General features: G+C 70.8%; 60 protein-coding genes (2 of these 60 only partly in view). 32 read left to right on the top strand and 28 right to left on the bottom strand.

The features are described from left to right. On the bottom strand, window positions 1-358 hold the 5' portion of the coding sequence (locus tag ACZ7OU_RS43580) for a LacI family DNA-binding transcriptional regulator (RefSeq protein WP_285484432.1). Its footprint begins 626 nt before the window's first position; only the first 358 of its 984 coding nucleotides appear in the window; its start codon is at window positions 356-358; its stop codon lies off the left edge, out of view. 313 nt (window positions 359-671) lie between these two features. Between ACZ7OU_RS43580 and ACZ7OU_RS43585 the strand changes: the two genes are divergently transcribed. From ACZ7OU_RS43585 to ACZ7OU_RS43640, 12 genes are all read left to right on the top strand, one after another. Continuing rightward, a complete protein-coding gene (locus ACZ7OU_RS43585; RefSeq protein ID WP_470260160.1) occupies window positions 672-3,896 on the top strand; it encodes a GH92 family glycosyl hydrolase in 3,225 nt (1,074 codons plus the stop codon). A gap of 161 nt (window positions 3,897-4,057) precedes the next feature. Beyond that, window positions 4,058-4,477 carry a hypothetical protein gene (locus ACZ7OU_RS43590; protein ID WP_470259778.1) on the top strand — a complete coding sequence of 140 codons (420 nt, stop codon included), beginning with the start codon at window positions 4,058-4,060 and terminating at the stop codon, window positions 4,475-4,477. A 30-nt stretch (window positions 4,478-4,507) separates the two neighbouring features. Further along, entirely contained in the window at window positions 4,508-5,071 is a 564-nt protein-coding gene (locus tag ACZ7OU_RS43595; protein ID WP_470245290.1) for a phage tail tube protein, read from the top strand. 16 nt (window positions 5,072-5,087) lie between these two features. Further along, the gene (locus ACZ7OU_RS43600; RefSeq protein ID WP_086673097.1) at window positions 5,088-5,396 is read left to right on the top strand and encodes a hypothetical protein; all 309 of its coding nucleotides are present in this window, start codon (window positions 5,088-5,090) and stop codon (window positions 5,394-5,396) included. 98 nt (window positions 5,397-5,494) lie between these two features. After that, window positions 5,495-5,773 (top strand): hypothetical protein, encoded by a 279-nt coding sequence (locus ACZ7OU_RS43605; protein WP_470259779.1) that lies wholly within the window; start codon window positions 5,495-5,497, stop codon window positions 5,771-5,773. Beyond that, window positions 5,773-7,305, top strand: coding sequence for a phage tail protein (locus ACZ7OU_RS43610; RefSeq protein ID WP_470259780.1), 1,533 nt, complete (start codon window positions 5,773-5,775; stop codon window positions 7,303-7,305). The genes ACZ7OU_RS43605 and ACZ7OU_RS43610 overlap by 1 nt, the downstream gene beginning before the upstream one ends. Continuing rightward, window positions 7,287-8,144 carry a phage distal tail protein gene (locus ACZ7OU_RS43615; protein ID WP_470259781.1) on the top strand — a complete coding sequence of 286 codons (858 nt, stop codon included), beginning with the start codon at window positions 7,287-7,289 and terminating at the stop codon, window positions 8,142-8,144. Before ACZ7OU_RS43610 ends, ACZ7OU_RS43615 begins: the two co-directional genes overlap by 19 nt. Window positions 8,145-8,160: 16 nt before the next feature. Then, on the top strand, window positions 8,161-9,162 hold the full coding sequence (locus ACZ7OU_RS43620; RefSeq protein WP_470259782.1) for a hypothetical protein: 1,002 nt from the start codon (window positions 8,161-8,163) through the stop codon (window positions 9,160-9,162). A gap of 9 nt (window positions 9,163-9,171) precedes the next feature. Beyond that, entirely contained in the window at window positions 9,172-10,269 is a 1,098-nt protein-coding gene (locus ACZ7OU_RS43625; protein WP_470259783.1) for a hypothetical protein, read from the top strand. Further along, the gene (locus ACZ7OU_RS43630) at window positions 10,266-10,688 is read left to right on the top strand and encodes a hypothetical protein (protein WP_470259784.1); all 423 of its coding nucleotides are present in this window, start codon (window positions 10,266-10,268) and stop codon (window positions 10,686-10,688) included. Before ACZ7OU_RS43625 ends, ACZ7OU_RS43630 begins: the two co-directional genes overlap by 4 nt. A gap of 76 nt (window positions 10,689-10,764) precedes the next feature. Further along, window positions 10,765-13,179: a GH92 family glycosyl hydrolase gene (locus ACZ7OU_RS43635; protein ID WP_470259785.1), complete on the top strand. Its 2,415-nt coding sequence runs from the start codon at window positions 10,765-10,767 to the stop codon at window positions 13,177-13,179. A 216-nt stretch (window positions 13,180-13,395) separates the two neighbouring features. Continuing rightward, a complete protein-coding gene (locus tag ACZ7OU_RS43640; RefSeq protein WP_470245282.1) occupies window positions 13,396-13,767 on the top strand; it encodes a DUF3817 domain-containing protein in 372 nt (123 codons plus the stop codon). Window positions 13,768-13,824: 57 nt separating this feature from the next. On the opposite strand, the gene ACZ7OU_RS43645 is transcribed toward ACZ7OU_RS43640, so the two are convergent. Beyond that, window positions 13,825-14,325 (bottom strand): MarR family winged helix-turn-helix transcriptional regulator, encoded by a 501-nt coding sequence (locus tag ACZ7OU_RS43645; protein ID WP_400884185.1) that lies wholly within the window; start codon window positions 14,323-14,325, stop codon window positions 13,825-13,827. Between the two features lie 77 nt (window positions 14,326-14,402). On the opposite strand from ACZ7OU_RS43645, the gene ACZ7OU_RS43650 reads away from it, so the two are divergent. Continuing rightward, the gene (locus tag ACZ7OU_RS43650) at window positions 14,403-14,705 is read left to right on the top strand and encodes a thiamine-binding protein (RefSeq protein WP_470259786.1); all 303 of its coding nucleotides are present in this window, start codon (window positions 14,403-14,405) and stop codon (window positions 14,703-14,705) included. Here the strand turns inward: ACZ7OU_RS43650 and ACZ7OU_RS43655 are convergent, their stop codons facing one another. Continuing rightward, window positions 14,706-15,113 (bottom strand): hypothetical protein, encoded by a 408-nt coding sequence (locus ACZ7OU_RS43655; RefSeq protein ID WP_470245280.1) that lies wholly within the window; start codon window positions 15,111-15,113, stop codon window positions 14,706-14,708. Between the two features lie 92 nt (window positions 15,114-15,205). On the opposite strand from ACZ7OU_RS43655, the gene ACZ7OU_RS43660 reads away from it, so the two are divergent. Next, window positions 15,206-16,186, top strand: coding sequence for a tetratricopeptide repeat protein (locus ACZ7OU_RS43660; RefSeq protein WP_470259787.1), 981 nt, complete (start codon window positions 15,206-15,208; stop codon window positions 16,184-16,186). A 51-nt stretch (window positions 16,187-16,237) separates the two neighbouring features. On the opposite strand, the gene ACZ7OU_RS43665 is transcribed toward ACZ7OU_RS43660, so the two are convergent. Continuing rightward, on the bottom strand, window positions 16,238-17,671 hold the full coding sequence (locus ACZ7OU_RS43665) for a neutral zinc metallopeptidase (RefSeq protein ID WP_470245278.1): 1,434 nt from the start codon (window positions 17,669-17,671) through the stop codon (window positions 16,238-16,240). Window positions 17,672-17,804: 133 nt separating this feature from the next. Between ACZ7OU_RS43665 and glgP the strand changes: the two genes are divergently transcribed. Continuing rightward, window positions 17,805-20,333: an alpha-glucan family phosphorylase gene (gene glgP, locus ACZ7OU_RS43670; RefSeq protein ID WP_470245277.1), complete on the top strand. Its 2,529-nt coding sequence runs from the start codon at window positions 17,805-17,807 to the stop codon at window positions 20,331-20,333. Window positions 20,334-20,396: 63 nt separating this feature from the next. Beyond that, window positions 20,397-21,383 carry an LLM class F420-dependent oxidoreductase gene (locus ACZ7OU_RS43675; RefSeq protein WP_470245276.1) on the top strand — a complete coding sequence of 329 codons (987 nt, stop codon included), beginning with the start codon at window positions 20,397-20,399 and terminating at the stop codon, window positions 21,381-21,383. Here ACZ7OU_RS43675 and ACZ7OU_RS43680 read toward each other — a convergent pair. Both ACZ7OU_RS43680 and ACZ7OU_RS43685 read right to left on the bottom strand, forming a co-directional pair. Further along, entirely contained in the window at window positions 21,380-21,775 is a 396-nt protein-coding gene (locus ACZ7OU_RS43680) for a rhodanese-like domain-containing protein (protein ID WP_470259788.1), read from the bottom strand. The genes ACZ7OU_RS43675 and ACZ7OU_RS43680 overlap by 4 nt on opposite strands. Further along, a complete protein-coding gene (locus ACZ7OU_RS43685; protein ID WP_470259789.1) occupies window positions 21,772-22,317 on the bottom strand; it encodes a cysteine dioxygenase in 546 nt (181 codons plus the stop codon). Before ACZ7OU_RS43685 ends, ACZ7OU_RS43680 begins: the two co-directional genes overlap by 4 nt. Before the next feature lie 327 nt (window positions 22,318-22,644). Here ACZ7OU_RS43685 and ACZ7OU_RS43690 point away from each other — a divergent pair, with 327 nt between their 5' ends. From ACZ7OU_RS43690 to ACZ7OU_RS43720, 7 genes are all read left to right on the top strand, one after another. Continuing rightward, complete coding sequence (locus tag ACZ7OU_RS43690; protein WP_470259790.1) at window positions 22,645-23,466, top strand: ABC transporter ATP-binding protein; 822 nt, start codon at window positions 22,645-22,647, stop codon at window positions 23,464-23,466. A 55-nt stretch (window positions 23,467-23,521) separates the two neighbouring features. Continuing rightward, window positions 23,522-24,301, top strand: a complete 780-nt coding sequence (locus tag ACZ7OU_RS43695) for an enoyl-CoA hydratase/isomerase family protein (protein WP_470245272.1) — start codon at window positions 23,522-23,524, stop codon at window positions 24,299-24,301. A gap of 4 nt (window positions 24,302-24,305) precedes the next feature. After that, a complete protein-coding gene (locus ACZ7OU_RS43700) occupies window positions 24,306-25,271 on the top strand; it encodes a class I SAM-dependent methyltransferase (RefSeq protein ID WP_470245271.1) in 966 nt (321 codons plus the stop codon). Next, window positions 25,272-26,432, top strand: a complete 1,161-nt coding sequence (locus ACZ7OU_RS43705) for a class I SAM-dependent methyltransferase (RefSeq protein ID WP_470259791.1) — start codon at window positions 25,272-25,274, stop codon at window positions 26,430-26,432. A 96-nt stretch (window positions 26,433-26,528) separates the two neighbouring features. Beyond that, window positions 26,529-27,293, top strand: a complete 765-nt coding sequence (locus ACZ7OU_RS43710) for an HAD family acid phosphatase (protein ID WP_470259792.1) — start codon at window positions 26,529-26,531, stop codon at window positions 27,291-27,293. Between the two features lie 66 nt (window positions 27,294-27,359). Then, window positions 27,360-27,740, top strand: coding sequence for a DUF427 domain-containing protein (locus tag ACZ7OU_RS43715; RefSeq protein WP_470245268.1), 381 nt, complete (start codon window positions 27,360-27,362; stop codon window positions 27,738-27,740). 16 nt (window positions 27,741-27,756) lie between these two features. Next, window positions 27,757-28,587: a LysR family transcriptional regulator gene (locus ACZ7OU_RS43720; protein ID WP_470260161.1), complete on the top strand. Its 831-nt coding sequence runs from the start codon at window positions 27,757-27,759 to the stop codon at window positions 28,585-28,587. Window positions 28,588-28,593: 6 nt separating this feature from the next. Here the strand turns inward: ACZ7OU_RS43720 and ACZ7OU_RS43725 are convergent, their stop codons facing one another. Then, a complete protein-coding gene (locus ACZ7OU_RS43725; RefSeq protein ID WP_470259793.1) occupies window positions 28,594-29,349 on the bottom strand; it encodes a TRADD-N-associated membrane domain-containing protein in 756 nt (251 codons plus the stop codon). Between the two features lie 103 nt (window positions 29,350-29,452). Further along, window positions 29,453-30,418 carry a chitinase gene (locus ACZ7OU_RS43730; RefSeq protein ID WP_470259794.1) on the bottom strand — a complete coding sequence of 322 codons (966 nt, stop codon included), beginning with the start codon at window positions 30,416-30,418 and terminating at the stop codon, window positions 29,453-29,455. A gap of 138 nt (window positions 30,419-30,556) precedes the next feature. On the opposite strand from ACZ7OU_RS43730, the gene ACZ7OU_RS43735 reads away from it, so the two are divergent. Then, window positions 30,557-31,075, top strand: coding sequence for a GNAT family N-acetyltransferase (locus ACZ7OU_RS43735; RefSeq protein ID WP_470259795.1), 519 nt, complete (start codon window positions 30,557-30,559; stop codon window positions 31,073-31,075). A 414-nt stretch (window positions 31,076-31,489) separates the two neighbouring features. Here ACZ7OU_RS43735 and ACZ7OU_RS43740 read toward each other — a convergent pair whose 3' ends face one another. The 8 genes from ACZ7OU_RS43740 to ACZ7OU_RS43775 form a co-directional block, all read right to left on the bottom strand. Beyond that, entirely contained in the window at window positions 31,490-32,962 is a 1,473-nt protein-coding gene (locus ACZ7OU_RS43740) for an FAD-dependent monooxygenase (RefSeq protein ID WP_470259796.1), read from the bottom strand. Window positions 32,963-32,972: 10 nt separating this feature from the next. After that, entirely contained in the window at window positions 32,973-33,548 is a 576-nt protein-coding gene (locus tag ACZ7OU_RS43745) for a PadR family transcriptional regulator (RefSeq protein ID WP_470245263.1), read from the bottom strand. Window positions 33,549-33,589: 41 nt separating this feature from the next. After that, entirely contained in the window at window positions 33,590-34,018 is a 429-nt protein-coding gene (locus ACZ7OU_RS43750; RefSeq protein ID WP_470259797.1) for a MarR family winged helix-turn-helix transcriptional regulator, read from the bottom strand. A 42-nt stretch (window positions 34,019-34,060) separates the two neighbouring features. Next, window positions 34,061-34,855, bottom strand: coding sequence for a hypothetical protein (locus ACZ7OU_RS43755; RefSeq protein ID WP_470259798.1), 795 nt, complete (start codon window positions 34,853-34,855; stop codon window positions 34,061-34,063). Between the two features lie 59 nt (window positions 34,856-34,914). Then, the gene (locus ACZ7OU_RS43760; RefSeq protein ID WP_470245260.1) at window positions 34,915-35,685 is read right to left on the bottom strand and encodes a maleylpyruvate isomerase family mycothiol-dependent enzyme; all 771 of its coding nucleotides are present in this window, start codon (window positions 35,683-35,685) and stop codon (window positions 34,915-34,917) included. A gap of 42 nt (window positions 35,686-35,727) precedes the next feature. Further along, window positions 35,728-36,939: an RNA polymerase sigma factor gene (locus ACZ7OU_RS43765; protein ID WP_470259799.1), complete on the bottom strand. Its 1,212-nt coding sequence runs from the start codon at window positions 36,937-36,939 to the stop codon at window positions 35,728-35,730. Then, window positions 36,939-37,334 carry a YciI family protein gene (locus tag ACZ7OU_RS43770; RefSeq protein WP_470245258.1) on the bottom strand — a complete coding sequence of 132 codons (396 nt, stop codon included), beginning with the start codon at window positions 37,332-37,334 and terminating at the stop codon, window positions 36,939-36,941. The genes ACZ7OU_RS43765 and ACZ7OU_RS43770 overlap by 1 nt, the downstream gene beginning before the upstream one ends. Before the next feature lie 67 nt (window positions 37,335-37,401). Further along, window positions 37,402-37,797, bottom strand: a complete 396-nt coding sequence (locus ACZ7OU_RS43775; protein WP_470259800.1) for an MmcQ/YjbR family DNA-binding protein — start codon at window positions 37,795-37,797, stop codon at window positions 37,402-37,404. Window positions 37,798-37,819: 22 nt separating this feature from the next. Between ACZ7OU_RS43775 and ACZ7OU_RS43780 the strand changes: the two genes are divergently transcribed. Further along, window positions 37,820-38,971 (top strand): MFS transporter, encoded by a 1,152-nt coding sequence (locus ACZ7OU_RS43780; RefSeq protein ID WP_470259801.1) that lies wholly within the window; start codon window positions 37,820-37,822, stop codon window positions 38,969-38,971. Here the strand turns inward: ACZ7OU_RS43780 and ACZ7OU_RS43785 are convergent. Continuing rightward, window positions 38,961-39,593 (bottom strand): winged helix-turn-helix transcriptional regulator, encoded by a 633-nt coding sequence (locus ACZ7OU_RS43785; protein ID WP_470245255.1) that lies wholly within the window; start codon window positions 39,591-39,593, stop codon window positions 38,961-38,963. The two genes, ACZ7OU_RS43780 and ACZ7OU_RS43785, sit on opposite strands and share 11 nt — an antisense overlap. Window positions 39,594-39,653: 60 nt before the next feature. Here ACZ7OU_RS43785 and ACZ7OU_RS43790 point away from each other — a divergent pair, with 60 nt between their 5' ends. Next, complete coding sequence (locus ACZ7OU_RS43790; RefSeq protein ID WP_470259802.1) at window positions 39,654-40,022, top strand: VOC family protein; 369 nt, start codon at window positions 39,654-39,656, stop codon at window positions 40,020-40,022. On the opposite strand, the gene ACZ7OU_RS43795 is transcribed toward ACZ7OU_RS43790, so the two are convergent. Next, window positions 40,019-40,555: a hypothetical protein gene (locus ACZ7OU_RS43795; protein ID WP_470259803.1), complete on the bottom strand. Its 537-nt coding sequence runs from the start codon at window positions 40,553-40,555 to the stop codon at window positions 40,019-40,021. The genes ACZ7OU_RS43790 and ACZ7OU_RS43795 overlap by 4 nt on opposite strands. A 69-nt stretch (window positions 40,556-40,624) precedes the next feature. Here ACZ7OU_RS43795 and ACZ7OU_RS43800 point away from each other — a divergent pair, with 69 nt between their 5' ends. Continuing rightward, window positions 40,625-41,446 (top strand): MBL fold metallo-hydrolase, encoded by an 822-nt coding sequence (locus ACZ7OU_RS43800; protein ID WP_470259804.1) that lies wholly within the window; start codon window positions 40,625-40,627, stop codon window positions 41,444-41,446. 135 nt (window positions 41,447-41,581) lie between these two features. Here ACZ7OU_RS43800 and ACZ7OU_RS43805 read toward each other — a convergent pair whose 3' ends face one another. From ACZ7OU_RS43805 to ACZ7OU_RS43830, 6 genes are all read right to left on the bottom strand, one after another. Next, window positions 41,582-42,727, bottom strand: a complete 1,146-nt coding sequence (locus tag ACZ7OU_RS43805; RefSeq protein WP_470260162.1) for an RNA polymerase sigma factor — start codon at window positions 42,725-42,727, stop codon at window positions 41,582-41,584. Between the two features lie 2 nt (window positions 42,728-42,729). Further along, window positions 42,730-43,170, bottom strand: a complete 441-nt coding sequence (locus ACZ7OU_RS43810; protein WP_470259805.1) for a VOC family protein — start codon at window positions 43,168-43,170, stop codon at window positions 42,730-42,732. Window positions 43,171-43,179: 9 nt separating this feature from the next. Beyond that, window positions 43,180-43,677 (bottom strand): pyridoxamine 5'-phosphate oxidase family protein, encoded by a 498-nt coding sequence (locus ACZ7OU_RS43815; protein WP_470259806.1) that lies wholly within the window; start codon window positions 43,675-43,677, stop codon window positions 43,180-43,182. Window positions 43,678-43,763: 86 nt separating this feature from the next. Then, window positions 43,764-44,171 (bottom strand): YciI family protein, encoded by a 408-nt coding sequence (locus ACZ7OU_RS43820; protein WP_470245249.1) that lies wholly within the window; start codon window positions 44,169-44,171, stop codon window positions 43,764-43,766. A 97-nt stretch (window positions 44,172-44,268) separates the two neighbouring features. Beyond that, window positions 44,269-45,381: a C40 family peptidase gene (locus ACZ7OU_RS43825; protein ID WP_470260163.1), complete on the bottom strand. Its 1,113-nt coding sequence runs from the start codon at window positions 45,379-45,381 to the stop codon at window positions 44,269-44,271. Between the two features lie 47 nt (window positions 45,382-45,428). Then, complete coding sequence (locus ACZ7OU_RS43830) at window positions 45,429-46,391, bottom strand: nucleoside hydrolase (protein ID WP_470259807.1); 963 nt, start codon at window positions 46,389-46,391, stop codon at window positions 45,429-45,431. A 53-nt stretch (window positions 46,392-46,444) separates the two neighbouring features. Between ACZ7OU_RS43830 and ACZ7OU_RS43835 the strand changes: the two genes are divergently transcribed. Both ACZ7OU_RS43835 and ACZ7OU_RS43840 read left to right on the top strand, forming a co-directional pair. Further along, complete coding sequence (locus ACZ7OU_RS43835) at window positions 46,445-47,197, top strand: acyltransferase (RefSeq protein WP_470245247.1); 753 nt, start codon at window positions 46,445-46,447, stop codon at window positions 47,195-47,197. A gap of 43 nt (window positions 47,198-47,240) precedes the next feature. After that, window positions 47,241-47,618, top strand: a complete 378-nt coding sequence (locus ACZ7OU_RS43840; protein WP_470259808.1) for a hypothetical protein — start codon at window positions 47,241-47,243, stop codon at window positions 47,616-47,618. Between the two features lies 1 nt (window position 47,619). On the opposite strand, the gene ACZ7OU_RS43845 is transcribed toward ACZ7OU_RS43840, so the two are convergent. Both ACZ7OU_RS43845 and ACZ7OU_RS43850 read right to left on the bottom strand, forming a co-directional pair. Then, the gene (locus ACZ7OU_RS43845) at window positions 47,620-48,945 is read right to left on the bottom strand and encodes an APC family permease (RefSeq protein ID WP_470259809.1); all 1,326 of its coding nucleotides are present in this window, start codon (window positions 48,943-48,945) and stop codon (window positions 47,620-47,622) included. After that, a complete protein-coding gene (locus ACZ7OU_RS43850; protein ID WP_470259810.1) occupies window positions 48,942-49,817 on the bottom strand; it encodes a carbon-nitrogen hydrolase family protein in 876 nt (291 codons plus the stop codon). Before ACZ7OU_RS43850 ends, ACZ7OU_RS43845 begins: the two co-directional genes overlap by 4 nt. A 75-nt stretch (window positions 49,818-49,892) precedes the next feature. Here ACZ7OU_RS43850 and ACZ7OU_RS43855 point away from each other — a divergent pair, with 75 nt between their 5' ends. Further along, on the top strand, window positions 49,893-50,624 hold the full coding sequence (locus ACZ7OU_RS43855; RefSeq protein ID WP_470259811.1) for a FadR/GntR family transcriptional regulator: 732 nt from the start codon (window positions 49,893-49,895) through the stop codon (window positions 50,622-50,624). A gap of 238 nt (window positions 50,625-50,862) precedes the next feature. After that, window positions 50,863-52,260, top strand: a complete 1,398-nt coding sequence (locus ACZ7OU_RS43860) for an alpha/beta fold hydrolase (protein ID WP_470259812.1) — start codon at window positions 50,863-50,865, stop codon at window positions 52,258-52,260. A 1-nt stretch (window position 52,261) separates the two neighbouring features. Here ACZ7OU_RS43860 and ACZ7OU_RS43865 read toward each other — a convergent pair whose 3' ends face one another. Both ACZ7OU_RS43865 and ilvA read right to left on the bottom strand, forming a co-directional pair. Next, on the bottom strand, window positions 52,262-52,831 hold the full coding sequence (locus tag ACZ7OU_RS43865; protein WP_470245241.1) for an NADAR family protein: 570 nt from the start codon (window positions 52,829-52,831) through the stop codon (window positions 52,262-52,264). A 21-nt stretch (window positions 52,832-52,852) separates the two neighbouring features. Further along, window positions 52,853-54,109, bottom strand: a complete 1,257-nt coding sequence (gene ilvA / locus ACZ7OU_RS43870) for a threonine ammonia-lyase IlvA (protein WP_470259813.1) — start codon at window positions 54,107-54,109, stop codon at window positions 52,853-52,855. Window positions 54,110-54,197: 88 nt separating this feature from the next. On the opposite strand from ilvA, the gene ACZ7OU_RS43875 reads away from it, so the two are divergent. Further along, window positions 54,198-54,431: the 5' portion of a SigE family RNA polymerase sigma factor gene (locus ACZ7OU_RS43875; RefSeq protein WP_470259814.1), read on the top strand. Its footprint extends 258 nt past the window's final position; only the first 234 of its 492 coding nucleotides appear in the window; the start codon lies at window positions 54,198-54,200; its stop codon lies beyond the right edge, outside the window.

The raw sequence follows: 54,431 nt of genomic DNA on the forward strand, positions 1-54,431 counted from the left end.
CGACGAGGATGCCGTCCACCCGCCGCGCGCAGAACTCGAGGACGAGCTCGCGCTCGCGGTCGGAGTTCTCCTCGGACGAGCCGGTGAGCACCTGGCGCCCGAACGACGTCGCGATGCGCTCGACCGCGCGGTTCAGCTCGGAGTAGAAGGGGTTGCCGACGTCCTCGACGATCAGCCCGATGGTCCCGGTCGTCGACCCGCGGCGCAGGTTGCGCGCGCCCAGGTTGCGCCGGAACCCCAGCTGCTCGATGGCCGCCATGACCCGCTCGGCGGTGTCCGGGTGCACCGCCGGTTCGTCGTTGACCACGCGCGAGACGGTCTTGATGCTCACGCCGGCCAGCCGGGCCACATCGCTCATGGTGGCCCGCCTGCTCGCGGTGCGCGGTGCGCCGTCGCGGTCCCGGCCGGGAGGAGACAACGTTGTCATAGTGACCGGGATTGAACGCCACCCGCCCGTGGCTTGTCAACGGTCTGCGCGCGGATTGTGCCGATTCGGCTACCGACGTCGTAGGTCAGACGGCTGATCATGCTGTCCCGAAGTGGACAGGTCTTGACGGGACCCTTGACTGTCTGGTGAGCCGCTGCCCAAGGTGGCCCGGTTCGACCGACTGCGCGACAAGGTTGTCATGACACCGTTTCCGGTCGCGCTGACGAGGTGAAAGGCGATGGCCATGGCGCGATTGCGCTTAAGAGCCGGTTTGACCTTTTTGACACTGGCGGTGACGGCAGCGGTGGCTCCCGCTGTCCCCGCCGCGGCAGCTCAGAGCACCGATTTCGCGAAGTGGGTCAACCCCTTCGTCGGCACCCGCCCCGGCGGCGCCGACCACGGCACCGGGGGCGGTGCCGGCAACACGTTCCCGGGCGCGGTGGCGCCGTTCGGCATGGTCCAGTGGAGTCCCGACACGGTGAAGTCCCAGCCCGGCGGGTACTTCTACGACGACGACGCCCTGACCGGGTTCAGCCTCACGCACCTTTCGGGCGCGGGCTGTTCGACCTATCAGGACATCCCGTTCATCCCTTATGTCGGTGAAGTGACGACTTCGCCGGCCACCGACCCGTCGCACTACACGTCGAAGTTCTCGCACGCCAACGAACACGCGACCGCGGGCGCCTACGACGTCACCCTCGACAGTGGAGCGAAGGTCGAGCTGGCCGCGACCCAGCGCACCGGCTCCGCGCGGGTGTCCTACCCGGCCGGCGCGTCCTCGACGCTGCTGGTGAACACGTCCGGCTCGGTCAACGGCACCGACGACGCGTCGATCACCATCGGCAAGGACACCATCAGCGGCTGGGCCACGAGCGGCCGGTTCTGCGGCGCGAAGAACAGCTACCGCGTCTACTTCTCGGCCAAGTTCGACACGCCGTTCGAGTCGATCGGCACGTGGAAGAACGGCGCCGTGACGCCGGGCAAGTCCGCCGAAACCGGGGGCGCGAAGGCGAAGGTCGCGCAGCCCAACGGCGTGAACGCTTCCATCGCACGCCCGGCCAAGGCCAAGACGCAGGACACCACCGTGTCCGGTCCGGGCAGCGGCGGGTACGTCACCTTCGCGAACCTCAACGGCGCGCAGGTGAACGTCCAGGTCGGACTGTCCTTTGTGTCCGTGGACGGCGCGAAGGCCAACCTCAAGGCCGAGAACACCAAGAAGTCGTTCGACACCGTGGCCGCCAGCGCGCGCAAGGCGTGGAACGACCAGCTCGGCAAGATCGCCGTCACCGGCGGCTCGGACGCCGACATGACGACGTTCTACACCTCGCTGTACCACTCGCTGATCCAGCCGAACGTCTTCTCCGATGTGGACGGTCAGTACCCGGGCTTCGACGGGCGGATCCACAAGGCCGACAAGGGCCACGCGATGTACACGAACTTCTCCGGCTGGGACATCTACCGCTCGGAGGTCCCCCTCCTGGCGACGATCGACCCGAAGGAGACCTCGGACATCGTCCGGTCGATGATGGCCTACGCCGAGCAGGGCGGGTCGTGGGACCGCTGGACGGTGGCCAACGACTACACCGGCGTCATGAACGGCGACCCGTACCACATCATCGTGTCCAGCGCGTACGCGTTCGGCGCGCGTGACTTCGACGCCCAGAAGGCGTTGCTTCTCATGATCAAGGGCGCCACCCAGCCGACGCAGGGCTACACCGAGCGGCCGGGCCTCGACGACTACCAGAAGCTCGGCTACGTGCCGGGCGCCGGCGCGGACACCCTGGAATACACCAGCGCCGACTTCTCCATCGCCGAGTTCGCGAAGCGCCTCGGCGACAGCGCGACGTACACGACGTTCATGAAGCGCGCGCAGAACTGGCAGAACCTCTACAACCCGGGCACCGGTCACCTGCAGCCGCGCAACGCGGACGGCTCGTTCGCCGGCACCTACGACCCCGCCAGCTCGCAGGGCTGGGTCGAGGGCAACGGCGCGCAGTACGAGTGGATGGTGCCCTACGACCTCGGCGGCGTCGTGACGGCGTTCGGCGGGAACACCGCGACCCAGTCGCGGCTGGACACCTTCTTCACCCAGCTGAACGCGGGCACGCAGGAGCCGTACGCCTTCATGGGCAACGAGCCGAACTCCAACGCGCCGTACGTCTACTCCTACGCGGGCGCGCCGGCCAAGACCCAGTCGATCGTGCACCGCTCGATGGACGAGCTGTACAACCCGCGTCCCGAAGGCCTGATCGGCAACGACGACCTCGGCCAGATGTCGGCCTGGTACGTCTGGTCGGCGCTCGGTGTCTACCCGGAGATCCCGGGCCGCGCCGAGACGCTGCTCGTCACGCCGCGCTTCGAGCACGCCGTGCTCACCACCGGCTCGGGCAAGAAGATCACCATCAACGCGCCGGGCACCGGCGACTACGTGGGCAGCCTGAAGGTCAACGGCGGCGCGGCTTCGAAGGCGTGGCTGCCGGAGGCGCTGATCTCCAGCGGCGGCACGCTCGACTACACCCGCTCCGCCACCGCGACAGCGTGGGGCAGCGCGGCGGCCGACGCGCCGCCGTCGTTCCGCGAGCAGGAGAAGCCGAGCCTGTCCTTTGTGGACCCGGCCCGCGCGGTGACACCCGCGGGGTCGACGTCCCAGGCTTCGGTGGGCGTCCAGGACCTCTCCGGCACCGCCCGGACCTGGACCTACAGCGCGGCGAGCGTCGACGGGATCACGCTGACCCCGGCGTCGGGCAGCATCGCCGTCCCGGCGGGCGGCAAGGCCAACGCCGAGGTGACGGTGACCGTCCCGGCCGGACTGGCCGACGGCGCCCGCCGCATCCCGGTGACGTTCTCCGCGCCGGGTGTGGCTTCGACGCAGGCGGTGCTGACCGTGCTCGTGGCCCAGCCGAACAGCTGGCTCGCCACGGTCGACAACGCGGGCATCTCGCCGGACTCCGACTCGTCGGCGGCCAACTTCGACGGCGGCGGCTGGAGCTACTCGGCGAACGCGCTGGCCGCGGCCGGCGCCACCCCGGGCGGCACGGTGACCAGTGACGGCATCAAGTTCACCTGGCCGTCGTTCCCGGCCGGAGACCCGGACAACGTGGTCGCAGGCGGCCAGAAGGTGAACGTCACGGGTTCCGGACGGCTGGCGTTCCTCGGTTCGGCGTCCAACGGCAATGCGTCCGGCACGCTGACGATCACCTACACCGACGGCAGCACGTCCACCGCGACCATCGGGTTCTCCGACTGGACCCTCGGTGGCGGCGGCGCGCAGCCGGCGTTCGGCAACCGGATCGTGCTGTCCACGCCGTACCGCAACGCCGCGGGCAGCGACCCGCAGCAGATCCGCACGATGGTGTTCGGCACCAACCCGATCACCCTCGACGCGGGCAAGACGGTGGCGAGCGTGACGTTGCCGTCGAACGTCAGCGGCGGCGCACTGCACGTGTTCGCCATCGGTATCGGCGCATAACCCACGAAGACGACGGCCCCCTCCCGCACGGGAGGGGGCCGTTCCCATGCCGGCGGAATGGCCGGATCCGGCCAGTGTCATCCCCCGTTCGGCCCCTTACTCGCGATGATCTCTGCGTTACGTTGATCCGGCCCAAGGGGAGTGGGGAGGTGGGGTCGCGCGTGCCGGTTTCGCCGGAACCGTTGGTGTTCCCGGACGTCGAGCAGGCCGTCGCGGAGTTCCTCCGCGCCCGGCCCGAGCTGTCCGGCATCCCGGTGGGATCGTCGGTCCCGCCGGGTTTCGACGGCACCCAGCGCGCTGTCGTGCTCACCCGGCTCGGCGGCGTCTACCTCGACGACGACCGGCTCGACAACGCGGAAGTGCGGCTGGACTCCTACGGTCCGGACAAGACCGCCGCGCACGCTGTCGCGCTGGCCGTGCGGGGTGTGCTGCCGCTCCTGGGCGTTTCCGGCGGCACGGTGTTCCCCGACACGACCGAGCTCCAGGGGCCGTGCTTCGTGCTCGACCGGAGGCATTCCGACGCGAACCGGTACGTCATGCGGTACCGGTTCGTCGCGCAAGTCGTATCCAGACCGGCCTGACCGGCCGGCGGCGCAGTGGGAGGGCTGCTCATGCCAGGACTGAACGCCAGCGAAATCCGGGTGGCCGGAACCGGAGCCGTCTACGTGGCCCCGGCGCACACCCCGATGAACTTCACCGGTGAGTGGGCGTCGCCGTGGACCGACCTCGGCTACACGACCGCGGACGGGGTCAAGTTCGTCAAGAAGGACAAGCTCGACCCGGTGGACACGTGGCAGTCGGTCGCCGCGATCCGGTACGTCTTCAGCGATCGCGACTTCTCGGTGAAGTTCTCGCTGCTGCAGATCAACAGCGACACGCTGCAGTTCTTCTTCAGTTCGCCCCCGCCGTCGGGCGGTGTGTACAACATCGCCGCCGCGCCGAAGGTGGAAGAGCGCGCGCTCGGCATCGAATTCTCCGACGGCGCGGTGAAGAACCGGTTCTACATCCCGCGCGGGGTGGTCACCGAAACCGACGAAACCGCGATCACGCGGACGTCGGCGATCAAGCTGGGCGTGACGTTCACGGCGATGACGCCGATCAACAGCGCGTCGGAGCCGCTGGCGCAGTGGTCCATCAGCGAGGCGGCCGCCGCGGCCGCCGGGACGTCCGAGTGACGGGGGAACGCACCACATGGCGAAGTACGACGTCAACGCCGCCCGGGCGCAGCGCCTGGAAGCGCTGGGGGAGCGCTGGGAGTTCGAGCTCGACGGCGACACCTTCAGCCTGCCGACCGAGCTGCCGAGGGACGCGGTGAGCAGGCTGGCGGCGCTCGATCCGTCCGATTTGGACGGTCTGCTGCAGGTCCTGCTCGGCGACGAGCAGTTCAAGCGGCTGGACGACCACTCGCTCAGCGTCCAGGACGTCCAGGCACTGCTGGAGGCCTACGGTCGCGACACCGGTATGGCGCTGGGGGAATCCTCGGCCTCGACGCGCTCCTGAGCGAGCACGGCGAGGCCGTCGAAGCCGACCTGCTCCGGTTCTACCGGGTCGACCTGCTCGACTACTACCGCGGCCGGCTTTCGCCGCGGCGGCTGCGGGTGCTCATCCGCCACCTGCCCCGGGAGTCCGCGTTGGTGCGCGCGCTGCACGGGGACGCGGCCGAGTGGGGCCTGACCGAGCACCTGCTCGCCGGCGCCGTCGACGAGCTGGCGGTCGGCAACTGGCTGTTCGTCACGGCCAACTCCGGCGAGCAGGCCGAGCCGCCGCCGCGCCCGCGGCCGGTGCCGCGGCCCGGCGTCGAACCGGAGCCGGACCCCGCGGCCACCCCGGCCGAGATCGCCGCGTTCTTCGGCGCGCCCGCACGAGGAGGTGACTGATGCCCGAACCCGCTTCCGCCGTCACGGGCGCGCAGGCGCAGACGAACGCCTTGGTGGCCGGCATCCAGAAGTCGATCACCGACGCCGTCGCCGGCGCCGCGAACAAGATATCCACGAAGTTCGCCGAGCGTGTCGACAAAGAGCTCGCCGAGATGACGACGAGCTTCAAGGCGACGCACCCGGCGGTCACCCAGGCCGTCACCGACGTCGTCGGCTACACGGACGCGGTCAAGACCACGTCGGTCGCGATCCGGGACAGCGCCAAGCAGCTCAAGGAGACGAGCGCCGCGGTCAAGCAGCTGCCGGCGTCCATCCGGGACGTCCGGACCGGCCTGCGCGACAGCGCGACGGAGGCGACGAAGCTCGGCCGCGACCTGAAGCAGATGGTCGCCGGCGTGCCCGGCATGGTTCGGGACCTCGCGACCGCCATGAAGACGAACCTGATCCAGGGCTTCAACGCCGTGCGCCAGGGGGCGGTGCAGGGCGCGAAGGCCGTGCTCGACTTCGCCAAGTCGACGTTCACGTTCTCGAACATCCAGAAGGCCGCGACGGCCATCACCGTGATCTTCAAGGCCGCCGTGAAAGGGCTCGGCGACGCGTTCCGGGCCAACCCGATCGGGTTCGTCGTCACGATCATCACCCTGCTCGTCGGGGCGCTCATCCTCGCCTACCAGCGAAGTACGACGTTCCGGAACATCGTCAACGCGGCCTTCGCCGCGGTGCGGTCGGTCGTGACCGCCGCGATGGGCAAGGTCCGCGAGATCATCAACGCGGTCTGGCCTGCGGTGTCCAAAGTGGTCCAAGTCGCGGCCAAACTGGTCCGCGACTACGTGAGCACCTACTTCGGCGCGGCCCGCAAGGTGGCCGAAACCGTGTGGAACGCCGTGAAGACGGTCGTCACCGGCGCGGTGAACACCGTGGTCGGCACGGTCAAGGGCGTCGGCAAGGTGGCCGGCATCGTCAAGGGCGCGTTCGACCAGGCGAAGACGGCGGTGAGCGGCGCGCTGTCCGGCATCGTCGGGTTCGTGAAGGAGCTGCCGGGCCGGATCGTCAAGGCGCTCGGCAACCTGGGCCGGACGCTCTACGACGCGGGCAAGTCGGTGATCGAGGGTTTCCTCAACGGCATCCGCGACATGGCGGGCAGCATCGTTTCGACGCTGCAGAACTCCGTGATCGACAAGATCCCCGGCCCGATCCGGAAGGCGCTCGGGATCAGCTCGCCGTCGCGGGTGATGGCGCAGATCGGCACCGACATCGGCGCCGGGCTCACCACAGGCATCGACTCCACTCGCGACCGGGTGGCCGAGGCGATGACGAAGCTGGTGCCGCTGCCGAAGTCGGCGACCATCGCGCCCGCGCTCGCCGCCCTGCGCACGACCCTCGCGGCCACGGTGACCGGCCCGCTGGCCCGCGCGGTGCCCGCCGCGGCGGCGGGTGCGGTCACGGTGAACGTGCACCCGCGGGCCGGGCAGTCGGAGTACGAGATCGGGCGCATCGCGGCCAGGGAGGTGGCATGGGCGGCGAAGCGGTGACCCTGGTCCTGCCGGTGTACGAAGTGGACGGCTGGGCGGGAAACACGATCGACCCCGACGGCGTCGAGTGGTGGGTGACCAAAGAGGACGGCTGGTCCGGCGGCCCGGGGGTGCGGCTGGAGCTGTCCGACCGCCCGCAGCGCGACGGCAGTTTCGACGCGCCGTCGTTCCGGTCGGCCCGCGTGATCACCTTGGAGGGGACGGCGATCGCGCCGGACGGCTCGGCCCGAGAGCGGGCCAAGGACCGCATGGCCGCCCTGCTCGCGGACGGCACCCGGTTGACACCGCTCGTGGTAGCCGAGCGCACGGTACGCCGGAGCGCCCGGGTGCGGCTGTCGTCGGCGATCAAGATCGTGGACACGACGCCGGTGAGCTTCGACTGGTCGGTGCAGGTCACCGCCCCGGACCCGCTCCGCTACGGCGACCAGCACCGGCTGACGTGCGGGCTCCCGCGGCCGGGGCCCGGCATCGCCTTCCCCGTGCGGTTCCCGGTCCGGTTCGGCGATCCCTCGGACGGCCGGCTCGTACTGGCCAACCAGGGCACGGCCACGGCGTGGCCACTGTGGACGATCACCGGCCCCTGCGTGCGGCCGGTGCTCCGGAACACCGCCACGGGGGACCGGCTCGAGTTTTCGCTTTCCCTGGTCGAAGGGGACGAGCTGAGCGTGGACACCGCGGCCCGGACGGTGATCTACAACCAGGCGTCCCGCCGGGCCGCCCTGGTCCCCGGATCACGCTGGTTCGGGCTGAAACCGGGGGCCACCACGGTCACCTTCGGCGCGTTCGACGAAACCGCGTCCGCCACGCTCACCGCGAGCTGGCACGACGCCTGGATCTAGAGGGGGACGGAAGACCATGGTCGAACGGAAACCGGTCTGGGTGGACGGCGTCCAGGCGAGCGAAGCGCGGCTCGCCAACGCCGTGTTCCTCCAGGGCGAAGGCTCGGGCGACGCCCTGGACGCGGTGCGCGTGCGGCCGGGGGTGCGCCCGGCGGGGGCGGACCCGGGCCAGGTGACGGCGAGCACGAACTCGGTGACCGTGCAGCCGTTCCAGGCGGTGGTCACGGATCCCGACGACCCGGCTGCCGGACCGTACGTGGTCACCCTCGAGGCCGTGCAGACAATGCCGCTCCCGGCCGCGCACGCGTCGCTCGGGCGGTTCGACCTGGTGGTGGCCGAGGTTGTCGACGACGGCTTCGCGGTGAAGCTCTACGTTGGCCAGCCGCTGACGACCCCGGTGCCGCCCAAACCCGGGCCGATCTCCTTGAAACTGGCTCAGATCTCGGTCAAGCCGGGGCAGCAGCCCGCGGTCACCGATCTTCGCAAGTTCACGGCTGCCGCCGGGGGCATCCTGCCGGTCCGGACGGCCGCCGAGCTGCCGACGGCGGCGCAGGCGAGCCCGGGCCAGTTCGCCTACCGGCTGGACTCCGGTGAGCTGCAGGTCTTCCGCGCGGGTGGCTGGCAACGGTTCAAGCAGCCCCGTAACCAGTGGCAGCCGCTGCAGCTGACCCTCGGCTGGGCGCCCTACACCGCCGGCCCGGTGGCCTACCACCCACCGGGCTACCTGGTCGGTGAGGACGGGTGGGTGCACTTGCGGGGCATGATCAAGCGGCCGGACAACGTCTCGGGCACGCCGATCCAGATCGCCGCGCTGCCCCTGCCCGGCCCTGCTACTCCGGTCAGCGTGCCCGCGGCGCAGGCGGTGCTCATCGCCATGGGAGGCGGTGCCGCTTATCGAGTGGAGGTGGCCATCGACGGCAAGGTGCTCCTGAACTCGTCCACCGCGTCGCCGTTCACGTATCCCAGCTGGCTCTCCCTGGACGGGCTGTCCTTCCCGAACTCGACGATCTTCGACTAGGCGAACCGGATGGGCGCGACCTACACCTACCTCATCGCCGATCTCCGGACCGGCACCATCCTCGACGAGCTCCCCCTTTCCGGGGTCTCCTTCGACAAGAAGCTCAACGACGCCGGCTCGTTCCGCGGCCGGCTCCGCGTCGACGACCCCGAAATCCGCATCCGCGAACCCCGCGTGCTCGCCGAGCCCGGGCGTTGCGCCGTCTACGTCGACCGGGACGGCGACCTCCTCTGGGGTGGCATCGTCTGGACCAGCCGCTACAGCGCCGCCGGCGGGGTGCTGGAGCTCGGGGCCGCCGACTTCCTGTCCTACTTCGACCACCGGCTCGTGCTCAACCCCGCGGACCTCACGGCGACCGTTCCCCTCGTCGGTGACCAGCTCGGCGTCGCCCGGCAGCTGGTCGGTCTCGTGCAGTCCCACGTGGACGGTGACCTGGCCGTGCGGGTTACCGGCCCCGCGACCTCCGGCGTGACCCGCGCCCTGAGCTACGCGCCCGCCGATCTCAAGGTGGCTGGTGAGGTCCTGCGCGACCTGGCCAACACCGACGACGGGCTCGACTTCGCCTTCGACGTCCGCTACGACGCCGGTGGGGTCCCCGAACGCCTGCTGAACCTCGGCTACCCCCGGCTGGGGTCCGCGGCCGGGGCGGACGCCTACGTCTGGGAGTACGGCGCGAACCTGGTGGACTTCGTCTGGCCGAGCGACGCGGCGAACATGGCCACGCGCGTGCTGGGGACCGGGGCCGGCGGGGTGGTCGTGCGGGCCGATCCCGCCGCGCACGATGCCGGCTGGCCGTTGCTGGAAGCGGCCGCTGCTCCGGTGGACACGGCGGACGCGGCGATGCTGACCGCGCACGTCGCCGGCGAGCTCGCCGCCCGGCGGCGGCCGGTCGCGCTGCCCGAGCTGACCGTGCGCGCCGACCTCGATCCCGTCGTCGGCTCGTACTCGGTCGGCGACGACGTGCGGGTGGTCGTCGACGACCCGTTCTTCGCCGGCGACCAGCTCGACGTGACCGTCCGGCTGCTCGGCTTGGCGGTGACCCCCGGCGACGACGCCGGGCAGGAAGAGGTCGTGCTGACCGTCGCACCCCTGCTGGCGCCTTCGTGAGCCGCGTCAACCAGCCGGACACGCTGGTTTCGGTGCTGCGGGAGATCCAGCGGCGTCTTCGCGTGCTCGAAAGCACGCGCCGCACCACGACGTTCGCCGCCGCCCGCGCCCCGGCGCCGGTCACGGCGTTCCAGCCCGCGCGGCCGCAGGAGTGGCCCGGTACGGATTCCGCCGAGTGGACGCCGCTGGTCCGGCTGCTCACCCGGCCCGGCGAAGTCCTGGTCGTCCTGGACGTCGTGGCGGACACCTCGGGCGAGGCCCGGGTGCTGGTGGACGGGGAAGCGGTGGCCACCGTCGAGGTGGGCCGGCACGAGGTCACCGTCACCGCGAGCGCCGCACTGACCGAGCTGGTGGTCGAAGCGCGGCGAACCGGGGCCGCGGGGACGGTGCGGGTGGCGGCCTTCGCGCTCGCCGGCTGACCACTGTCCGGAACGAGACAGGTATTCACCGCCCTCTTGACCGGTTCGTCGGGCGTTGCCGAAGGTGTCCTCGGGGATGACATCGTTGGCAGGAGGAAGATCGGTGAAGAGCAAGGTCCTGGCGGGCGCGTTGACGCTCGCCGTGGTGGCGACGGGGGTGAGTCCTGTCGTGGCGGAAGCTTCCGGTGGGGACGCCCTCGACGCCGTCAACACGTTCATCGGCACGCAGGACGAGGGCAACACGTTCCCCGGCGCGTCGGCGCCGTTCGGGATGACGCAGGTCAGCCCCATCACCTCGCACTACGCCGGCTACCGCTACACCGACACGGCCATCCGCGGGTTCGGGCACTTCTTCCTCTCCGGCGCGGGCTGCTGGGAGCAGGGCGGCCTCGTCTCGACCCTGCCGACGACCGGGGAGATCGGGCCCAGCAAGGCGTTCGACACGACCAAACCCGCCACCTTCGACCAGAAGCAGTACGCGGCGCCGTTCACCCACGACGGCGAGGTCGGCAAGCCCGGCTACTACAAGGTCCACCTGACCAGCTACGGCGGCGTCGACGTCGAGACGACCGCGGCCACGCGCGCCGGTGTCGAGCGGTACACCTTCACCAAACCCGGTGACGCCAACGTCTTCGTCAACGTCGGGCAGGCCAACGACAAGGAGCCGGTGACGGGCAGCAGCATCCGCGTCGTCGACGACCGGACTGTCGAAGGAACCGTGGAGTCGCAGGCCTTCTGCGGTGGCAAGGCCTACACGACGTACTTCACGACGAAGTTCGACAAGCCCTTCAAGTCCTCGGGCACGTGGTCGCCGACCGGCGGCACGCCGGGCAGCCGCTCATCCGAAGGCGGCGCCGGACTACGCGGCGCGTGGCTGACGTTCGGCGGCCAGAGCCAGGTCACCGCGACCACGGCGATCTCGCAGGTGGACGCGCAGGGCGCGCGGGTCAACCTGGCGTCGGAGCACATCCGGTCGTTCGATGCGGCGAAGGCCGACGCGCAGCGCACCTGGCGCCGTGAGCTGTCCACCGTGGACATCAAGGGCGGCTCGACCGACGACCGCACGGTGTTCTACACCTCGCTCTACCACGCGCTGCTGCAGCCGCTGACCGCGAACGACGCCGACGGCCGCTACTACGGCTTCGACAAGAAGATCCACCGCGCGATCGGCTGGACCTACTACGACTTCTTCTCGCTGTGGGACACCTATCGCACGCAGAACCAGCTCCTGGCGCTGCTGCGGCCGGACCGCGCGAAGGACGTCGCCAAGAGCATCCTCGCCATCCACGACCAGGGCGGCTGGCTGCCGCGGTGGGCGTACGCGAGCCAGGAGACGAACACGATGACGGGTGACCCGGTCACGCCGTTCCTCGTGGACCTTTGGCGGTTCGGTGCGCTGTCGGGCAACGAGATGCGCGCCTACCAGGCGTTGCTGCAGAACTCGACGCAGATCCCGCCCGCGTCGTCGCCGTTCCAGGGTCGCTCCGGCAACGCGAGCTACCAGGCCGACGGCTTCGTCCAGTACGACCCGAACTTCCCGAAGAAGGGTCAGGACACCGATCCGAACCACGGCGCTTCGGCGACGCTGGAGTACGCGCTCGGTGACTGTTCGCTGTCGGTCATGGCCGCGGCACTCGGCAAGAAGGACGACGCGGCCGCGCTGGCCGCGAAGGGCCGGACCTACCGGACGCTGTGGGACGAAACGCAGACCGACCGCGGCTTCACCGGCTTCTTCCGGCCGAAGGTCGCCGGCGGGGACTGGTTCACGCCCGCGTCCGGACCGTACAGCCCGCAGAGCCAGGACGGCTTCCACGAGGGCACCGCGTGGCAGTACCAGTGGCTGGTCCAGCAGGACATCCCCGGCCTGGAGCAGCGGATGGGCGGCGCGGCGGCGACCGGGAAGCGCCTCGACGACTTCTTCGCCTACGACGAACTGGTGAAGAACCCGGCGACGGCGGTCCGCGAGAACTGGGTCGTCGGCCCGTACGACTACTACGACCAGTTCCGCTACAACCCGAACAACGAGCCGGACCTGCACTCGCCGTGGATGTACGCGCTCACCGGGCAGCCTGCGAAGACGTCGACGGTCGTGCGGGCGGCGCACACGCTGTTCACCAACGCTCCCAACGGCGTCACCGGGAACGACGACCTCGGCACGATGTCGGCCTGGTACGTCTTCAGCGCGCTGGGGATGTATCCCGCCGTCCCAGGGACTGGGAACTTCGTGCTGAACGCGCCGCGGTTCGAGAAGTCGGTGCTGCACCTGGAGAACGGGCGCGACGTCACGATCAAGGCGCCGGGCGCGGACGGCTCGAAGCTGCAGTACGTCTCGGGCCTCAAGGTCGGCTCGAATCCCAGTGACCGCGTGTACGTCAACGTGGACCAGCTGAAGCGTGGCACGACGCTCGACTTCGGTCTCACCGCGGACGCGGCGAAGGCGACGTGGGCGACATCACCGTCGTCGGCCCCGCCTTCGCCCTGCGCGGGGTAGTCACCGACCCTCACGGCCGTGGTCCAGACCACATCGGACCACGGTCGTGAGGAGGGTCACGGGCCCCGGTGTTCCCGTGAGGGCCGTCACGCCTCACACTGGGTATCAGCACGTCCGACAGCGCCGTTGACGTCCACAGGCAGTCCGCCTTGGACGGTGCGTCGGGCGTTTGTTGTGTCAGTACCAAAACGTGGTGAGACCCCACAGGAGGAAGAAGTGTCCAACAAGGCCGCTCTAGTTTTCCGCGTGGCCGCGGTTGCCGAAGCCCTTTCCTGGGCGGCACTGCTTGTCGGGATGTTCCTCAAGTACGTCGTCCACTCCTCCGGTGAGGGCGGCGTGCCCGTCATCGGCATGGTGCACGGCGTGATCTTCGTCCTCTACGTGGTCGTCTCCCTGTCCGTGGCGAAGCCCCTCGGCTGGCGCCCGAAGACGCTGGTCCTCGCCCTGCTCGCGAGCATCCCGCCGCTGTTCACGTGGCTGTTCGAGAAGTGGGCGCTGCGCAACGGCAAGCTCGACGGCCCGCAGCGGCTGTCCCACGGCGGCGTCGGCCTGTTCCAGGTCGAGGCCCCGGAGGCCGTGGCCGTCTGATCCCAGTACGTGAGAAGGGCCCGCACCGGCAGGTGCGGGCCCTTTCTCGTCCGGCGGCTATTCCGTGAAGTCGCCGGCCGCGCGGCGCACCTTCGTCAGCAGGTCCGTGAGCTGCTCGGTCTGCCGGTCGGTGAGCCCGGTCAGCCCGAAGCCGATGTCGTTGACGGCGACGGTCGCGGACTCGCGGCGCTTGCGGCCTTCGTCGGTGATCTCGACGAGTGTCGTGCGGCGGTCGGTCGGGTGCGGGACGCGCTTCACGAGCCCGTCCTTCTCCAGCCGGTCGACTATGTTGGTGACACTGGTGGGGTGCAGCTGGAGCCGTTCGCCCATCACCCGCATCGGCAGGCTGGCGCTGCGGGCGAAGGTGAGCAGCACCAGTGCTTCGTACCGGGCGAAGGTCAGGCCGTGCGGCTTGAGCGCGCCGTCCACCGCGGACTGGATGATCTGCTGGACCCGCATCACCCCGGTGACCGCGGCCATGGTGCCGGAGGGCCCGATCCGGGCCTCCCACAGCTGCGCCGCGCGGGCGATCGGGTCGAACGGCAGCGGACGGTTCATGACACGCGAAGTTACCAGCGGGTACCGGCGGGTGTCGCCCGACCGGCGGAAAGAACACCGAAGAAGGGACTTCCGACATGATCGTCGCGTTCAGCGTGAGCCCGTCCGGCGGGGAGCCCGACGGCGGGGTGAGCGAGGCCGTCGCCCGCGCCGTCAAGGTCGTCCGCGAGTCGGGGCTGCCCAACTCGACCAACGCGATGTTCACCAACATCGAGGGCGAGTGGGACGAAGTCATGGACGTCGTCAAGCGCGCGGTCGAGGCGGCGGGGGAGGGCTCGGCCCGCGTCGGCCTGGTCCTGAAGGCCGACATCCGCCCCGGCTTCGAAGACCAGCTCGAGGCCAAGGTGGACCGCATCGAAGCGCACCTGCGCGAATCCTGATCACGGAAGTGGCGGGGTGAAGGCGACCGTCCAGCGGCCGTCTTCCGTGCTCACCGTCAGCGGGTAGCTGAACGGCCTGCCGTCGCCGAGCGCGCCCGTGACCGTGGCGCGAGACGGCGCTGCCGCGTCCGGCCCCAGCTCCACGCGCACGTCGTGGACGCCGTGGTCGGCCAGCACCGTGACGTAGTCCTTCGCGAAGTCGCCGCCGCCGGAACCCGGGTAGTCGAGCAGGCCGGCGAACGCGTCGGCGTCGTGCCCGGACAGGGCCGCCGCGAGCCGGTCGCGCAGCTCGCCGGGTGACGCGGCGCCCGGGTCCGGCTCGTGCACGATGAGCAGCGTCACGGCGCCGATCCAGAGGACGGCGGCCGCGATGGACAGGCCCACCTTCACGTCACGCCGGATGTGCACCCGGCCGAGCCTGCCCCAGCGGCGCCGTCCTGCCAAGCGGACCGGCCGGGCACCCCGTGAAACTCCTCCGGCGCGCGTGCCAGGATGGAGGCGTGAGCCAACCACGCGGATCTGCAGCGAAGTCAGCGGCCTTGTCCGCCGCCCTTTCCGGCGCGGTCGACCTGTCCGCGCTCAAGGCCCGCGCCGAAACGGCGCAGAGGCAGCCGGCCCCGTCCGCCGGCCCGGCCGGTGGCGACGCCCCGCCGCCGCCCGCCCCGGGTTCGTCCGAGGCCGTGATCGATGTCACCGAGGCCACCTTCCAGACCGAGGTCGTCGAGCGATCCCTGCACCAGCTGGTGATCGTCGACCTGTGGGCCGAGTGGTGCGGCCCGTGCAAGCAGCTGTCCCCGGTGCTGGAGCGGATGGCCGCCGAGTCCGGCGGCGCCTGGGTCGTGGCGAAGGTCGACGTCGACGCGAACCCGCGCATCGCGCAGCTGTTCGGCGCGCAGTCCATCCCGACGATCGTCGCCATCGGCGGCGGCCAGCCGGTCGACGCCTTCTCCGGCGCGCTGCCCGAGCCCGAGATCCGCAAGTGGATCAACGCGCTGCTCGACGCCCTGCGCGACAAGCTCCCCGGGATCCGCGAGGCCGAGGCCAACGGTGAAGGCCCGGTCGAGGAGCCCGAGGACCCGCGCTTCACCGAGGCCGAGGAGGCCTTCGAGCGTGGCGACTTCGAGGGCGCGCAGGCCGCGTACGAGCGCATCCTCGACGTCGAACCGGCGAACGAGCTGGCGAAGAACGCCCTGGCCCAGGTCAAGTTCACCGCCCGCGCCGAAGCCGCCGACCCGGAGGCGCGCGCGAAGGCCGACGCGGACCCGTCCGACCTGTCGGCCCAGCTCGACGCGGCCGACCTGGAGATCGCGGAGAACAACGTGGAGGCGGGCTTCAAGCGCCTGATCGACACGGTCCGCCGCACCGCGGGCGACGACCGCAACCGGGTCCGCGAGCACCTGGTGGCGCTGTTCGAGCTGTTCGACCCGGCCGACGACCGCGTCATGAAGGCCCGCCGCGACCTGGCGAGCGCCCTCTTCTAGACCGCACGAAAAAGGCCCTCCACCGCGCGGTGGAGGGCCTTTTCCCTGAACTCAGGCGTACTGCTTCGAGCAGACCGACGAGCCTTCGAGGTATCCCCGGCGCAGCGACTCGACGCGGTCGAAGCCGCTGTCCGGGCGCTTCCCGTTGACGTCCGCGGAGATCAGGCTTTCCGGCTGCAGCAGGTCCGCGATGGCTTCGTCGAGGTCGCCCGCCGAGAGCCGGAGGTCCCCGGGCCGGTTCGTGAACGCGGCCCACGCGCCCACCAGGCACGCCGTCCGCAGCCCCGCGTTGGCGTTGTCGATCGACGCGCCGACACCCTTCTGGATGCCCAGCGCGTACCGCGACGCGACCTCGGAGAACGCGGCGAAGTCACCCATGCCGCCCGGGTCTTCGCCCTTCATCTCGGCGTCGCGGTCGATCGGCTGGGCCAGCTCCGCCAGCTTCGCGAGGTCGATGGCGACCGTGTTGTTGTCGGGGCAGTACGACGCGGGCGGCGTGGTCTGGCAGCTGCCGCCGTCGGCGATCTCCGGCGCGGCCACCCCGGCGCCCTTGAACGCCTCGTCGAGGCTCTTCTTCAGCAGCTCGACGGCCTGTTCGGTGAACTTGGCGTCGCCCTTGCCCTTGTCGCCCGCGTCGAACGGGCGCTCGGTGAGCCGGGCCTTGACGTTCTCGGTGTTCATCGCCGCGCACTCCTTGGGGCCCTTCTCGAACCCGGTCTGGAACGCGAAGGTGCGGTCGAACGCCGTGCCGTGCGCGCCGCGGTCGGCGCCGCTGGTGCCCGCCTGGTCGCGGATCAGGAACATCGCCGCCATCACCTGGTTGAGGCCTTCGGACGTCGACACCTGGTAGTACTTGCTCTTGTTCTCGGCGACCCAGCGGAAGTAGCCGCCGGCGAAGCAGTCGGCCTGCTGCTCCTTCACGACGGTCGGGGTGCTCTTGGTCATGTTGGCCTTGTCGCCGAGCCGGTACTGGACGGCGTGACCGAACTCGTGCGCGAGCACGACGACCACGGACATCGGCCCGAACCGCTGGCGCAGCATCGGCAGCAGCACGCCGCGGTCCCACGCCACCGAGTCGTCGACCGAGCAGTAGAAGGCGTTCACGAGCTTCTTGACGCTGCCGCAGCCGGTCTTCTCGGTGTCGGTCTGCGAGTCGTAGGACAGCAGCGACTTCACCGGCTGGAACTGCTCCCCGAAGTCGGCGGGCAGCCGCTCGTTCCAGTACGTCTGGACGTCGTCGATCGCGGCGGTGGCGAGCTTGTCGTCCTCGCCGCCGTCGGCGTTCTTGACGTCGATGGTCGGCGTGGGCGCGTCGGGCTTGAGGCCGCTCTCGAAGTGCGTCACCGGCAGCCCGGCGACGGACCCGGCGCCGGTGTCCTTGCTCGGGTCCCCGCTCGCGCCGCCCTTGTCGTTGCACCCGCTCACGGCCACCGCCGCGACGGCCAGCAACGCCACCAGCGCGCGCCGTCCTCCCCCTGGGGTCATCTTCACGTGCTCCACTCCCGACCTGCGCGTACCCGACGGGCAGGACCCTACCCAGCGCTTACGGGGCGTGTGCGCGTTATCCCCGAACTACTCCCTGCGCATCGTCGCCCTCGGCCCGATATCGTCGCTTCCCATGCGTGCAGTCCGCCGGTTCACCGTTCGCGCCAGCCTCCCGGAGTCCCTGTCCGGCCTCGGCGCGCTGGCCACCAACCTGCGCTGGACGTGGCACCCGCCGACGCGCGACCTGTTCGCGTCGATGGACGCGGAGCTGTTCAACGCCGTGCGCGACCCGCTGCGGATGCTCACCGCGCTGCCGCCGTCGCGCCTCGACGAGCTCGCCGTCGACGACGACTTCCTCGCCCGCGCCCGGGACGCGGCCGCGGACCTGGAGAACTACCTGTCCGAGCCGCGCTGGTACCAGCGGCGCGAAGACGCCGAGCTGCCGCCGGCGGTCGCCTACTTCTCCATGGAGTTCGGCGTCACCGAAGCGCTGCCGAACTACTCCGGCGGCCTCGGCGTGCTGGCCGGCGACCACCTCAAGGCCGCGTCCGACCTGGGCGTGCCGATGATCGGCGTCGGGCTGCTCTACCGCAACGGCTACTTCCGGCAGTCGCTGTCGCTCGACGGCTGGCAGGTCGAGCACTACCCGGTGATCGACCCCAACGCGTTCCCCCTCGAGCTGCTGACCGCCGGGGGACGCCCGGTGCTGATCGGTGTCGCGATGCCGGGCGGGCGCGAGCTGTGCGCGCAGATCTGGCAGGCCCGCGTCGGGCGGGTGCCGCTGCTGCTGCTCGACACCGACACCGAGGCCAACGACGACGACCTGCGCGGCGTCACCGACCGGCTCTACGGCGGCGACGCCGACCACCGGTTGCGGCAGGAGATCCTGGCCGGCATCGGCGGGTTCCGCGCGGTCCGGAAGTACTGCGAGCTGACCGGCCACCCGCAGCCGATGGTGTTTCACACGAACGAGGGACACGCGGGCTTCCTCGGCCTCGAACGCGCCCGCGAGATCGTGCAGGCCGACGGCCTCGCGTTCGACGAGGCCATGCCCGCGGTCCGCGCCGGGACGCTGTTCACCACGCACACCCCGGTCAGCGCCGGGATCGACCGGTTCCCGGTGGACCTGGTGCAGCGCTACTTCAACGACGGCAGGCTGGTGCCGGACATCGACCCGAGACGCGTGCTCGCGCTCGGCGCCGAGGACAACCCCGGCCTGTTCAACATGGCGCACATGGGCCTGCGGCTGGCGCAGCGCGCGAACGGCGTCTCCCAGCTGCACGGGCGTGTCACGCGCAAGATGTTCTCGCGGCTGTGGCCCGGGTTCGACCACGACGAGGTGCCGATCTCGTCGGTGACCAACGGCGTCCACGGCCCGACGTGGGTCGCGCGCGAGCTGAGCACGCTGCTCGGCCGCGAATGGGGCCTCGACGTCGGTGAGGGCCCGCTGCGCGACGGCGTCTCGGACGCCCAGCTGTGGGGGCTGCGGCGCGAGCTGCGCGAGAAGCTCGTGTTCGAGGTGCGGCGCCGGGTGCGCGCGGCGTGGCTGCAGCGCGGCGCGTCCCCGCTGGAGCTGGGCTGGGTGGACTCCGTGTTCGACCCGGACGTGCTGACCGTCGGGTTCGCCCGCCGCGTCCCGACGTACAAGCGGCTGACGCTGATGCTGCGCGACCCCGAGCGGCTGCGCACGCTGCTGCTCGACGACGACCGGCCGATCCAGGTCGTCGTCGCCGGGAAGTCGCACCCGGCCGACGAGAACGGCAAGCAGCTGATCCAGCAGATCGTCCGGTTCGTCGACGGCGCGGACGTGCGCCACCGGATCGTCTTCCTGCCGGACTACGACATGTCGATGGCCCGCTACCTCTACCGCGGCTGCGACGTCTGGCTGAACAACCCGGTGCGGCCCCTCGAAGCGTGCGGGACGTCGGGCATGAAGTCCGCGCTCAACGGCGGGCTGAACCTGTCGATCCGCGACGGCTGGTGGGAGGAGTGCTACGACGGCAGCAACGGCTGGGCGATCCCGACCGCGGACGGCGTCACCGACCCCCTGCGCCGCGACGACCTCGAGGCCGCGGCGCTGTACGAGCTGCTCGGCCAGCAGATCTCGCCGCTGTTCTACGACCGGTCCGCCGACGGCGTGCCCACCGGCTGGCTGTCGATGGTGTGGCACACGCTGGAGACGCTCGGCCCGCGCGTCCAGGCGTCCCGGATGGTCCGCGAGTACGTCGACAACGGCTACCTCCCGGCATCCCGCATGGTCGCGGCGGCAACGGGCGACGGCTACCGCGGCGCGCTGTCACTGGCGGACTACCGCACCAAGCTGGAGGTGTCGTGGCCGCGGCTGCGGATCTTCGACTCGGAGCTGCTGGTGGAGGCGACCGAGCCCCTGGTCGTCGGCACGGAGGTGACGATCCGGGCTCGCATCGACCTGGCCGGCCTCGACCCGTCCGAAGTGGACATCCAGGCGGTGGTCGGCCAGGTCGGAGACGACGACGAGCTGCGCGAGGCGGTGACGGTCCCGATGAGCGGCGACGGCATCGGCGCGTTCGCGGCCCGGCTGAAGCTGCCGAGGCCGGGATCGATCGGGTACACGGTCCGGGTGCTCCCGAAGCACGGGCTGCTGGCAACCCCCGCCGAACTGGCGCGCGTGGTGCTGGCCTGACCTGGAGTCACTCCACCTCGAAATCGCTGCGCACCAGGGTGCGGGCGGCGTTAAGTTGAACGCATGCGCTTCGGAATTTTCGTCCCGCAGGGGTGGCGGCTCGACCTCGCCGGCATCGATCCCGCGGACCACTGGAAGACCATGCTCGGCCTCGCGAAACACGCGGAGGCCGGGCCCTTCGAATCGATCTGGGTCTACGACCACTTCCACACCGTGCCCGTGCCGACCGAGGAGGCCACGCACGAGGCCTGGTCGCTGATCTCGGCGTTCGCCGCCGCGACCGACACCGTGCGGCTCGGGCAGATGTGCACCTGCATGGGGTACCGGAACCCGGCCTACCTCGCCAAGGTCGCCGCCACCGCCGACACGATCTCCGGCGGCCGCGTCGAGATGGGCATCGGTGCCGGCTGGTACGAGCACGAGTGGCGGGCCTACGGCTACGGCTTCCCCAGTGCCGGTGAGCGCCTGGGCCAGCTCGACGAGGGCGTGCAGATCATGCGCGACCTCTGGACCACCGGGACGTCCACATTGGACGGCAAGCACTACCAGACCGACGGCGCGATCCTGCGTCCGCTGCCGCCGCAGGACGGTGGCATCCCGCTCTGGATCGCCGGCGGCGGTGAGAAGAAGACACTCAAGATCGCCGCCAAGTACGCGAAGTACACGAACTTCGCCGGCGACCCCGAGACGTTCACCCGCAAGTCGGAGATCCTCGCGCAGCACTGCAAGGACGTCGGTACCGACTTCGACGCGATCGTCCGCTCGGTCAACCACAACGTGGTCATCGGCGAGACGGAGAAGGACGTCCAGGACAAGCTGGCCTGGCTCAAGTCCCACCTCCACAAGTACGCGCCGGCGGACGCGGCGGACCGGTGGCACGGCGTCTTCGCGAACAGCCCCACCACCGGCACGCCCGAGCAGGTCACCGAGAAGCTCGCCGAGCTGGGTGAGCTGGGCATGTCCTACGCGATCTTCAACTTCCCGGAAGCCGCGTACGACCGTTCCGGCATCGACCTGTTCACCGAGAAGGTCGCGCCCGCCCTCGCCTAGGGCACCGCGGGGCTGCCGCCGGTCTCCACCGGGAGGCCGGCGGCGGCCCAGGCGCGGAAGCCGCCTTCGAGGTCCGTCGCCCGCGGCAGCCCCAGTCGCTGCAGGTCCGCCGCCGCCAGGCTCGACGAGTAACCCTCGTTGCACAGCACGACAACCGTCGTGTCCGCGGTCACCGACGGCAGCTTCCACTCGCTGTCCGGCGCGAGCCGCCACTCCAGGTGGATCCGCTCGACGACCACCGAGCCCGGGATCTCGCCCTCGGCCTGCCGGTTCAGATGAGGACGGATGTCGACGAGCAGCGCGCCCGCCTCCTGCAGCTCGTGGGCGCGGGCGGGGCCGACCCGGTCCAGTCCGGACCGGGCCTTCTCCAGGAACGAGTCGATGGCGCTCATCGTCCGACGATAACCGGCAGCGGCGGGATCTCGGCCGGGACGTCGGCGAGCGTCGCGTACTCCCGCGTCGGCACCAGCGGCGGCGAATACGCGTGGACGCTCGCCGCGGGCGCGTCCCCGATCCCGGTGACCTGGTGCGCGCGGCCGGCACCGAAGCCGATGCCGTCGCCGGCGACGTGCGTGCGGCGCCGGATCGGGCCGCCGGGGTAGCGGTACTCCTCGCCCAGCTCGCCCTGCAGGACGGTGAACGAGCCGGACGCGCCGCCGTGGTCGTGCGGCTTCGTCTGCTGGCCGGGCAGCCACGACAGCAGCCACAGCTCGACGCCGTCGGTCAGGGCCAGCCGGGCCCACCAGCGGCCATCCTCGTCGAACCGCAGGATGTCCTGGACGCTCGTGGTCAGCTCGGTGGTCACGGTGGCGGTCAGGTCCGCCAGCTCACGCGGGGTCCACAGCAGCCGCGACGGGTGCAGCAGCTCGGGCAGCAGCGGATCGGTCAGCTGCGGGTGGATCTCGGCGGCGGGGCGGGTGAGGGAAGTGGTCAACGCGGGTGCTCCTCGGGCGCGAAGGTGATCGGGACGCGAACCAGCGCGGCACCGCACCCGCCCGTGAGGACGCGGGGGATCAGCGGAGCCGCGCCCGCGTACACCCGGCCGAAGCGACGAGGAGCAGGTCGATCGCACGACGGCGCCAGAACGAACCCCGGGTGACCGGGGCGGCGTGCACGTCGGCTGACATGCCCGCGATCCTGCCACAAGAGAGTGGGCAACGGCACTTCCGGCGTGCGTTGTTCCACGTCGTGGACACCCTCCGACCAGCCGGTTCGCCTTCTCGCCCGGGCGGGTGCGCACGCGCGCGCGTCGGCAGACAGAATGGGCTTCGTGAGCGAGCCGATCCAGCCCAGCGAACTTGACGATCTCGTGGTCCGGATGGCCGGTGTCGGCGTCCGCCGAGGGACGAACGACCTCCTCGCCGGCCTCGACTGGTCCGTGGAACTGGACGAGCGCTGGGTGGTGCTCGGCCCGAACGGCGCGGGCAAGACCACCCTGCTGCGCCTCGCCGCGGCCGAGCTCCACCCGACCACCGGCGAGGTCGACCTCCTCGGCGAGCGGATCGGCCGGGTCAACATCTTCGACCTGCGCCCGCGCATCGGCTTCACCTCGGCGGCCATCGCCCAGCGCGTGCCGGGCGACGAGCTGGTCAAGGACGTCGTGGTCAGCGCCGGCTACGCGGTGCTCGGCCGCTGGCGTGAGGAGTACGACACCCTCGACACCGCCCGCGCGACCGAGCTGCTGGAAGCGATGGGTATCGGCAACCTCGCCGAGCGCACCTTCGGCACGCTGTCCGAGGGCGAGCGCAAGCGCGCGCTGATCGCCCGCTCGCTGATGACCGACCCGGAGATGCTGCTGCTCGACGAGCCGGCGGCCGGGCTGGACCTCGGCGGCCGCGAGGACCTCGTCGCGCGGCTCTCCGCGCTGGCCTTCGACCCGGACGCGCCGGCGCTCGTGCTGGTCACCCACCACGTCGAGGAGATCCCGCCGGGGTTCACCCACGCGCTCCTCCTGCGCGACGGCCGCGCGGTGGTGTCCGGGCTCGTCGACGACGTCATCACCAGCGAAAACCTCTCGAAGACGTTCGACCAGGACCTCGTGCTCGAGCGTTCCGGGGATCGCTTCTTCGCCCGCCGTCGCTAAGCTGTCGCTTACCGGCGGGTAGCCTGCTGGCACTTCGTCAACGAGGAGGATGGGCGTGGGAGAGTTCGTAACCCTGGAGGTCAAGGACGGGGTCGGCACGATCCGGCTCGACCGGCCGCCGGTCAACGCCCTGAACGCCCAGGTCACCGCCGAACTCGCCGAGCTGGCGAAGGAGGCCACCGAGCGCGACGACGTCCGCGCGGTGATCCTCTACGGCGGCGAGAAGACCTTCGCCGGCGGCGCGGACATCAAGGAGATGGCCAGCCGCACCTACCCCGAGATCGCCAAGTTCGGCGCGAACCTCACCGGCACCCTCGCGGCCATCGCGAACATCCCCAAGCCGGTTGTCGCGGCCATCACCGGGTACGCCCTCGGCGGTGGCCTCGAGCTCGCGCTGACCGCGGACCGCCGCGTCGCGGGCGACAACGTCAAGGTCGGCCAGCCCGAGATCCAGCTCGGCGTCATCCCCGGCGCGGGCGGCACCCAGCGCCTGGCTCGCCTGATCGGCCCGAGCAAGACCAAGGACATCGTCTACACCGGACGGTTCGTCAAGGCCCAGGAAGCCCTGGAGCTGGGGATCGTCGACGAGGTCGTCGCCCCCGACGACGTCTACGCGGCCGCGCACAAGTGGGCGGCGCAGTTCGCGAACGGCCCGGCCGTCGCGCTGCGCGCGGCGAAGGCGGCCATCGACGGCGGCCTCGACACCGACCTCGCGAACGGCCTCAAGCTCGAATCGCACCTGTTCGCCGCGCTCTGGGCGACCGAAGACCAGAAGAACGGCATGAAGTCGTTCATCGAAAACGGGCCCGGCAAGGCCACTTTCGAAGGGAAATGACGCCTTGACCGACGTGAACGACCCGGCCCCGAACCCGCACGCCACCGCGGAAGAGGTCCAGGCGGCCTACGCCGACCCCAAGCTGGCGAACGTGCTGTACCACGACTGGGAAGCCGGCACCTACGACGAGAAGTGGTCGATCTCGTACGACGAGCGCTGCATCTCCTACGCCACCGACGTGTTCAACGCCGTCGCGGGCGACGACGGCCAGCCCTACCAGCACGCGATGGAGCTGGGCAGCGGCACCGGCTTCTTCCTGCTGAACCTCATGCAGGGCGGCGTAGCCAAGAAGGGCTCGGTCACCGACCTTTCGCCCGGCATGGTCCAGGTCGCGCTGCGCAACGCCGAGAAGCTCGGCCTCGACGTCGACGGCCGGGTCGCCGACGCCGAGCGCATCCCGTACGAGGACAACACGTTCGACCTCGTCGTCGGGCACGCGGTGCTGCACCACATCCCGGACGTCCAGGCGGCGTTCCGCGAGGTGCTGCGCGTGCTCAAGCCGGGCGGCCGGTTCGTCTTCGCCGGCGAGCCGACCAAGGTCGGCGACTTCTACGCCCGCAAGCTCGGCCAGTTCACCTGGTTCCTGACCACCCGCGTGACGAAGCTGCCCGCGCTGAGCGGCTGGCGCCGTCCGCAGGAGGAGCTCGACGAGTCCTCCCGCGCGGCCGCGCTGGAAGCCGTCGTCGACATCCACACCTTCGACCCGTCGGAGCTGGAGTCGTGGGCCCGCGGGGCCGGCGCGCAGGACGTCCACGCGGTCACCGAGGAGTTCGCGGCGGCGCTCGCCGGCTGGCCGATCCGGACGTTCGAGGCCGCGGTGCCGCAGGAGAAGCTGACCGTCCGCTGGCGGCTGTTCGCCTACAAGCTGTGGCTGCGGCTGTCCGCTGTGGACAAGAAGCTGCTGTCGAAGATCCTGCCGCGCGAGCTGTTCTACAACGTGATGATCACCGGGACCAAACGGCCGTCCTGAGTGTCCTTCGCGTTCACGGTCGACGACGTCGCCTACCTGCGCTCCGGCGCGGGGACGGCGGCGCTCGCCGATGTGTCGGCGCTGCCGCTGACCGACCACATCGCCGCCGTCGCCGCTGTTCGTCGCCTGGTGGGCGAGGAGCATGCGGCTTCGGTGCTCGAAACCGTACTGCTGCGCCGGAAAGCCGTCGGCAAACTGTCCGGTGTGGACTGGCTGTTCACCTCGGACGCGCTCCAGCAGGCGAGCGCGTCGCCGGTCGCCCGGCACCGGGCTTCGCGCCTGGCGGGGCTCGACGTCCACGACGTCACGTGTTCCGTGGGCGCGGACCTGGTCGAGATCGCCCGGGTTGCGCGGCGGGCGCTCGGGTCCGATGTGGACCCGGTGCGGCTGGAAATGGCACGGCACAACGGAATCGCCGCGGGTGTCTCGTTCGGGCTCGCCCGCGCCGACGCGCTGCGCCCGGTCAGCCGCGCCGGAGTCGTCGTCGCCGATCCGGCTCGCCGTGACTCCGCCGGCCGCCGGGCGTGGAAACCCGCGGACTTCACGCCGCCGCTGGACGAGCTGGTCGCGGCGTACCCGGGGCGCGCGCTGTCCGTGAAGTGCGCGCCGGGCCTCGACTTCGCGATCACCCCGTGGGCCGAAGAGGTCGAGCTGGTGTCGCTCGACGGCCAGGTCCGCGAGGCCTGCCTCTGGCGCGGCCTGGGCACCGGCGTCACCCGGCGAGCGACCGTGCTGCGCTCGGACGGGACACAGTGGACGGTCACCGACGCCGAACCGGACGAACTGCCCACGCGCGAGCCGGGAGAGTGGATCGTCGACCCGGACGGCGCCGTCGTCCGGGCCGGGCTGGTCCGCCACTACGCGGCGCGGCACGGGCTGTGGCAGCTGGACGAACGCATCGCGTACCTGACCGGTGACACCCCGCCGCCGGGCGTGCGGGCCTTCCGCGTCCTGGAGCACGGGCCGTACACCGAGAAAGCGCTCAAATCCGTCCTCAAGCGACACGACGTCGGCCGGCTGGAGATCCTGGTCCGCGGCCTCGACGTCGACCCGGATGCCTTGCGGCGGCGGCTGAAACCCCGTGGCGCCGCGGAGGCGTCCGTCGTGCTCACGCGGATCGGGCGGTCTCCGGTGGCTTTCCTCTGCCGCGCCGAAAGATGACGCGCCGAAAGGTGAACGGAAACTTTCGAGGGGTGGAACTCCGGGTGAACGTGACGTAGGTTCCCCGAGTCGTCAAGTCTTCACTGGAGGGTCGCCGTGTCCGGAAAATGGTCAGGTCTCGTCAAGCTCGCCGCCGCCGCGGCCATCGGCGCCACCGTCGCCTCGGGGGCCACCGCGCTGGCCGGCTCGGACGACGCGACCGCCGCCCGCTCGAAGGAGCCGGCCAACATCGGCCAGGTCAAGCTGGACGTCAAGGCCTACTACGGCGACTACCTCGACGCTGCCGGCAAGCACCACTACTCCGACACGAGCCGGTTCGTGAAGGACACCAACCGCGTGGTCACGGACGCGAAGCGCTACCTGCAGCAGCAGCTGGGCCGCGTCAAGAACCCGGCGATCGTGCTGGACGTCGACGACACCGCCGAGGTCACCTACGGCTGGGAGGCCGACAACGACTTCGGCTTCGACCCGGTCAAGCAGCAGCAGGCCATCGACAACGGCACGTTCGTCTCGAACAAGCCGGTGCTGGAGCTGGCCAACTGGGCCGTGCAGCACGGCGTCAAGCTGTACTTCCTGACCGGCCGCAACGAGCTGCAGGGCCCGCAGTCGCTGAAGAACCTGGCCAACGAGGGCTACCCGGCCCCGGCCGGCGCGTTCTTCAAGCCGAAGGTGACCGCGCCGGACTACCTGCCGTGCGGGCTGACCTGCACCACCGTCCAGTACAAGTCGGGTACGCGGGCGCACATCGAGGCGACCGGCGCGAAGATCGTGCTCAACGTCGGCGACCAGTTCAGCGACCTCGAGGGCGGCTACGCGCTGCACCCGACCAAGCTGCCGAACCCGATGTACTACCTGCCCTGATCCACCGGAATAACCGCCGGGTCCCGGGTGCTGCTCCTCCTACACGACTTTTTTCGAGGAGCTGACATGCCGGAGAAGAAGGTGCTGGTCCCGGGCCCGGACCACCCGATCACCGTCGAGCCGACCAAGGCGCGCGTGGTGGTCAAGGCGGGCGGGCGCGTCGTGGCCGACAGCCGCAACGCGCTGACGCTGCAGGAGTCGAACTACCCGGCGGCGCAGTACATCCCGCGGGCGGACGTCGACTTCAGCGTGCTGGAGCGGACCGACCACGAGACGTACTGCCCGTACAAGGGCGACAGCAGCTACTACAGCCTGAACGTCGGTGACGTGAAGGCGGAAAACGCGATCTGGACGTACGAGAAGCCGTACGACGCGGTCGCGGCGATCAAGGACCACGTCGCGTTCTACCCGAACGTCGTGGACTCGATCGAGCTGGTCGAGGACTGACCTGGACCTCGACCTGCTGAGGACGTTCCTGGCCGTACACCGGGCGGGATCGCTGACCGGCGCGGCGCCGTCGCTGGGGTTGTCCCAGCCGACGGTGACCGCCCAGGTCAGAGCCCTCGAAGAGCAGCTCGGACGGCAGTTGTTCGTCCGGCGCGCCCGCGGCGTCACCCCGACCCCGGCGGCCGACGAACTGGCCGCCCGGGTGGCCCCGCACGTCGACGCGCTGTCGTCGCTGACCGTGGGCGAGATCGACCCGTTCGCCGAGCCGGTGCACCTGGCCGGGCCGGCCGAGCTGACAACGGCTCGTGTCCTGCCGGCGTTGGCGGGTCTGGTCGCTTCGGGGCTGAAGCTGCGGGTGACGTTCGGCCTGGCCGACGACCTGCTGGCGGGTCTCTCGCAGCGCCGGTTCGACCTGGTGGTCTCCACGATCCGCCCGCGCGGCCGCGGCCTCGCGGCGACACCGCTGACGGACGAGGAGTTCGTCCTGGTCGGCCCGCGCGGCTTCACCGGCGACCCCCGGACGGCGCCGCTGGTGGCCTACGCCGAAGACCTGCCGATCATTAGGCGTTATTGGCGTTCGGTGCTGGGGGTGCGGCCGCCCACCGGACCCGCCGTCGTCGTGCCGGACCTGCGAGGCGTTCTGACGTGCGTGCTGGCCGGGTTCGGCGTGAGCGTGCTGCCGAAGTACCTGTGCGCGGCCGAGCTGGCGTCCGGCTCGCTGGTTGCCTTGCTCGAGCCGGAGGAGCCACCGATCAACACGTTGTTCGTGGTGAGTCGTGCGGAACCCTGCCGGGCGGGGCCCGCGGCGGTGCGGGACGCACTGCTCGCGGACGCCGCCCGGTGGTGACCCGGTTCAGTGGGCGACCGGTCCGGAACCGGAGTTCGCGAGCCCCAGCGCGACGTCGACGAGCAGCTTGTCCCGCAGATCTTGGTCGGACACACGATCGACCAAGCCGATGGCGTCCCGCCGTCCTCGGTCCGCCCACATGTCCTGCTGCAGGCTGGAGGTCTGCTTCTCCATGTGCGCCAGCGCCTTGGTGGCCTGGCGGTGGAACAGGACGCCCACCGCGTTCGTGACGACTCCGGCCGCACTCACGATCAGCGAGATCTGCACTCCGTTCCCGAGCGCGTCGCTCGCCCCCGACACCACGGCCAGGACGACGCCGATCACGATGACCGACATGCCGAGCCAGGACGATCGCCGGCTGTCGGCGGAGCTGCTGCGCGCTTCGACCAGACCGTGCGCGTAGTACTCGATGAGCAGCTTGGTGAACCGGACTTCCTGGGGGGCGGTGGCGGCAGAGGTGCCCCCGTCGAAGTTCGCGAGCTGTCGCAGCCGCTCGCGCTCGGAGTTCACCGCCCGCGCGTGGCTCTCCTCGGCGTTGAGCGTCGACCTCATGGTGAGGGCGAGGCTCCCGACCGCGAGGATCAGGCCGGCGCAGGCGACGAAGACGGAGACTTGCTTCCCGAAGTCCGACGACGTCTTGAAGACGTACGTGGCGCCTGCCGCGACGAATCCGGCCGCCAGTGCGGCGGCGATGATCCGGGTCAAGGGAGGCCGTACCCGGTCGGGCTCGGCTTCGGGCGAGTCGGGAATCGCGGTCGGCATGGTTCCCCAGTCGGACCGCCCGCGTGTCGCGTTACCCCTCGAGGGGCCACCACCGGGCGGGGTCTGCGGGACGCACCCCGCCCGGTGGTGGCTCAGCGTCGATTCAGCCGGTGTAGCCCGCGAAGATCTTCGCGAACTCGTACTTCGACTGCGGCACGTTGGTGCACTTGTAGAGCGCGCCGGTGCACGCGTTGGCGTCGCGGCCGGCCTCCCAGAACGACAGCATGCCCAGGTGGACGGTCTTCGCGAAGGCCACGAGCGCCTTCGCGTCCTTCTGGTAGAAGATCTCGTTCTGCGAGTCGTTGACGCCGATCATCGGGGTCACGCCGACCTTCTTCCACGCCCCCGCGTCGCTCAGCCCGTAGAGCGACTTGAGCTGCGCCTGCGTCGCCTTGGCCGCGGAAATCGCTTTCGCGCCCTGGTCGCCGGCACCCTGGTAGTAGTCCATGGCCATGATGTTGACCAGGTCGAGGGTGACGCCGGCGTTCTTGGCGGCCTTGACGACGTTGAGCCCGTTGGCGTCGAGGCCGGTCGGCAGCGCCGGCAGCGTCAGCGAGATCTTCAGGCCCGGGTTGTTGGTCTGAAGCGTCTTCAGGGCTTGAGAGCGGCGGGTGATCGACGTCGGGTCCGCGACGGCCGCGCCCTCGATGTCGAAGTCGGCGTACTTGAGGCCATAGGCCTTGACGACGGCGTCGTACTCGGCCGCGACCTGCGCGGACGTGCTGCACGCCTGGGCCAGCTCGATGCCGGACGCGCCGCCGAAGGAGATCTTGACGTCGCCGCCGGCGTTGCGGATCTTGGTGATCTCGTCCTTCTGCCAGGCCGTGCGCGGGTCGTAGGCGCCGAACCAGCTGGCCTTGCAGCCGTAGGAGTTGACGAAGGCGAGCGTGAAGCCCTTGACGCCACTGGCGGCGGACATCGCCGAAAGGCTCGGGGTGGGCCAGGCCCCCATGTCGACATAGGGTCCGACGGGAATCGGCGACCCGGCGGCGGCTTCGGCGGGGGAGCCGAGCCCGGTGCTCACGAGAGCCAAGCCGGCCAGCCCGGCCAGCAGGGAACGAAGACGCATGGTGGAACCTCCACGACGACGAGCGCGGCGGCGGGGATTTCCGGACATAATTGGTATAGACCATTAACGTGGTCCGAACCATAGGCCGAACGGGCTACCTGGGTGACCGCGGGTAACGGGCGGCCTAGAGTTCCGGTGGTGCTGATCACCACGGAAAGGCTCACGCTCCACGCGTGGGCCGAGGAGTACTTCGACGGGTTGTTCGCGATGGCGCAGATCCCGGAGACGGTCCGGTACGTCGGAACGGGCAAGCCGTGGACGCACGAGTACACACTGGCCAAGCACCAGGCAACACTCGCCCACTGGGCGACGTACGACTTCGGCTGGTTCGCGATATCGGCGGCCCCGGGCTCGTTCGACGGAGTGGTGTCGTTGGTCCACCGCAGCCCCATCGAGTCCGGCGTGGGATCCCCGGCGGTCGAGATGGGCTGGTGGATAGCCCCCTCATCCTGGGGCCGCGGCTACGCAACCGAAGCAACAACGGCGGTCCGCGACCACGTGTTTTCCGCCGGGTTCGCAGACCGTCTGATGGCGGTGTACGAGCCGGCGAACAAGGCATCGGCGCGGGTGGTGGAGAAGCTGGGATTCACGCCGCACAGCCGTTTCACGCTCGACGGACGGGTCGAGCAGCGGGCGGTCCTGGACCGCCCACGCTGACCTGTCCACAGGGTGGCCCGGATGTGGACAACTCGGTGCCCACCGAGCGATCCCGGCGAATTTGACCTACCTCACCGATAGACTGGACTCGGGGACGCCCCCCAGGGAAGGGCGGGGGCTGCTGCGAGTGCGGCGCGTTCCCATCGGTGGGTTGTATCTGACCTTGGTCTCGCCCACGCCCAGCTACCGCAGGCCGCCCGGCCGCTGCTTTCGCAAGTCCTGCCAACATTGCCGCAGTTCCGCCGGTCAGCGTCATCGAGGCTCGGTTCAGCCCGTGGGCCGGAACCCCGGCGACCATGCGCCAATGCCGATTCTGGTGCGCTCAACCCCAAATCGGCATTGCGTTCCCAACCGACGGGCGCCGACACCCGGTTCCGCGAAGGTCGCGACACGGACGGCGCGGATCCGGCCCGATCACTCACCGCCGACCAACAGACCCCCGGAAGCCGCCGAAAGAGCGGAGGCCGCATCACCGATCCACCGATGCACCGCCTCCGCCAGCCCCTCGTCGCCCGAGCCCGGCGTACCGACCCAAGCCACATGCCCATCCGGCCGAAGCAACACCGCATCAATGTCCGAAATGGACGGAGCCATCGCGAAGACCACCTCAACCACCGACGACCATCCGGCAAAAGCCCCCGTCAGATCCACCAAAACCGGACGCCCCGAGTGCAGCAACGCGGCCAGGTGCGTCTCAGCCGAAGAGACAACCAACGGCACATCCGGCGCCAACCGCCCCAACCACGGATGCCCGCCCGGCTCGTAACAAGCGTCCAACCCCGTGATGATCTCGGCCAGCGCCCGATTCCCCGCCGGGTGCGAGGCAACCCGGCGCATCAGGTCGGCCCACGGCGCGTCGCCGGCTTCCTCCAGTGCCACCTGCGCCCGCGTGTTCGCCAGAATCCGCGCGCCCGCCGCGTGCCGCTCGATGTGGTAGGTGTCCAGCAGTCCTTCCGGGGCCGTCCCGTGCACCGTCGCCGCGAGCTTCCAGCCCAGGTTGAACGCGTCGTCCAGCGCCACGTTCACCCCGATCGCCCCGGCCGGTGGGTGGATGTGCGCCGCGTCGCCCGCCAGTAGCACCCGGCCCTCGCGATAGTGTGTCGCGAGGCGTGCCGCGTCGCCGAAACGCGTCAGCCAGCGCGGTGAACGCAGCTCGACGTGCCGGCCGAGGGCCGCGTCCACCTCTGCCTGCAGCCGTTCGAGCGTCACCGGCGCGTGCTTTTCGGCCGGCGGGTCGTCCTCGCGCACCACGATCCGGACGTACCCCGGCCGCGGGATGACGAACACCGTGCGCCCGTCCGGCCCGGTCGAAACCCCGTACGGCAGCTCGCATTCGACGTCGCCGAGCAGTGCGTACCAGCGCGCGTCGACGCCCGGGAAGCCGATCCCGGCCTGCTTGCGCACCTCGCTGCGCCCGCCGTCGCACCCCACCAGGTAGCGCGCGGAGATCGTGCGGCCGAACTGTCCGTTGTGGACAATGCTGGAAACGCTTTCCGGAGACTGCGTGAACGAACGCAGCTCGTGGCCCCGCAGGATTTCGACGCCGAGGTCGGCGGCCCACCCCTCCAGGACCTCCTCGACGCGGGTCTGCGGGATCCCCAGCGAAAACGGGTGATCGGTCGCGGCGTCGGCGAGCAGCAGCGGGCCGGGCAGACCCGTGACCGGCGCGTGCGGCACCCGATGGCCTTCGGCGACCAGGCCCTCGGCCAGCCCGCGACGGGCCAGCAGGTCCAGCGAGCGCGAGTTGAGGTTGAAGCCGCGGCAGTACGGCGGCCGCGAGGGATGGCGTTCGACGATCGTGGTGCGGACACCCGCCAGCGCGAGCTCCGCGGCCAGGAACAAGCCGGCGGGACCGGCGCCGGCGACGAGCACATCGGTTTCGAGCACGAGTTCCCCCTCAGGAGTGGTCGGGCCAGGGCAGGGAGCCGGCGCGGATCTCGGCGGCGGTGGCGCGGGCCCAGTCGAGCTCGGCCTGCCACGCGTGCCGGACGAACTCGACCTCGATCATGAACAGCCGCGGCGCGCCCTTGCCGACGGTCTCGTCGAGGGCGGTGTTCGCGCCGTCGATGCGGTCGGCGAGGTGGCGGGCGCGTTCCTCCAGCGCGTCGGCGGCGCGCTCCGGGCCGAGCGCGCCGAGGTAGCTCACCGCCGCGACGAACTTCGGATACTCCGCGACCGGCTCGCGGACCAGTTCGTCGAGCCACGCGACGAACTCCTGACGGCCGAGTTCGGTGTGCGCGTAGACGGTCCGCTCCGGCCGGTTGCCGTCCCGGACGGTCTCGACGGGCTCGATCCAGCGGTGCTTCGCCAGCGACTCCACGGTGTCGTAGAGCGAGCCGGGGTTGATCTTGAAGCTCGTGTCCTTGAAGCGCTCGCGCAACGTGGACGCCATTTCGTACGGGTGCATCGCGCGTTCCAGCAGCAGGCCGAGCAGGGCCAGTGCGAGGGTGTTGCGGATCTTGCGTGGTGGCACTAGTCGCTCCCTATTGGTCGGAACCGACTATACGACGTTCGTCAAGTCAGGTTCTCGACGCAGGTGCGCAGCAGACCGGCCAGATGGCGCCGCTGGTCGGCCGACAGGTCGCCGAGCATCTCTTCCTCGACCTGCGTGACCAGCTCCTCGGCGGCGCGCAGCTTCGCGCGGCCGGACGTCGTCAGGGCGACCGGTCGCGCCCGACCGGTGCTCGCCTGCTCGGCCACGGTGACCAGTCCCGCCGACCGCAGTCCGCTGAGGACGTCCCGCAGGGACTGCCGGGTGACGAACGTGATCCGCGCGAGCTCGGCCGACGACGCGCCGGGGTGGTCGTCGAGCGCGCGCAGCACGGCGTACTGCGACATCGACAGCTCCAGTGGCCGCAGACGATCGGTGCAAGCCTGGTGCAGCGCCTGCTGGGCGCGTTTGATCAGGTAACCGGGGCGGTCGCCGGTCAGGGGTTGACTCATGACAGGAACCTTACGCAAGCTGCTTACGTAAGGATCCTGACGTCAGCGCACGTCGAGCGCGGTCACCTCGGAAACGTAGCGGCCACCCTTGACGTCGCCGAGCGGGACGAGCCGCGGCAGCGTGAGCGGAACGCCGTCCTCCGCCGTGGACAGCAGGAGCGGACGGCCGCCGGTGCGTTCTTCGGCGAGCGTGACGGCGGCGCCATAGCCGTCCTCGCCGACGGCGACCACCGCCGTGTCCGATCGCGGGACCACGCCGGCGATCAGCAGCACGAGCGCGAGCGACGGCCCGGTCTCGGTGTGCGTCTGCTGGCCAGTGCCCGAGGCGAAGGACGCCGTCACGGTGCGAGACGGCAGGTGGGCCAGCAGCGCTGGCGGCAGCGTCACGGACCGGCGGCCGGTCGTGATCCGCACGGCGCGCTCGGCAGCGGTCGCGGCGGAAACGGCGACATGAACCCGCCGGACCTCGCCGACACTCCGGCTGCGGTCCCCGTCGCCGGGGACGACCAGGTCGATCCCGTGGTCCGTCGTCAGGACAGCGGGGTGGTTCCCGAACGCCGGGTCCAGATCCGCGAGGGCGAACGTCACCGCCCGATGGGCCGGTCCGGTGACGGTCACCGTGACGCGCAGCGCGGTGTTCTTCCCGGGCGGCAGCACCGGCGTCGCCGCGGCGACGAGCTTGGCCAGATCGCCGCCGAAGGTCTTCAGCTGCGAAGCGGTGTACGACGCCGGAGTGGCGACCGCGCCGTCGACCGTCACCGTCCGGGTCGACGCGCCGGCCGGCGCGACGGTCCCCGCCAGCAACGCGGCGGAAAGGGCGAGCACACGGAGCAGCATCCGGCCTCCTCGGGTCCGCAGATGCGGAAGGAACGCCGAATTCTAGCCGAGCGAGCGGATCACCAGGTCGTGTTCTCCCGCCAATGCCCGAACAGCTTCGCGTCGCCCGAAATCGTCAACCGCGGGTCGTCCTCGGCGATCCGGCCGGTCAGGGCCAGGAGCAGGTCGATGGCGCGACCTTCGACGACGACGTCGGCCTCGGCGGCTTCGAGACTCACCTCGACGCTCGACGGCGTCCGTCGCGCGAGCCAGCGGACGTCGGGTTCGGTCGACCGGAACAGCAGAGTCTCGCCGGTGCCCCGCAGCGCGGTCCGGTCCATCGCCGGGTGCTCCAGCCGCGAGAAGACGGACACGAGGTCGAGGCCCTCGGAGATCCCGTCCGCGGCGAGGTCGCCGTCGACTTCGTACGGCGCGCCGGTCGCGAACGCCGCGTCCGCGCGGTGGACGACGGTCTCGTGGGTGAGCCGCCGCGTCCAGAACCCGGCGCGGCGATCGGGGGTCCAGGTCGACGTCGGCGTCTCTGGTCCGACATCGGCCACGGCTTCAACCAGCCGCTCCGCCCCCTCGACCAGCCAGCCGCCGAGGGCGTCGAAGCCCGGCGGATCGCCGACCTCGACCGAGTCGAACGGCACGTACCCGGTTGGCCGGCTTTCGACGATCGCGGCGGACTTGTGGTAGGCCAGCCCGACGTGGCAGGTCAGGTCGCGCAGGGTCCATTCGGGACAGGTCGGGACGCGGACGTCCGGGGCAGCGCCCTCGATCGCCATCCCGAACTCTTCCGCCTCGGCGATGAGCGCCTCGGCCAGCCGATCGTGGCTCAGGGACTTCACCCGGCCACCGTAGTGGGAACCGAGGCGTCCGCGGGAGGGTTTTCAGCTGCTCCGGCCCGATTTCCGCAGCCGCGCGGCGCGCGTCAGGAGATAGCGCTGTTCCGGGGTGTTGGTGGTCCGCGCGGCCGCGGCGTCGTAGTGCCGGACGGCGCCGTCGACGTCCCCGGCCAGTTCCAGCAGGTGCGCGCGGACGGCGTCGGGCCGGTGCCCGCTCAGCTCGACGGTCTCCAGCAGCGCGAGCCCGGCGTCGGGCCCGTGGACCATCGCCGTCGCGATCGCGCGGTTGAGCGTGACCACCGGGTTGTCGCTCAGCCGCTCCAGCAGCCGGTAGGTCCCCAGGATCCGGTCCCAGTCGGTGTCTTCGACGCGCGGCGCGATGTCGTGCGCGGCGGCGATCGCGGCTTGCAGCCGGTACTCGCCGGCGTCGCCGAGCGCGAGCGCCTCCGTGACCAGCGCGACGCCCTCCCGGATCTGCGCGCGGTCCCACTTCGCCCGGTCCTGCTCGGCCAGCGGCACCAGTTCGCCGGACGGCCCGGTCCGCGCGGGGCGCCGCGCGTCCGTGAGCAGCATCAACGCCAGCAGACCGGTGACTTCGCCGTCTTTCGGCAACGTCGCGTGCAGCAGCCGGGTCAGCCGGATCGCCTCGCCGGAGAGCTCGGTGCGGTGCAGGCGGCTGCCCGCGCTGCTCGTGTAGCCCTCGTTGAACACCAGGTAGAGCACGTGCAAGACCGACCGCAGCCGCGCTTCGCGCTCGCCGTCCTCCGGCAGCCGGAACGGCACCTCCGACGCCTTGATCCGCGCCTTGGCCCGGCTGATCCGCTGGGCCATGGTCGCTTCGGGGACCAGGAACGCGCCGGCGATCTCGGCCGTGGTCAGGCCGCCGACCGCGCGCAGCGTCAACGCGATCGCCGACGCCGGAGTCAGCGCCGGGTGGCAGCACAGGAACAGCAGGACGAGGGTGTCGTCGCGATCCGGGACATCCGGCGACGGCGGTTCGAGCGCCGCCGCGTCCTCCCGGCGGCGACGGGCCTGGTCGCTGCGGAGCTGGTCGGTCATCCGGTTGACGGCGGCCTGGAGCAGCCACGCGCGCGGGTTGTCCGGCAGCCCGTCGGACGGCCAGTGCCGCGCGGCCGCGAGCAGCGCCTCCTGCACGGCGTCCTCCGCGGCACCGAAGTCGCGGAAGCGCCGCGCGACGACGCCGAGGACCTGCGGCGCGAGCGTCCGCAGCAGGTCCTCGACCTCGACGCCGGCCATCAGGCGGGCGCGCTCATCACCTGGCGGACCTCGATCGGCTGCCGGATCGGCACCCCGCCGGGCCCGGGCGCGGCCGACGCCTTCGCCGCGATCTCCAGCGCGCGCTCCTCGCTCTCGACGTCGACGACCCAGTAGCCGGCCAGCAGCTCCTTGCCCTCCGGAAATGGTCCGTCGGTGACCACGGGGCTGGTCCGGCCGTCGGAGACCACCGTTTTCGCCAGGTCGGGCCCGGCCAGGCCCTGCGCGTCGACGAGCTCGCCCTTGTCCCGCAGCTCGGCGTCGAGCGCGTGCTGGAAGTCGATGTGCGCGCGGATGTCCTCCGGCGGCCATTCGCCCATCGGCAGGTCGCAGTCGGTGCCCCCGCTGTAGCTCATCAGCAGCATGTACTTCGCCATGATCGGCTCCTCTCGTCGCGCCCCGGCGGCGCGTTCACGGGAAAGGACGGAGTCCGGCCCGCGGTCTCTACATGGTTTGCCGATTTTCCAGCCACGTTTTCGCCAGCCGTTTCGGCGCCCGGCACAACCAGGCCTCGACCAGCACTTCTTCGAGCGTCGGCAGGTCGATCCGGTCCAGCTCGACGAGGATCGCGGGGAAGCCGCGGAAGTGCGGGGTGGTGAAGAAGACGGCCGGGTCGTCGGCGATCAGCGCGTCCTTGACCCCGACGTCCGGCACGTAGGCGCAGAGCACCGGCCCGGCGGGCGCCCGCGCGCCGAGCGCCTCGACGTCGCCCTTGCGCAGCGGGCGCTCCCAGGCGAACCCCTTCTTACCGATCTGCCAGGCCAGATGCCCGCGGGAGCTGTCCTCGACGACCTCGGGCAGCCCGCGCGCGATCCGGCCGGCGTCGTCCCAGCCGGCCATGGTGGTCAGGATAATCGCCGAAGTGACCGGGGAACTGAAACGCGCTCGCCTGGGAGTTTCCGTCGTCTTCGCCGTGTGCGGCGCCGCGTTCGCGACCTGGCTGGCGCGGGTGCCGGCGGTCCAGGAGCAGCTGGGACTGACCACCGGCCGGCTGGCGATGGGGCTCTTCGGCCTCGCCCTGGGTTCGGTGGTCGCGCTGGTGGGGGCGGGGGCGCTGCTCACCCGGATCGGCAGCCGCGCGGCCGTGACCCTCGGCGCGGTGATCCTGTGCGGCGGGCTGCCGCTGGTGGCGTTCGCGTGGTCCGCGCCGGTGTTCGTCGCCGCGCTCGTCGTGCTCGGCGTGGGCAACAGCCTGCTCGACGTCGCGATGAACGCCCACGCGGCCCGCGTCGAGGAGGGCTACGGGCGCCCGATCTTCGCCGGCTTCCACGCGTTCTGGAACATCGGCGGACTCGCGGGTTCCGGCGTCGACGCGCTGATGGAGGCCCTGCACGTCCCGGTCTCGGTGCACTTCCCGCTCGCGGGCGCGGCGCTGCTCGCGCTGGCACTGTGGGGTCGCGCGCTGTTCCTCTCCGGGGCCGACCGCGGTCAGGGTGACGCGGCGTTCGCGTGGCCGAGCCGGGCGCTGGTGCCGCTCGGGGTGATCGCGTTCTGCGGGTTCGTCGCGGAGGGCGCGGTCAACAGCTGGAGCGCGGTGTACCTCGCGGACGCCACCGGCGCGACGCCCGCGCTCACGTCACTGGGCTACTTCGCGTTCTCCGGGACGATGATCGCGGTCCGCCTGGTCGCCGACCGCGTGGTGGCCCGCGCGGGCGCGGTGCGGTTCGTCCGCGTGGCGACCACGATCGCGGTGCTCGGTTTCGCCGTGGTCCTTTTGGTGCCATGGCCGGTCGCGGTGGTGTTCGGCTTCGCGGTGGTCGGCCTCGGCGTGGCCGGAATCGTGCCGATCGCGTGGAGCGCGGCGAGCCGCAAGCAGGCGGACGCGCCGGGTCGCGCGGTGGCCGCCGTCGCCGCGTGCGGGTACCTGGGGTTCCTGGTGGAGCCGGTGCTGGTGGGCGCGCTGGCGACGAGGGTCGGGCTGCACTGGGCGTTGTCGTCGGCGGTCGTGGTCACTTTCGCGATCGTGTTCCTGGCGCCGTCGCTGCGGGTACGGGAAGGGGCGCTCACGCGCTGAGCGTTTCGCGCAGCAGCCGCCGGACGGCCTTCTTGTCCCCTTCGACGACCACACGGCCGTCGCGGATCGCCGCGTCCAGGTCGGACGGTACTTCGAGCAGCGCGTTCAACGTCGGCGGATCGGTCCGGATCGTCGCGTCCGGGTCGGTGGGTTCGCCCGGCTCGACCGTCAGCCGGCCCGGCTCGGTGCGGACCGTCCACACGCGGGCGTCCAGTTCGACGCGGTAGCGGGCGCTCGAGCGCGGACGGGCGAAGCCGCGGAGGAAGAGCAGCACGGACGTGGTGCCGAGGTGCGCCGCCGGGGGCAGGGAGAGCCGGCCGCCCCACGCGCCCAGCGCCAGGACGATCGGCTCCAGCTCGCGACCCCACTCGGTCAGCTCGTAGACCGTCGACGCCGCTGGGGGCGGCAGCTGTCGGCGGGTCACCACGCCGTGGCCTTCCAGCTCGCGGAGCCGGTCGGTGACCAGGTTCGAGCTGGCGCCCGGCAGCGCGCGGCGGACGTCGGAGAAGCGCTGCGGCCCGAGCAGCAGCTCGCGCACGACGAGCAGCGCCCAGCGTTCCCCGACGACGTCCAGTGCGCGGGCGATGGTGCAGGCGTCCCCGTAGCTGCGGCTCGTCGGCATGGTTTCAATCTACAAGTCCAAGGTTGTTTTTAACAACTACAGCGGCGTACGGTGGCTGCCATGGGCAATCCGGTCGTGCACTTCGAGATCATCGGCACCGACCCCGCGGGACTGCGCGGCTACTACGGCGAGCTGTTCGGCTGGGAGTACGACACGTCGGGCCCCGTGTCGGACCAGGTGTCGGAAGCGGGCAACTACGGCTTCGTCGAAACGGAGACGATCCCGGGTGGCGTCGGCGGCGGCGCGGGACACCAGAGTCACGTGGTGTTCTACGTGGGCGTCCCGGACGTCGCGGCAGCGTTGGCCGAGGCCGAACGTCTCGGCGGAACGCGCCGGCTGGGCCCGGCTCGCGCGCCGGGGCGGGACCTGGTCGTCGCCCACTTCACCGACCCCGAGGGCAACCTGATCGGCCTCGCGGGCCCGGCTTAGAGGTCCGGCGCCGTGCCCTGGACATCGACGCGACACGCTTCGAGGAACCGGTCGCCGGCTTCGCTGATGCCGGTCAGCACGTGGTCGAGACTGGCGCGCCGCACCGTGGTCTCGCCGGAGTCCAGTTCGGCGAGGATGGCGTTCACCCCGTTGCGGGCCACCTTCCACAGCTCCTTGCCGCGCCGGCGTGGTTCTTCGGTGCCGAACAGCGCGACCTGGTTGTGCGCCTTGCGCAGCTCGTTGCGCCGTTCGCGCCACCGGGCCTCGATTTCGTCGCGGTTGTCCTGCAGCTTGACGAATTCCGACCGGATCAGCTGGAAGGCCTCTTCGCCCGCGTTCGACAGGCCCGCGTAGGCCTTGACCCGTTCGTCGCGCAGCCAGTTGGCGTGATCGGCCGCGCGCTTCTGCGCCTCGGCGCGCCGGGTCGCCTTCAGCTTGCGTGCCTCCACGAGCGTGGTGGTCAGCAGCGTGAGCACGACGCCGCCGAGCGTCGATCCCACGGTGATCAGCTGCGTGGTCGTCCCCGAGTCCATGGCGGGATTGTCGCAGCACTCCCGGATCGGGCTTGACCTCGACCTTGCTGGAGCTTCAAGACTGGCGTCATGACGATCTGGATCTGCGGAACCTGCGGGGTCGAACACCCCGACACCGAACAACCCCCGGCCGGCACCTGCGCCATCTGCGCCGACGACCGCCAGTGGGTGCCCGCCTCCGGGCAGGTGTGGACAACGCTCGACAAGCTCTCGGCCGGCGGCCACGACGTGGTGCACGAGGAGCTGGAACCGGGGCTGCACCGGTTCAACCGCGAACCGCCGTTCGGCATCGGCCAGTGGACGCACCTGGTCCGCACCCCCGAGGGCAACCTGTTGTGGGACCCGCCGAACCACCTGGACGAGGCGCTCGCGACCAAGCTCGAAGACCTCGGCGGCGCCACGGTGATCGTCGCGAGTCACCCGCACATGTACGGCTCCCAGGTCAGCTGGAGCCACCGGCTCGGCGGCGTCCCGGTGCTGGTGCACGCGGCCGACCGCCAGTGGGTGCAGCGCGAGGACCCGGTGATCAGGGAGTGGTCCGGCACGGAGCGGATCCTGCCGGGCGTGACGCTCGTCGAGGCAGGCGGCCACTTCCCGGGCGCCGCGGTGGCCCACGTGGAGAACGAGACGGGTGGAGCTCTGCTGGTCGGCGACACGATGCTGCCGGTGCCGGCGGCGGGCTGGGTGACCTTCATGCGCAGCTACCCCAACAAGATCCCACTGTCGGCCGGCCTGGTGCAGAGGATCGTGGACAGGCTGGAGCCGTACGAGTTCGACAATCTGTATGGACTCTTGGGCGGCAAGATCCAGGGCGACGCGAAGGGCGCGGTCCGCAGGTCGGCCGAGCGCTACATCGGCTGGGTCAGCGGGGCGAACGACCACCTCGGCTGAGGGGGCGGGCGAAGCTGCTGGCCGGTCCGGAGAACTGGGGGTCGGCCACGTCGGCGGTCGTCGAGCCGATCAGGAGCGTGGCGAGCTCGCTGGTGACCCGACGGCCGCGACCCCAGCCCCAACGCGGGCATCCCCTCAGCCCCGCAGCCGCGTGTTGAGCCGGGCAGCCTGCTTGGTCAGATGAGTGCGCTCCGCGAGATTGGCCGCCTTCGCGCCCGCTTCGGCGTACAGCCGCGCCGCCGTTGTCAGATCGCCGTCGCGCTCGTGGAGGTAGGCCGCCACCGCCGTGTGGCGGGGCAGCGTGTCGTCCAGCTCCGCGAGGGCCGCCAGCCCCGCGCGCGGCCCGTCCGCCTCGCCCACCGCCACCGCGCGGTTGAGCCGGACCACCGGGCTGTCGGTCAGCCGCGCGAGCTCGTCGTACCACTCGACGATCTGCACCCAGTCCGTCTCCTCGGCGGTCGGCGCGTCGGCGTGCAGGGCCGCGATGGCCGCCTGGGCCTGGAACTCGCCCAGCCGGTCGCGGGCGAGCGCCGTCTGCAGGATCCCGACGCCCTCGGCGATCGCTGCGGTGTCCCATCGGCCGCGATCCTGTTCGGCGAGCGGCACCAGGCTGCCGTCGGACGCGGTCCGCCCGGCGCGCCGGGCGTGGTGGAGCAGCATCAGCGCCAGCAGCCCCGCGACCTCGGGGTGGTCGATCGCCGACGCGAGCTGCCGGGTCAGCCGGATCGCCTCGGCGGCCAGGTCGACGTCACCGGAGTAGCCCTCGTTGAAGACCAGGTAGAGGACGCGCAGCACGGTCGCGACGTCGCCGGGCTGCTCGAACCGCACCTGCCCGACCGTGCGCTTGGCCCGGCTGATGCGCTGCGCCATGGTCGCTTCGGGGACCAGATAGGCCTGCGCGATCTGGCGCGTGGTCAACCCGCCGACCGCACGCAGGGTGAGCGCGACCGCCGAAGACGGCGTCAGCGACGGGTGCGCGCACAGGAAGTACAGCTGGAGCGTGTCGTCCGAGTCGGCCGCCGGGCCGGGCTCCGGTTCGACATCGACGACGTCTTCACGCCGTCGGCGCGCGGTGTCCGACCGGGCGGTGTCGAGGAACTTGCGCCAGGCGACCGTGATCAGCCAGCCCTTCGGGTCGCGCGGCGGTTCGGCCGGCCAGACGCGGAGGGCCTCGACCAGCGCGTCCTGCACGGCGTCCTCCGCCGACGCGAAGTCGGCGCCGCGGCGGACGACGATCCCGAGCACGTGCGGCGTCAGGCTCCGGAGCAGGGCCTCGTCCACTTTCACCCGATCTTTTCGGCCAGCTCGACGATGATCCCCGCGGGACCGCGCAGGTAGCAGAGCCGGAAGCTGTCTTCGTACTGCGCGACCTCCCCGACGAGCTCGGCGCCGTGGTTCCGCAGGCGGCCGACGACGTCGTCGATGTCCGCCACCTCGAACAGGATGTGCCGGATGCCGGGCGTGTTCGCGGGCGGACCCGGGTCGGCCGCCGGGCCCGACGGCGTCCGGTACCGGATCAGTTCGAGGCAGCCGGCGCCGTCCGGGGTCCGCATCATCGCGACGTCCGAGCGGACCCCGTCGAGCCCGTTGATGAGGTCGACCACACGGCCCTCGACCGTCATGTCACCCTCCGGCCGGAGCCCGAGCTCGGCGAAGAACGCCTTGGCGGCGTCGAGGTCCTCGACGACGACGCCGATGTGCTCGAGCCGTGGAAAGGTCCCCATGGTTTCCCCTCAGGCGGGCTGGCGCTCGTCGCGCCGGCGGATGAGCTCTTCGACGGCCGACGGCAGCGTCGTCTCGAAGTCGATCAGCTTGGCCCACGTCGGCGTGACCACGATCCGGACCATGCCGTCGTAAAGCGACCGCACGCCCTCCTCCCACTCCACCCGCTGCTCCGGCGTCATCTCGTAGGTGCCGTTGAACTGCAGGTACTCGTCCGGGATGCCGTCGACGACGTCCAGCTCGACCGTGCCGCGGATCAGCAGCATCTTCGGCGGGTGCACCTCGGTGTCGATCGTCAGGGCGACCGCCGGGTTCCGGCGCAGCGCCGGCAGCTTCGGCGCGTTCGTCGACGTGCACAGGACGATCTGCGAGCCGTTCCAGGTGAACCCGATCGGGATCACGCGGGGCGTGCCGTCGAGGGCGGTGTAGGCCAGCCGGGTCAGGTCGCGGGCCAGCAGCTCTCGGCTGTACGGACGGTTCAGGACTTCGTCGATGGCGTTCTGGTGCATGGCGGTCTCCTCGTCGATCGGCGGTGTCTTCGCGCCGGGGACGGAGCTGTGGGAGGTTTCTCGACCAGGTCTGATTGTGACGTGAGTCACTCCGTGATGGTCTGTGTCGCGCCCCAGAACGGACGCACCTCGAGCCACTCGCACACCGGCTTGCCACCCGCGCCCGGGGCGGCCGACAGCTCCGCAGCCAGCTCTAAGGCGCGCTCGTAGCTGTCGACGTCGATGACCGTCCAGCCGGCGATGAGGTCCTTCGTCTCGGCGAACGGGCCGTCGGTGACCGGCGGGCGGCCCTCACCGTCGAACCGGACGAACGTCCCTTCGGGGGTGAGCGCCTGGTGCTCGACGAACTCGCCGGTCTCCTCGAGCCGGGTCCCGAAGTCCTGCATGTACTGGATGTGGGCCGAGATCTCCTCCGGCGTCCACTGGTCCATGGGCGCGTCGTTGACGGAAGCCGGGGCGCCTCGGTAGTGCTTCAGCAGCAGGTACTTGGCCATCGTCGTTCTCCTCGGTTCGGGTGCGGCCCATCTTGGCCACGTCCGACCCGGGGACGCAGCCGATCGCGCGTTCTCGACATCGCCTTCGAACTCGTTTTCAGGCCGTCGGGCGACCGGCGCCGGCGTAGTCGTCGCCGTCCCTGCGGTAGGAGTGCACCTGCACGGCCTGGCCGGTCTGCGGCGCGTCGATCATCTGCTGGTTGCCGATGTAAAGCCCGACGTGGTGGATCTTCGTCGCCGGTTCGCCGTAGAAGATCAGGTCGCCGAGCTGCGGATCGGTCACGTGCGGGACGCTCCGGAACTGCGTGTCGGCCGTGCGCATGAGCTTGAGGCCGGCACTCCCGTACGCCGCCGTCGTCAGGCCGGAGCAGTCGAAGCCCGGGTCGTTCCCGCCGGTGCCGTTGCCGCCCCAGATGTAGGGGAGGCCGATCTTGTCGATGGCGAAGTTCACCGCGCTCAGCACCGCCGGGTTCGGCGCCGCGGAGCCCTGGCCGACCGTGCCGTAGACGTTGACCGTGGCCAGCGTCCGGTGCAGGAACAGTGGCGCCGACTGCAGCTTCGCGACCGAGTCCCACCACGGCTGGCCCTGGGACAGGTCGGTGCCGCCGTCGCACAGCGCCCGGCCGGTGGTCAGCGCGGCGTCGTCGATGTTCTGGACATCGGGCTTCCCGCCGGCGTAGCTCGCCTGGTACTTCGCCCAGATCGCGGGGGAGACCTGCATCGGCCCGACGGCGTTCGCCGTCGAGACGACCTTGTTGTAGAAGTCGCGCACTTCGATCGTGGCCAGCGGCTTGTCGAGCACGCCGGTGGTGCCGATCTGCCCGCCCTGGGCGCGGCCGTGGTCCGTGGTCACCTTTCCGACCGCGGCCAGCGTCACCCACGACAGGTGGCAGCCCGGGATGTCCTTGCCGATTTTCGTCGTCGCCTTCGCGTAGCCGACCATCGCGCGCAACGGGACGTCGAGCCACTGGCTGGTCTTGGACGCCCAGGCGTCGAACTCGCTCGCTTCGGGCACCTTCGGCGGCGCCGACGTCTGCGGGGGCGTGGTCGATTTCGGGACGGACGTCGACTGCGTGACCGTCGCGGCGGCGTTCGTCGTCTCCTGCTGCTTCGGCGCGAACTGGACGCCGACCACGAGCGCGGCGGTGACCACGACCACCGCGGCCACCACGATGGCAGCCTTCCGGCGGCGAGGCCCGTCCTTCTCCACCGGTGCGGCTTCGGGCTCCTCCACCGGCACGACCTCGGGCTCGTCGCTCACCGCGCGGCTCCGGTCAACCGGTCGAGGACGAAACCGCGCAGGCCGTCGAGGTCGGTGTCCATCGCGACCTCGATCGGACGGCCGGGACTGAACTGCGGATCGTCTTCGCCGAGTCGTCGCCGATCGACCAGGGTCTGCCCGCGCGCCGGGCCCAGCCCGCAGTCGACGTCGACGCGGTAGGTCTCGGTGTGGAGGATTCCGGGCGAAATCGCCTCCGCGACCGCGACGGCGTCGTGCATGACCATCCGGTCCTCGCCGAACACGCGCGTGTAGTGCTGCCGGTAGGTGGAGGTGAGGCCTTCGAGGGTGGCGCCGATCGGCCCCGACGCCGCGAGCTTCGCCAGCCAGTCGGCGTCGACCGCGCAACGGTGGGTGAGGTCGAGCGGCACGAGCACGACCGGGACGTCCTCCTCGACCAGCACGCGGCGGGCCGCTTCGGGGTCGCTCCAGATATTGAACTCGGCGGCGGTGGTGCTGTTGCCGAACGTCACCCCGCCGCCCATGATCACGAGCCGCCCGATCTTCGCCGCCGCGCCCGGGTGGGCCGCCAGCAGCGCGGCGATGTTCGTCAGCGGCCCGATCGGCGCGATGGTCACCGGCTCGTCGGAGGCTTCGAGCAGATCCAGCATCAGGTGGACGGCGTCGCGCTCGTCGAGGGGACGGCTCGCCTCGGGCAGCGTGGCGGAATGGCCCGACAGGCCGTCGCCGCCGTGGACCTCTTTCGCGTCACGTGGCTTCGAATAGACCAGCGGTCGGGCGGCCCCGGCGGCCACCGGCACGTCGGAGCGTCCGAACAGCTCCAGCAGCCGGCGCGCGTTCGAGGTCGTGCGGTCGAGCGGCACGTTGCCGAAAACCGACGTCACGCCCAGCAGGTCGACGTCCGGGGACAGCGCCGCCAGCGCGATCGCCAGCGCGTCGTCGACGCCCGGGTCGGTGTCGATGATCAGCTTCGTGCCCATCCACGCTCCCCTTGCCTGTGAACCCGTCCCGCACACAGGTTACGGTCACGGGCATGACGTCGATGTGGGGTGCGCCCGCGCTGTCGCGGGTGCGGGCCTGGCGGCGCGCGCGGCGCGACCCGCGACAGGCGAAGTTCCTGACCGCCGACTCACTGCGCTGGGTGCTGCGCAACCGCGCGTACACGCCCTGGTACCTCGTCCGGTACTACCGGCTGCTCAAGTTCCGGGTCGCGAACCCGCACATCATCCTGCGCGGGATGCTCTTCCTCGGGAAGGACGTCGAGATCCACTGCCGGCCGGGCTACGGGCGCCTCGAGATCGGCCGCTGGGTGCACATCGGCGACGGCAACGCGATCCGCTGCCACGAGGGTTCGCTGCGGATCGGCGACAAGTCCGTGTTCGGCCGCCAGAACGTCATCAACTGCTACCTCGACATCGAGCTCGGCGCGGCCACGCTGGTCGCCGACTGGGTGTACATCTGCGACTTCGACCACGTCATCGCCGACATCCACGTGCCGATCAAGGACCAGGGCATCGTGAAGTCGCCGGTGCGCATCGGGCCGGACACGTGGCTCGGCACGAAGGTCAGCGTCCTGAAGGGCACCCGCATCGGCCGCGGGTCGGTGCTGGGCGCGCACGCGGTCGTCCGTGGTGACATCCCGGACTACTCGATCGCGGTCGGCGCGCCGGCTCGCGTGGTGCGTAACCGCGAAGAGGATTACGCGGCCGACGCGGCCCGCCGTGAAGCCGTCGCCGACATGGCTCGGAAGGCGAACAAGGCGCTGCAGAAGACCCTCGAGCAGTAGATCTACTCAGGTCTTTCGTCTCCAGGCCGGACATACTGGCGGCGTGGGGGAACTCCGGACCGCGTGGTCCTCGGTCGTGCTGGCGCTGTGCGCCGCGGGCTTGCTGCTCGTCGTCCCGCTTCTGGTGCTGCAGGGCTTCCTGGCGAGCGTCCCGGTGTTCGGCGAAGTCGGCGACGGCGCCCGCGGCTACCTGACCTGGGCGGCCTGGCTCGGCGCCGGGCTACCGCTGGTGGGCGTGATCGTCGCCGCTCTCGGGCGGCGTCGCGGGTGGACGTGGTTCTTCGGGGTCTGCCTGGTCCTGGCCGTCGCGGTCGCCGGGATGAATTGGGTCGACCACGTCCGCCACGTGCCACCGCCCCCGCCGGAGCCGCGCCACTGCGTCGAGCGCAGCGGCGGCGGCACGGACTGCCCGGGCGGCTGACCTACTCCTCGAACGTCATCTCCGGAGGCGGCCGCCGGAAGCCGCGCGTGATCGCGGCCAGGACGACGATGCCGATCGCCAGCCAGACCAGCCCGAAGATCAGTGCGATTCCGTCCAGGTTGACCAGCAGCCACAAATCGACCACGGCGCCGATCACCGGGAAGACCACCCAGGTCAACACGCGTTTTCCGGCTCGGTCGCGCAGCCACGTCGCCAGGACGCTGACGTTGACGAACGTGAACGCCGTGAACGCCCCGAAGTTGATGAACGACGTCGACGTGCTGACGTCCAGAGTCAGCGCGACCAGCCCGACGAGCCCGGTCAGGACGATGCCGAACACGGGCGTCGCGAACCGCGGCTGCAGTTTGCCGAAAACGCGCGGCAGGACGCCGTCACGTCCCATGGCGAACATCAGCCGCGACGCGCTCGCCTGCGCGGCGATCCCCGACGCGAACTGCGCCACGACGAGACCGGCGAGGAAGAACGACGCGAACAGGTTCCCGCCGATCGTCGTCGCGATTTCGAACGCGGCGGACGACTCGTCGGTGAACGCGCTGCCCGGGTGCGCGAGCTGGGTGAAGTAGGCGAGCACGATGAAGATGCCGCCGCCGATCAGCGCGGTCAGCAGGATGGCGCGGGGGATCGTCCGGCGCGGCTCGGTCGTCTCCTCGGTCAACGTCGTCACGGCGTCGAAACCGAGGAAGGAGTACGTCGCGAGCGCGGCGCCGCCGGAGATCGTCCCCAGCGTGCTGCCCGCGTGGAAGAACGGCTGGGTGCTCGCCAGCGCGTCGCCGACGTGCAGCACCTGCTTGACCGAAAGAACGACGAAGAAGCCGATCACCAGGATCTGGAACGCCATGAGGACGAAGTTCGCCTTCTCGGCGATCTTGATGCCGAGCACGTTGAGGATCGTGGTCACCGCGATGAAAGTGATCAACCAGATCCAATTGGGCACGGACGGGAACTCGGCCGAGAGGTAGGCGCCGCCGATCAGCCAGATGACCATCGGCAGGAAGAAGTAGTCGAGCAGCACGGCCCAGCCGACGAGGAACCCGGCGCGCGCGTCGACCGCTTTCCGGACATAGGTGTAGGCCGAGCCGGCGACGGGGTGGGTGGCGGCCATCTTCCCGTAGCTCGCCGCGGTGAACAGCATCGCGACCAAGGCGAGCAGGTACGCGGAGGGCACGGTGCCGTCGGTCGTCGTCGCGACGATGCCGAAGGTGCCGAGCACGATCAGCGGAGCCATGTAAGCGAGCCCGAACAGGACGACGCCGGGCAGGCCGAGCCGGCGCTGCAGGGCGGCCGGGGCCGCGGCCGTGGAGGTCATCGGTCGTCTCCTTCTCGTGGACGCCAGCGGTCCGGGTCGATGCGGCCCTGGTAGAGCGGCAGGTCGAGGGGTGCGTCGGTGGGGGTGAACTGCGCCCACATGCGGTTGGTGCCCGCGGTGCCCACGCGACGAACGCGCGCCACCTCGTCGAGGTCGATCGTGTGGGCGAGGACGTCTTGGCCGGTTCCCGGCAACGCGCTGAGCACGTCGCCTTCGGGGCCGACGAGCAGGCTGTCGCCCATCCCGAACGGCCCGGCCGTGTTCACGCTGGCGACGAAGACCTGGTTGACGATGGCGTTCGCCCGGGCCAGCACGAGCTCCTGGGCACGGTCGGGCGTCGTGGTCTGGACGGGATTGAGGACGAGTTCGGCACCCATCCAGGCGAGGTGCCGGGCGACTTCGGGGAACCAGGCGTCGTAGCAGATGGAGAACCCGACGCGGCCGGCGTCGGCCAGATCGGCGACGACGAACCGGTCGCCGGGGTCGTAGGGCTCGTGCGGTCGCCAGGGGAAGACCTTGCGGTACCAGCCGGCCAGCTCGCCTCGCGGGGAAAAGACCAGGGCGGTGTTGAACAGCTCGCCGTGGTCGCCTTCTTCGCAAACGGTGCCGGGCGCGAGCCAGATCCCCAGGTCACCGGCTAGTTCGCCGAGCTCTTTGGTCCTGGGTCCGCGCAGGGGCTGGGCGGCGGCCCGGAGCTGTTCGGTGCGTTCGTCGCCTTCGCCGTCGACGCCGCAGAGGTGCAGCTCGGGGAAGGCGGCCAGGCGCGTGTCCGGGAATCGGCCGAGGACGGCCTCGACCTCGCCCGCGAACCCGGCGTCGCCGACGGGCCGGGGCGGTGCTTGCACGAGGGCGATCGGCAGTGGTCGCGGCATGGACGAAAAATAGTCCATCTTGAACACTTAAACAAGAGTGCTCAAGATGAGCAGTTTGTGCGGTACGGTCGGTTCATGGCGACGGCAGACCTGAGCGCGCCGGCGCTGACCGGCATCCGGCGGCTGTCCGCACTGGACACCGTCCGCGCCCGCATCGCGCTCGCCGTGGAGCTGGGTCTGCTGAAGCCGGGGGAGCGTTTGCCGGCGAACACCGACATCGCGCGAGCGCTCGGGGTCGCGGAGATCACCGTGCGGAGGGCTCTGGAGTCCTTGGTCGGTGACGGCCTGATCGAGCGTCGCCGCGGCCGAAGCGGCGGAACGCTCGTGGCCGCGGATCCGCCAGCGGAGCGAGTCCGCGAGGTCGGTGCCTACCGCGAGTCGGCGGCGGAGGTCCGTGACCTGATCGACCACCGCCTGGTCCTGGAGTCGGGCTTGGTCCAGTTGGTGGCGAAGCGTTCGCCGGACCTACCGCGCTTGCGGACATTGGTCGCTCGCATGGACACGGCGACGGGCTGGGCGGAGTTCCACGAGCTCGACGCCGAGTTCCACCGAATGGTGGCGGCGCCCGTCCCGGCCGCGGCGGTCGCGCAGTACGAGACGGTGCTGGCCGAGCTGTACCGGTTTTACCTGCCGTACCCGATGGCGAAGCTGCGTGAGTCGAACCGCGACCACGCGCGACTGGTGAAGGCATTGGCAGCGGGCGACCCGGACGCGGCGGCGCGGGTGACAAGGAAGCACGTGCGCGGTCTGCATCAGACAATGTTCGTCGGTCTCGGTGCCTGGGATTCGGCAACGACCGAAAGCTGACGACGGCTCGAGCTGGGCTGGGCGTGGTGATGGTCGGAAGTCGGCCCACGGGTCGGCTGACCCGGCCGTGGCCGGCTGGACTCGGCCGGCCGTGGTCAATCTTCGACGACAGCCGCCGACGGCGATCAGGCCAGGTTCGCCGCGGTGGTCCGAAGGTGACTGTCGTCCTGGCCGTTCGGCGGTGATCGTCGGCTGATCGGCCGATCTCCGGCGAACACTCGCCCGGCAGCCTGGGCCCATGTCGATCACCCGGTTCGCCGTCCCGCTGCTCGCCGCCGCGGCGCTCGTCCCAGCTGTCCCCGCGGTGGCCGCCGCGGAGGGCGTCTCCTGGCAGCTCTGCGCCGCGGTCGCGAAAGGCTGGGACTCCGGCGACCAGCGCAGCGAGTGCGCCCTCGTCCCGGTCCCACTCGACTATGCCGACTCCAGTGGTCCGAAAATCGACATCGCCGTCAGCCGGATCAAGGCCACCGGCGCGAAGACGGGCACTGTCCTGCTGAATCCCGGCGGCCCCGGTCAGTCCGGCTTGGCCATGCCGCGCAGCATCGCCGGCAGTCACGCCGGTGGCATCGGCGTCCACCACGACCTCGTCGGCTTCGATCCGCGGGGCGTCGGCTACAGCGCCGACCTGCCGTGCGCGGTCGACTTCCCGGAGCCCGACCCCGGCGTCCCCGACAAGGAGAAGACCCGCGAAGCCGTCGAGCGCGCAGCCGCCGCGAACCGTGAGTGCGTCGCCGCGCACCCCGGCTTCGTCCGCAACCTGACCACGCCGACCATCGCTCGCGACCTGGACCGGATCCGGCAGGCACTCGGCGAGGACAAGATCGGCTACTACGGCGTCTCCTGGGGCACCGCGCTCGGCGCGCAGTACCGGTCGCTCTTCGACGACCACGTCGACAAGATGCTGCTCGACTCCGTCATCGCGCCGGACCTGAATGTCACCGAAATGGACGACGACCAAGCGACCGCCGTTGAGAACACCTTCCACGAGTTCGCGTCCTGGATCGCTCGATACGACGCCGTCTACCACTTCGGGGCTACCGAGCCCGTCGTCGCGAACGCCCTCCTCGACCTGCGGGCGAAGTTCGGCGCGACCGTGAACGGCATGCTCGCCAACCCGCGCCGCGAGTGGGTCGGCCTCGCCGAGCAGCTCGTTGCCCTCCGAGACGGCGGCACGCCCGTCGTCGAAAAGAGGACCACGGGACTCGGCTGGGACGGCGAGCCGCAGGCGTTCAACCACTTCCAGCAGACGGCCCTGCTCTGCAACGAGTCGCCGAGCCCCCGTGACTTCGAGACCGTCTGGCAGCACCGCCTCGACCGGATGAAGCGACTGCCGGTCGCGGGCGGCTACGGCTTCTACGAACAGCTCTGCGTCGGCTGGCCGCTGGACGCGCGGCCGTGGTCGTTCTCCCAGGGCAAGAGCCCGTTGCAGCTCGTCGGCCACGCCTACGAGCCGGTCACGCCCATCGGCTGGGCGCTCCGGATGCGGCAGAAGATCGGCGGCGCGCTCTTGACCGTCGAGGACGACGCCCACGGCTCGCTGTCCTCACTGCCGTGCGCCGACGCCGCCGTCACTTTCTTCGACACGGGTCAGACCACGTCGAAGTCGTGCCCCGGGGCGCCGACCCCGAAGCCCTGACTCAGACGCGGGCCCGCAGCTGCTCGCGAACCTCCATCAGGGCGAAACCGAGCAGGTTCAGCCCGCGCCAGTAGTCCGGCTTGGTCGCGTTCTTCTCTTCGCGCGCGAGGCCCGTGCCCCACACGAGGTCCTTCTTCGACGCCTCGACGATCACGGCCTCGCCGGTCCCGAGCAGGAACCGGCGCAGGTCGCGGTGCGCCCCGAACTTGGCCAGGTTGCCGTCGACGACGATGTCGAACCGGTGCCGCTCCCAGACGGCCGCGTCGAACTCGGCGACCTCGCGACCGAGGACCTTCGCCGTCTTCGCGTCCGGCGTCTCGCGGATCAGCGCGGCCTTTTCGTGGTCACCGAACAGCGCAGCCTTGCCGGCCATCATGTAGTGCTCGGCGGTCGGGTAGACGACGCCGTCGACCTCGAACGGGTCGACCCACCACTGGCTCAGGCAGCTCGACGTCACCCGCCCGGACTTCGTGGGCGTGTGCCCGTAGAACAGCAGGTATTCGGGCTCCGCACCCTCGTGGACCTTTTCGCGCAACGCCTCGACACTGCGGACTCCGTCGACCTTCACCATCCGCCTAGTCCACCACAGGCGTCAGAGCAGGAAGTGGAAGAGGGGGCTGCCCGGCTCGATCCGCTCCACCTGTAGCGGGCTCGCGTCCATCCGCGCGAGCAGTCCCGGGAGGTCGGACGAGCGCGCGATCTCGATGCCGACCAGCGCGGGGCCCATCTCGCGGTTGGTGCGCTTGACGTACTCGAAGCGGGTGATGTCGTCCTCGGGCCCGAGTACCTGCTCGAGGAACCGCCGCAGCGCGCCCGGCTCCTGCGGGAACCCGACGAGGAAGTAGTGCTTCAGCCCTTCGTGCATCAGCGAGCGTTCGAGGATCTCGCTGTAGCGGCTGACGTCGTTGTTGCCGCCGGAGACCACGACGACGACGGTCTGCCCCGGCTCCACCTGGACCACGGAGCCGAGCGACGCCGCGGCGAGCGCACCCGCCGGCTCGGCGATGATGCCGTCGGACTGGTACATCGCCAGCATCTCGGTGCAGATCGCGCCCTCGGCGACCGCGGTCAGCTCGGCGCCGCTCTCGCGGATCAGCGGATACGTGACCGCGCCGGCCTCGCGCACGGCGGCGCCGTCGACGAACGAGTCGAGCTCGGGCAGCCGCACCGGCTGTCCCGCCGCCAAAGCGGCCGCCATGCACGCCGCGCCCGCGGGTTCGACGCCGACGACCCGGACGTCCGGGTGCCGCTCCCGCAGCCAGCTGCCGACGCCGGCGAGCAGCCCGCCGCCGCCGACCGGGACGACCACGACGTCCGGCACGAAGCCGAGCTGCTCGATGACCTCCAACGCGACCGTGCCCTGGCCGGCGACGGTGCGGACGTCGTCGAACGCCGGCACGAGCGTCGCGCCGGTGCGCTGGGCGTCCTCGTTGGCCGCGGCGAAGGCGTCTTCGTACGTTTCACCGACGACGATGACCTCGATGTGCGCACCGCCGAACGTCGCGATGCGTTCGCGCTTCTGCCGCGGCGTGGTGCCCGGGACGTACACGCGGCCGTTCGCGCCGAGCCGGCGGCACGCGTACGCGACGCCCTGGGCGTGGTTGCCGGCGCTGGCGCAGACGACGCCGAGCGCACGCGTGGCATCGTCCAGCTGGACGATGAAGTTGTAGGCGCCGCGGATCTTGTACGACCGGACGGTCTGCAGGTCTTCGCGCTTCACCCAGACCTGGGCGTCCACCCGGGACGACAACCGCGCGCTCGGCTCCAGCGGCGTGCGGGTCACCACCCCGGCCAGCCGCTGGGCGGCCTTTTCGATGGTCGCCGCGGTCACCGTGTCGATGTCGTGCACCCCGATGAATCTACGACTCGCGCGTCCCGGGCAACCGTCCGGCCCTCCGCGCGCATCAAAGGGGTGACGAACAGGACAGGGGGCGCCGGTGAACGACTTCACCGAGTACGTGACGGCACGGTCGGGCTGGCTGCGCAAGGTCGCGTACCTGCTCTGCGGCGACTGGCACCGGGCCGACGACCTGGTCCAGACGGCGATCACCCGGCTCTACGCCAACTGGTCGCGGGCCGCGAAGGCGGACAACCTCGACGGCTACGCGCGCCGCACGCTGGTCAACGCGTACCTGGCCGAGCAGCGGACGTCGTGGTGGCGGCGAGTGGAT

It is taken from the genome of Amycolatopsis sp. NPDC114505 (assembly GCF_055633615.1).

Bases quoted from the DNA above. Each gene is read 5' to 3' on its own strand.
- ACZ7OU_RS43585 (WP_470260160.1), top strand. From the start codon at position 672: ATGGCGCGATTGCGCTTAAGAGCCGGTTTGACCTTTTTGACACTGGCG.
- ACZ7OU_RS43595 (WP_470245290.1), top strand. From the start codon at position 4,508: ATGCCAGGACTGAACGCCAGCGAAATCCGGGTGGCCGGAACCGGAGCC.
- ACZ7OU_RS43600 (WP_086673097.1), top strand. From the start codon at position 5,088: ATGGCGAAGTACGACGTCAACGCCGCCCGGGCGCAGCGCCTGGAAGCG.
- ACZ7OU_RS43610 (WP_470259780.1), top strand. From the start codon at position 5,773: ATGCCCGAACCCGCTTCCGCCGTCACGGGCGCGCAGGCGCAGACGAAC.
- ACZ7OU_RS43615 (WP_470259781.1), top strand. From the start codon at position 7,287: ATGGGCGGCGAAGCGGTGACCCTGGTCCTGCCGGTGTACGAAGTGGAC.
- ACZ7OU_RS43620 (WP_470259782.1), top strand. From the start codon at position 8,161: ATGGTCGAACGGAAACCGGTCTGGGTGGACGGCGTCCAGGCGAGCGAA.
- ACZ7OU_RS43625 (WP_470259783.1), top strand. From the start codon at position 9,172: ATGGGCGCGACCTACACCTACCTCATCGCCGATCTCCGGACCGGCACC.
- ACZ7OU_RS43635 (WP_470259785.1), top strand. From the start codon at position 10,765: ATGACATCGTTGGCAGGAGGAAGATCGGTGAAGAGCAAGGTCCTGGCG.
- ACZ7OU_RS43645 (WP_400884185.1), bottom strand. From the start codon at position 14,325: ATGAACCGTCCGCTGCCGTTCGACCCGATCGCCCGCGCGGCGCAGCTG.
- ACZ7OU_RS43650 (WP_470259786.1), top strand. From the start codon at position 14,403: ATGATCGTCGCGTTCAGCGTGAGCCCGTCCGGCGGGGAGCCCGACGGC.
- ACZ7OU_RS43665 (WP_470245278.1), bottom strand. From the start codon at position 17,671: ATGACCCCAGGGGGAGGACGGCGCGCGCTGGTGGCGTTGCTGGCCGTC.
- glgP (WP_470245277.1), top strand. From the start codon at position 17,805: ATGCGTGCAGTCCGCCGGTTCACCGTTCGCGCCAGCCTCCCGGAGTCC.
- ACZ7OU_RS43675 (WP_470245276.1), top strand. From the start codon at position 20,397: ATGCGCTTCGGAATTTTCGTCCCGCAGGGGTGGCGGCTCGACCTCGCC.
- ACZ7OU_RS43680 (WP_470259788.1), bottom strand. From the start codon at position 21,775: ATGAGCGCCATCGACTCGTTCCTGGAGAAGGCCCGGTCCGGACTGGAC.
- ACZ7OU_RS43690 (WP_470259790.1), top strand. From the start codon at position 22,645: ATGGGCTTCGTGAGCGAGCCGATCCAGCCCAGCGAACTTGACGATCTC.
- ACZ7OU_RS43715 (WP_470245268.1), top strand. From the start codon at position 27,360: ATGCCGGAGAAGAAGGTGCTGGTCCCGGGCCCGGACCACCCGATCACC.
- ACZ7OU_RS43725 (WP_470259793.1), bottom strand. From the start codon at position 29,349: ATGCCGACCGCGATTCCCGACTCGCCCGAAGCCGAGCCCGACCGGGTA.
- ACZ7OU_RS43730 (WP_470259794.1), bottom strand. From the start codon at position 30,418: ATGCGTCTTCGTTCCCTGCTGGCCGGGCTGGCCGGCTTGGCTCTCGTG.
- ACZ7OU_RS43750 (WP_470259797.1), bottom strand. From the start codon at position 34,018: ATGAGTCAACCCCTGACCGGCGACCGCCCCGGTTACCTGATCAAACGC.
- ACZ7OU_RS43755 (WP_470259798.1), bottom strand. From the start codon at position 34,855: ATGCTGCTCCGTGTGCTCGCCCTTTCCGCCGCGTTGCTGGCGGGGACC.
- ACZ7OU_RS43765 (WP_470259799.1), bottom strand. From the start codon at position 36,939: ATGGCCGGCGTCGAGGTCGAGGACCTGCTGCGGACGCTCGCGCCGCAG.
- ACZ7OU_RS43770 (WP_470245258.1), bottom strand. From the start codon at position 37,334: ATGGCGAAGTACATGCTGCTGATGAGCTACAGCGGGGGCACCGACTGC.
- ACZ7OU_RS43775 (WP_470259800.1), bottom strand. From the start codon at position 37,797: ATGGCCGGCTGGGACGACGCCGGCCGGATCGCGCGCGGGCTGCCCGAG.
- ACZ7OU_RS43785 (WP_470245255.1), bottom strand. From the start codon at position 39,593: ATGCCGACGAGCCGCAGCTACGGGGACGCCTGCACCATCGCCCGCGCA.
- ACZ7OU_RS43790 (WP_470259802.1), top strand. From the start codon at position 39,654: ATGGGCAATCCGGTCGTGCACTTCGAGATCATCGGCACCGACCCCGCG.
- ACZ7OU_RS43795 (WP_470259803.1), bottom strand. From the start codon at position 40,555: ATGGACTCGGGGACGACCACGCAGCTGATCACCGTGGGATCGACGCTC.
- ACZ7OU_RS43800 (WP_470259804.1), top strand. From the start codon at position 40,625: ATGACGATCTGGATCTGCGGAACCTGCGGGGTCGAACACCCCGACACC.
- ACZ7OU_RS43810 (WP_470259805.1), bottom strand. From the start codon at position 43,170: ATGGGGACCTTTCCACGGCTCGAGCACATCGGCGTCGTCGTCGAGGAC.
- ACZ7OU_RS43815 (WP_470259806.1), bottom strand. From the start codon at position 43,677: ATGCACCAGAACGCCATCGACGAAGTCCTGAACCGTCCGTACAGCCGA.
- ACZ7OU_RS43820 (WP_470245249.1), bottom strand. From the start codon at position 44,171: ATGGCCAAGTACCTGCTGCTGAAGCACTACCGAGGCGCCCCGGCTTCC.
- ACZ7OU_RS43830 (WP_470259807.1), bottom strand. From the start codon at position 46,391: ATGGGCACGAAGCTGATCATCGACACCGACCCGGGCGTCGACGACGCG.
- ACZ7OU_RS43835 (WP_470245247.1), top strand. From the start codon at position 46,445: ATGACGTCGATGTGGGGTGCGCCCGCGCTGTCGCGGGTGCGGGCCTGG.
- ACZ7OU_RS43845 (WP_470259809.1), bottom strand. From the start codon at position 48,945: ATGACCTCCACGGCCGCGGCCCCGGCCGCCCTGCAGCGCCGGCTCGGC.
- ACZ7OU_RS43850 (WP_470259810.1), bottom strand. From the start codon at position 49,817: ATGCCGCGACCACTGCCGATCGCCCTCGTGCAAGCACCGCCCCGGCCC.
- ACZ7OU_RS43855 (WP_470259811.1), top strand. From the start codon at position 49,893: ATGGCGACGGCAGACCTGAGCGCGCCGGCGCTGACCGGCATCCGGCGG.
- ACZ7OU_RS43860 (WP_470259812.1), top strand. From the start codon at position 50,863: ATGTCGATCACCCGGTTCGCCGTCCCGCTGCTCGCCGCCGCGGCGCTC.
- ACZ7OU_RS43865 (WP_470245241.1), bottom strand. From the start codon at position 52,831: ATGGTGAAGGTCGACGGAGTCCGCAGTGTCGAGGCGTTGCGCGAAAAG.